Below are 56,734 nucleotides of genomic sequence, written 5' to 3' on the forward strand. Positions count from 1 at the left end.
GGGCGCCATTGCCCAGGAGGCGGCGAAGCTGGGTGCTTGGCTGGTGCACTACAGCACCGACTACGTCTTCGACGGCAGCGGCAGCCGCCCCTGGCTCGAAACTGACACACCCGCTCCCTTGAGTGTGTACGGTCGCACCAAGCTCGAAGGCGAGCAGCTCATTGCAGAGGCTTGTGCAAAGCACCTGATCCTGCGCACCAGCTGGGTCTATGCGGCGCGTGGTGGCAACTTCGCCAAGACCATGCTGCGCCTGGCGCAGGAACGTGAGCGCCTGACTGTGATCGACGACCAGTGGGGAGCGCCCACGGGTGCCGATCTTCTGGCCGACGTGACGGCACATGCCCTGAGTCACTTGCTGCAGCGCCCTCAGGATGCGGGTCTGTACCACTGTGTCGCAGCCGGAGAAACGAACTGGAACGAGTACGCAAAGTTCGTGATCGCGCAGGCGCAGCTTGCGCAACCTGCTATCCAAATCAAAGCAAAAGAAGTCGCTCCCGTCCCTTCGAGCGCATTTCCCACTCCTGCCGTGCGCCCGCACAACTCGCGCCTTCATACCGGCAAGCTGCAAGCCACCTTCGGCCTGCAGATGCCCCACTGGCAAGCGGGCGTGGCGCGCATGCTGGCTGAAATCCTCTGATCGGCACCCTCACATGACGCAACGCAAAGGCATCATCCTTGCCGGAGGCTCCGGTACTCGGCTGCATCCGGCCACCTTGGCCATCAGCAAGCAACTGCTGCCGGTGTACGACAAGCCCATGATCTACTACCCGCTGAGCACCCTGATGCTCGCGGGCATCCGCGACATCCTGGTCATCAGCACGCCGCAGGACACGCCGCGGTTTGAGCAACTGCTGGGCGACGGCAGCCAATGGGGCCTGAACCTGCAATATGCCGTGCAGCCCAGTCCGGATGGCCTGGCGCAGGCATTCATCATCGGAGAGGCTTTCCTGGCCGGTGCTCCCAGTGCGCTGGTGCTGGGCGACAACATCTTCTACGGCCACGACTTCCACGAGCTGCTGAACAACGCCCGGCAGCGAGAAGTGGGGGCCAGTGTTTTTGCCTACCATGTGCAGGACCCTGAGCGCTATGGCGTGGCTGAGTTCGATTCCCGGGGCAAAGTGCTTTCTCTGGAGGAAAAACCAGCACAACCCAAGAGCAGCTATGCGGTCACAGGCCTTTACTTTTACGACGACCAGGTGGTTGAGATGGCCAAGAAACTTCAGCCCTCGCCGCGTGGAGAGCTGGAGATCACTGACTTGAACCGTCTGTATCTGGAGCAAGGGCAGTTGAGCGTAGAGATCATGGGGCGGGGTTATGCGTGGCTCGATACAGGTACGCATGAAAGTCTCCTGGAGGCGGGCCAGTTCATCGCCACGCTGGAACACCGCCAGGGGCTGAAGATTGCGTGCCCCGAAGAAATCGCCTGGCGTTCACAATGGATTGATAGTGCGCAGTTGGAGCGTCTATCTCAGCCGTTGGTCAAAAGTGGGTATGGTCAGTACTTGATGCGCCTGCTCAAAGACAAGATTTATTGATAGGCGCTGTTCATGCAAGCTACACGGTTGGCTATTCCTGATGTTGTACTGATCGAGCCCCAGGTATTTGGAGACGCGAGGGGGTTCTTCTATGAGAGCTTCAATCAACGGGTTTTCAACGAGGCGACAGGCACATCCCACCAGTTCGTCCAAGACAACCACAGCCGCAGCGTCCAAGGGGTGCTGCGGGGGTTGCACTACCAGATCCAGCAGCCTCAAGGGAAGTTGGTCCGTGTAGTCAGCGGTTCGGTCTTTGATGTGGCTGTTGATATCCGCCGCAGTTCACCCACCTTCGGTCAATGGGTGGGAGCTGAACTCAGTGCGGACAATCATCATCAGCTGTGGGTCCCTCCAGGATTTGCACACGGTTTTGTCGTGCTCAGCGAAACGGCCGAATTTCTGTACAAGACCACGGACTACTATGCGCCCGCACATGAGAGGTGCATAGCCTGGAACGATCCAGTTCTGGCCATCGATTGGCGGTTGACCGCAGAGCCGCGCCTGTCCGTCAAAGACGCTCAAGGGGTCAAGCTGTCTCATGCCGAGGTATTCCCCTGACGCTGGGTACCAAATCTCTATTGGCGCGGTGGATTGGTAGTACCTTGGCTCAGTGCCTGCCGCATTGACTCGTAGAGTGCGTCAGATCCGAACTGGGGGTTGTCTGGGTCGAACGAAAAGATGTTGTGGCCTCGTGCCACAAGCTTGCCCTCCCAGCGGGGCTCCATGAAAAAAGACAAGAATTCAGCCCCCCTGGCAGCATGCTGGTCCAGTGTGCGCTGAAGCGTCGGCGTATTCATGGCCTTGAGTGGGTGAAATTCCGTGACTCCGTAACCCCGGTGTCCCGTGGCCTTGTACCACTGTCCAAACGCCTGCCCGTAACTCGCATCTCCGTACAGGCTTACCCCGAGGCGTATTCCTTGTTGCTCGCGCAGCGACGCATCAATGGCGAACTTGTGAGCATCCCAACTAGGATTCGCGAAAGGAACGATCTGGTGTGTGTAGTGAGGTACGTTACTAAGACATGACTCATGAACTACATCGTTAAAGAACCGAAGGTAGTCCACCACCTGCTGTCCTCTGAACTGGTGCCACAACGGTACCAAGGGGTTGTAGTAGTAAGAGGATTCATCAACAGGCATGTCGATGCTCGCAGGGGGTGACGGTATGGCGGTCGTACTGGGTGGAAGTGGTTGTTGAGGTAGCTGCTTGGGAGGTGTTTGCGCCCTGTCCATGATGGCAATGCGCCGCGTGCCGAGAGGTGTGAGGCGTCCCGGGGTCTGCTCCAGGAATACGTCGATGCGATGTATGCCGGCAGGCAGGCGTCGGAAATCCATGTCCAGTCGCCAGCCGGTGTCGGCGTTGCCAAACTCTGGCTTTGCTTTCAGTACATCCTGTCGCCCCTTGTCCACCGGCGTTTTGCCCACGAACACGCCGTTGCGAAACACATGCACCCAAGCCGGTCCCGATCCTTCGGTGCGCGAGACATAGGCCCATCCGGAAATGGGCAGGGTTCCTTGCGCAAAAGAATCGATGTGCTCGGTGTATCGCTGCAGTGGTTCAACGCGAATGTCTTTGGAAGGAGGTATTACTTCGTCAAAAGAGGCGTAATCGGCCCCCACCGCTCGGTTGAGCTTTCCAACGCTTTGAAACTCGTCGCGCAGGAATGTACGAAATGCAGCAATGGATTGCGGGCTGTAATCGGTAACGCGGTAGGGGAGGGTGAATCCCATGCCACTTTCAAAATCAGGAAACAGGTGATGCAGTTCGCCTAGAAGAGTGACTCCACGAATTTTGGCGATGTCGTGTGCGGGTAATCGACACACCGCATCCAACATTGCGCGTGCAGCTTGAACGCGGCGCTTGGTCAGCTCCGTGTGAGGGGTTGCAAAAGTCCAGTTATGGATAGGCGCACCGTAGTAACTGCTTTGTACGAGGGGGCCGTCACGTGTTTGCGCAAGGTTGCCAGCATCCTGGGCCAGCGCCTTTTCCAGTGAGGCGTTTGTAGAGAAGTGTGTCGAAAACAGGTACAGGATCAAAGGCCGGTCGGTATCACGGATCGTTCGCACCAAGCGATCAACCATGGGGCTATCAATTTCCCAACCGCCATGGATGTCCTTGCGAAACAGTTGTAGCAAAGGTACTGGCAGTGTGTAACCCAGTGGATACGCGTTCTGTGCGCTGGACGAGGGGCGCAGCGTGGAAAGCGTTGATTCCACCAATGCCGCTGCTGAGCCTCGTGGGCCCATGCAACTGCGTGCTAGATCCCCCGTGTGGGGCTCCTGGGTGGTGTCTGTAGGCGCAGCAATGCACGTATCGATGGCGCCAATCATGGGTGCGAGCAGCATTGGCGCTTTGCTGTGCAAGTTGTTTTTCGTGTGGTTGTACAGCAGGTGTACTCCTGCAGCGCCTGCAACGAGCACGCAGCACGCAGCGAGGATGGTGGAAAGCGCCGTCGTGCGACTGGCTGGATTAAAAGGACTCATATTTGCATGCCTGGATCGGATTACCAAGTGCCGACGAATGTAAAGCACTGGCACTTGTGCACTGCTTAACTGATTGCGCAACGGTCGGGCGAAAGTGGGCTTTGCGTCAGTGTTTCATGGTGCAAAGCTATCTAATTTGTAGCGCTTGCGCCGGATCTGTGCTTCCACTGCCCATCCTGGCTCGGGAACGCATTCTGCAGGGGTGGGTGCTGGACTTGGCCGCAGCTACACTCCTGCCAACGCCTCTGTCGGATGGGGGCTCTTGCACGCCCATCGTTTTGGCCTCATGTCGGGGGGCTATATCAACATTTTTCATGACGACAAATACACTTTTGGTCGAGCCGGCCGGCGAGGTCATCGACTCGCGCCCCCGGATTGGCGAACTTCTCGTTCAGGCCGGGAAACTCTCGTCGCGTGACCTGGAGCGCGCGCTATCTGCCCAGCAGGAAATGGGCGGCATGCTCGGACGTGTGCTGGTTAGGCTGGGACTGGTTTCCGATGGTGATGTGGCCGGCGTCTTGTCCGTGCAGCTGGGTGTTCCATTGGTGCAGGCGGAAGGTTTTCCTGACCTCGTGCCGGAGGTTGAAGGGTTGCTGCCTGAGTTTCTTCAGGCCCATGCCATTTATCCGCTGCGCCTGGAGGATGGTGTCTTGCACGTCGCCATGTCTGTGCCGCAAGACGCGTTTTTGGTCAAGGCGCTCCACCTTGCTACAGGCCTTGCGATTCGGCCTCACCTCGCTCTCGAAAGCGATATTGAAAGAGCGCTTGTCGAACCGGTTGAAGAACCCGAGGATGCTGACGACGGCTTTGGCGACGGACTGGATGGTGGTGACTTTGTCGAGCATCTCAAGGATCTCGCCAGCGAGGCCCCTGTCATCCGCTTGGTCAATACCATTATCGGTCGCGTGATTGACTTGCGTGCCTCTGATATTCACTTGGAGCCATTCGATGATGGTTTGCATGTTCGCTATCGCGTTGACGGTGTGATCCACCCCGGTGAACTGGTACCCCCACGCCTGTCTGCAGCTGTCAATTCGCGCGTTAAACTCCTGGCGCACCTCGACATTGCCGAGCGCCGTTTGCCGCAGGATGGCCGTATCAAGACACGTGTGAAGGGCCGTGAACTGGATTTGCGCGTGTCTACCGTCCCGACGGTTCACGGCGAAAGTGTGGTTATGCGGGTCCTTGACCGGGCCAGTGTGCGGCTGGAACTCGAAAAGATGGGTTTCGAGAAAGACACGTTGGTGCGCTTCAACCATTTGCTGGCTCGCCCACACGGCATTTTGCTGGTCACTGGCCCTACCGGCTCAGGCAAGACCACCACCCTGTATGCAGCCTTGGCCAAAATTGACGCCAGTGAGCAGAAAATCATTACCGTCGAAGATCCGGTGGAGTACCAGCTCGAAGGCATCAACCAGATCCAGGTCCACTCGCAGATCAATTTGACATTTGCAAATGCGCTGCGCTCCATACTCCGTCAGGATCCGGACATCATCATGATCGGTGAAATGCGTGACGGGGAAACAGCGCAAATTGCCGTGCAGTCCGCCCTGACGGGCCATTTGGTGCTGTCCACGCTGCACACCAACACCGCCGCTGGTGCGGTGATTCGTATGCAAGATATGGGTGTAGAGCCCTATTTAATCACCTCCGCTGTCAACGGTGTTTTGGCCCAGCGCCTGGTCCGCACACTTTGCGAGCATTGCAAAGAGGCGTACGAGCCGGGCGCTGAGGTGCGCGAGAGTACCGGGTTGTCGCGCTTTTGCGCCCCTGGAAAACTTGTGTACAGGGCGGTTGGCTGTGAGCAGTGTCGTCAATCGGGCTACCGGGGGCGCACGGGCATTCATGAGCTGCTCCTGATCGATGAACCCATGCGTCGAGCCATCATCGAAGGGCGTGATGCCAATGTACTTAACTCGATTGCAGCCCAAAGTGGCATGCTCAGCCTGTATGAGGATGGCCTGCGAAAGGTTGCTGCAGGCTACACCACACTCGATGAGTTGGCTCGGGTGACGCAGGACCAGTCTGATGCCTGAGTTCGCATGGCGAGCCGCCAACAGTGCGGGCAAAGTCGAAGAAGGGCGCCTGACCGCGTCCACTCCTGCCCAGGTGCTCAAGCAATTGCGCGATCAAGGCATGACGCCACTGCATATCGGTGATGCCAGTGCAGCGGCGTCTCTGTCTGATGCCTCCGGTCAGGCCCATTCCTATGGAGGCTTTGCGCGCCCCAAGGGACGCCAGGCCAGGGGGCCTGTTACTTCGCCAGATGTTTTGGCTCTTACATCTGAATTGGCCATCATGCTGCGCGCGGGATTGGCGCTCGACAACGCTTTGCGAGTGCTCATCGACATGAGCCACAAGCCGAGTGTCGCCACTCTGGTGCAGGGCATTCTTGACGCAGTCAAAGGCGGTACGCCGCTCAGTCGTGCATTGGCGGCCCACAGAGACCTGTTTGGCGATTTTTATATCAACATGATCCGGTCTGGCGAAGCCAGTGGCCAGATGTCTGCAGTGCTCGATCGCCTGGTTGAGCATATGGAACGTCAGCGCGCATTGAGGGAGAGTGTTATTTCGGCGACTATTTATCCAGCCATCCTGCTGGGAGTGGCTGTACTGTCGCTGATCGCCATGCTTGGTTTCGTGGTACCGCAGTTTGAGAAGTTGTTCACTGATATGGGCGATGCGCTGCCGGTGCCTACGCGTCTCGTGATGGGGTTGGGGCATGCGTTTACCCAGTATGGTCTGGTGATGGGACTCGTGTTTGCGGGTGTGGGGGGAGTGGCACTACGCTGGCTCAAGTCACCTGCAGGTCGCCGTTGGTGGCAAACGTTGGTTTTGCGCTTGCCACTCATGGGGCCCCTTGCACTCAAATACCAACTGACTCTGTTCTCTCGTTCCCTTGGGACGCTGCTCGGTAACGGCGTACCAATGCTAACGGCGCTTCACATCGCCACAGAAACCGTGGGCAACACTGTGCTTCAGCAAGCGCTTGGGCGAGTGGCGCCTATCGTCAAAGAGGGGGGGAAAGTCGTGCAGGCCATCACGGCCACTGGCATTTTTGCGCCGTTGGCCATCAACCTCATTCGTGTAGGTGAGGAGACGGGGCGCATTGGACCCATGATGCTGGAACTGTCGAATATATTGAACCGGGAGGTCGAAACTGGCATCAAACGCCTGTTGACGCTCGTCGAGCCAGTGCTCATTCTGGTGCTTGGCGTGCTGATCGCGGCCATTATTGTTTCCATCTTGCTCGGAATTCTGTCCATCAATGACCTCGCCATATAATTTTTGTTTGTCCAAGGATTCCTCTCTCATGGTGAGTACAAGTGTTGGCCGCGCTCGCGGCACCGTGTTTGCGGCCCGGCGTTCGCGAGGCTTCACGCTGATTGAGTTGCTGGTGGTGCTGGCAATCCTGACGCTGCTGGCAGGCCTGGTGGGGCCCCGTGTTCTAGGGCAACTGGGTGGGGCCAAGTCCAAGACAGCGGGCGTGCAGATCGCCGATCTGGACAAATCGCTGGAGCTTTTCAAGCTCGATGTGGGGCGCTATCCAACCACGGAAGAAGGCTTGGATGCTCTGGTCAAGCGTCCTGGATCTGTCAATGGTTGGTCCGGCCMTTACCTCAAGGGGGGGGTTCCCTCCGATCCTTGGGGGCGTCCTTACAAATACGCAAACCCTGGCCCGAATGGCGGCATAGAAATTCTCTCGTTGGGGGCCGATGGGGCATCCGGCGGTGAGGGTGAGAACGCCGACATTCGCAACACGCCCTGAGTGCATCTCCTCGGTTGGATTCACCGTGCGGCGTGAACGCGGCTTTACGCTGGTTGAGTTGCTTGTAGTGTTTGGCATCATGGCACTCGTCATCGGGTTGGTGCCTGTGGCCTATGAGCGCATGCGAGAGGCATCGCAGTACCGTGATGCCGTACGCTCTATGTTCAATCAGTTGCGCTCGGCCCGCGCCACGGCTGTCAGTGAGGGCCGTGAGGTCCGCTTCACGGCAGACTTGGCTCGACGCCGCTATGGCGTCGAAGGTATGGAAGTCAAGGCTTTGCCTGAGCCGCTGCAGTTGCGTGCAGTCGTGGCCGACCGCGAGATTGGCCCTCAGGGGCTGGTGTCTATCCGGTTTCTTCCGTCCGGTGGTGCCACTGGCGGCAGCATAGAAATCCTGCGCTTTCCTGGCTCTGGAACGCGCTTGCGTGTGGACTGGTTATCCGGAAGAGCCACGCAGGAAGCATTGCTGCCATGAGGGCATCCAAGAGGCAACGTGGTCTCACGTTGCTCGAATTGTTGGTCGCGTTTGCCATCATGGCCATGTCGCTGGGCTTGCTCTACCGAGTTATGGGTGGCAGTGTTCGCAGTGCTGGGGACATAGAACGCTACCAGCGTGCAGTCGTCCTTGCCCAATCACTGTTGTCGTTGCGCGATACCGTGCCCGAGGGCGGGTGGCAACAATCGGGCGAATCGGCCGGTTACCTTTGGCAGATCCAGTCCGTACCTTATGCCACTGGGCTGTCGGGCCCCAACATTCCGGCGCTGCATGAGGTGAGTATTTCAATTACCTGGTCAGAGGACCGGCGTCCGCGCAGTTTTGATCTCACCACTTTGCGTCCTGAGCGCAAGCCCCCAGTACAGGTCCGCCCGTGATACAGAGTTTTATAACTCGTCGATCCGAAGAGCGAGGCTTTACTTTGGTGGAGCTCTTGGTCGTCATGACGTTGCTTTCGCTCGTGATGGTGGCTATGGCGTCTGCCTTGCGCACGGCATCACAAACGGAGGAGCGGGTGGATGTTCGCCTGCAGCGCGTGGATGATTTGCGCACCGTCAGTGGTTTTCTGCGTTCGATATTAGGACGAGTTTCTGCACAAAAGATCGGCACCCCTGTGGCTAATGGTGCAAGTCCTTATTTTTTCAGTGGCTCGGTGTCGTCCATGAGTTGGGTTGGCGTCATGCCCGCCCGCTATGGAGCTGGTGGCCGGTACCACTTCCGACTCGAGTTAACAGATGCTGGGATCCTATTGTTGCAGTACATGCCTTGGGAGGGTGCAGCTGTGCTGCCTGATTGGGCCTCGGGAGAGAGTACGCCGCTTCTTGCCGGGGTGACGGGGCTGACGTTTCAGTACGAGGATGCCGCCGTCGAGCCTCCTGATTGGTCTGCCCCATGGACGATAACCGACCGATTGCCTGATCGGGTCGCGATTTCAGTGCGGACGAATTCTGGTCCCTGGCCAGAAATTGTCGTGCCGTTGAGGGTTTTGCCGGGTAGCGATCCTAGGACGAGCGGGCCTGTGTTTGGAGGTACCTGAACATGGCTCGAGATAGCGTGAATCTGCCTGTGCGTAGCCAGCGTGGCATGGCATTGTTGGCGGTGCTGTGGATCGTTGCGGCCTTGAGCATTATTGCGACGGGGACCATGCGTACCGTCCGAACAGAAAGCCGAGCCATCGTGCAAGCTCGGCAGCAAGTGGAGGCGCAAGCACTGGGTGACGGTGCCATTCAGATGGCCTTGCAGGCGCTCGTTGCAAACAATCAGCCCCTGACGAAGGCTACCTTGACCGAGATTGCATACCGTAACGTCACCATGCAGGTACAGTCGATGCCTCTGAACGGGCTCATCGATATCAATATGGCGGGGTTGCCGCTGCTGGAGCGACTCCTGTCTGTAGCTGGCGGGCTCCCTGCTGAAGCAGCGCAGGCAACAGCCCAGGCCATAGTCCAGACGCGCATGCGCCGAGACCCCAGAGGCGGCCCCCAGCGCTTTGAGGCAGAAGAGGACCTACTGCGAGTACCCGGTGTTGACTACGACCTCTATGCTAAACTGGAAGGCGTTTTGACCGCAGACTTGCAGGGTTCGGGGCGTGTGAACCCACTGGCGGCACCCGTCGAGGTGCTTGCGGTTCTGGCTGGCGGCAACACAGCAGCTGCTGCGCAGATTGCAATGGCCCGAGATGCGGGCCAAACCGGCGTCGACACCACGGCATTAGATGGTAGTCTGCTGGATGCATCTGTATCCCGCCGCGTTCGAGTCCAGGCTCGCGTGCCCTTGGCCGATGGGGGGTACGTGCGCGTCTCGCGCAGCGTTGACCTCAATGCCCGCACACCTAATGGCGCGCCTTGGCACACCTTCCGGACTGCTGTGCGCCTTGAGCCCCGTAAATCGTAAGCCCCCCGATTCATCTACTAAATGCCAACCATTCAAACCGACGCCCGTTTTCTGGGGCTTGACCTGAGCGCCTTGGGGCGTAGCGTCCGACAGGCGTGGTCGGACATGCAGGGCTCACCGCCGTTTTCGTGGCTCACTCCGGATGCTTCTGTGGTTCTGCTCCAGCAAGATGGAGGTGAGTCGCTGTGGAGGGGGGGCTCGCGTCGCGGMGTGAGCGGCAAGGGCATCCAGGCTCCATTCGTAGCAGTGGAGTTGCCCGATGAATTGCTGTTGCGCCGCACCTTGACAATCCCTGCCATGGGAGAGGTTGACACCGCAAGTGCAGCCGCACTTCAGGTGCGTACGGTCAGTCCCTTCATTGAGCAGGACCTTGTGTGGGGCTATCGTACCCGGCCTGGTGCAGCGGGTGGGGCGAACTTTCTGGATCTCGCATTGGCRTCCCGTAAGCAGATTGCGCAGTATCTTGAGGCGCAAACTAAGCGCTTGGGGGGCAAGACTCCGGAGGTCTGGGTAGACCTGGCTGCAGGGGCTCCCATCGTCTTCAATGGTTACGGCGAARGAGCTCGGCTTGCTTCGGGCGCGCGAGGGCGATGGGCTCGTTACGGTCTTTTGGCCTCTGCGCTGATCTTGATGGCGGCCATTTTTGTAACTCCTACTTTGCAGTTGCGGGCGCGTGCTATCGAGGCTGTGGGTGCTTATGACGACGTCGTGCACCGCACGCCTGCTTTGGTGAAGGAGCGCGAAGTGCTCATGCAGTCGGTAGAAAAGCTCAACGTATTGTCGGAGCTGCTTGCAGGCCGTGTGGAGCCGATGAGAGTGCTTGATCGGCTTACTAAAGTGCTGCCCGACGACACGGCTCTCCAGGGGTTCACGCTCAAGGGGCCGAAGGTCACGATCACGGGCTTGACTGCCAATGCCTCTGCACTCATGCAGATCCTTGGCGAGCAACCAGGTATTCGCGATGTTCGTGCACCTACCCCCACTACGCGTGTTGCGGGCGCGAACTCCAAGGAAAACTTCGTCATCGAGTTTTCGCTTGACCCGCAAGAGTTTGGGGTTGCCTTGGTACCTCAACCTGCGGCCATGACGGCATCGATGCCTGCTTCAACCGTTACATCCGCAGCTCCTGCAGGAGTTGTGAACGCTCCGTCTACCCCGGTGGCTAAGCCTGCCTCCGCACCAAGCGCCGCTGCAAGTGCGTCGACGGCTACCGCTCCGCCCGCCGCCCCGGGCGCTCTTGTGCCCGTGTTTGGCGGAAGTCCGCCCCAAGTGCCTGCAAAGTCTTCCTCGGCAAAACCCGAGCGCAAAGGAGCTCCATGAACACGCTCGCAGTACGCCGAACGGCACTTGTCGTGCTGCTGCTGGCCGTTGTACTGCTCCCTGTCATTGGCGGAGCGGTGTATGTGCGGACCAAACACGCCTGGGGTAAGGAGCGTCTTGCGCAGATTGAACCCCGGTATGCGCGGCTGCTGGGGCTTGAATCGCAACGGGGCGAACTCGAAGCCGCACGCCAAAGAGCAACCGAGTTGCGCGCGCAGTACGTGTACCCTGCAGCTTTGGACGGAACCCAAACAGGCAACCAGGCTCAGCAAAAGGTGCGTGACCTGTTCTCATCCGCAGGGCTGCAGGTCATTACCAGCCAGGTACTCCCTCCGAAGGAGGAGAAAGGTTTTGACCGTATTCCACTCGTCCTGCGTGCAGAGGGTGAATTGCTGGGTTTGCAAAGCGCATTGGCAGTGCTTGGTGCTCAGCAGCCGGTCATTGTGATCAATGAATTGGATGTACAGGTATTGGGAGGGCTGGCAAACATCAACCCCAAATTGCCTCCGCGCCTGTCGGCGCAATTCACTCTGAGCGTGCTGAGAGAGCGGCCATGAAGAAATACTCGCTGCATGTTCTGTTGTTCGTCAATGCCGCATTGGCATTGGTGTTGGCGAGGCTTTGGATTGATTCATCGGGGCACCTGCGCAACATTCGCTGGCAAGCGCCGGCCCCGCAGACAGCGGACTATCCATCAATGGTGCCGGCGCTGCCGCGTGCGGTGCCGACCGATACCTCCCAGTTCATTGCCATGCTGGATCGGCCTGTTTTCTCGCCCACGCGGCGTCCTCCGCCTCCGCCCCCGCCGCCGGAGGAAAAAGCGCCAACTGACAATCTCAGCACTGCGCAGCTCTCAGGGCTCTTTATGGGGGATGGCGATGGAGGTGCCATCATCCAGATTGCGGGCAAGCACAGGCGCGTCAGGTTGCGCGAGGTGGTCGAAGGCTGGGCGCTTTCGGCCATTCAAGACCGCAGTGTTACCTTTACGCAGGGCGGGCAGAGTCGAGTGCTCCAGCTGCCGCGTGCAGCATTGACCACGTACACCGGTTTGCCCCCCAGTGCGGGCACGGCTGCCCCGCCGGTCGCTCCTCGGCCGGCTGCGGCGCAGAATTTGCCGCCATCACCCGCTAACAACGGTACGCCTGTTCCGCAACCGACGGCGCGTCCAACCGGGCGTCCGCTGGTGCCCGTCTTTGGCGGTAGCGCACCGCAATAACACAAACTGCTCGCCCCGCGCCGTGTCCAACTTCACCCCACAAGGGCTTGTGTAACTCTATGACTTCCACCCGATTTGTACTGACCGCCATTGCCCTTGCGGCTGCTCAGGCGGCACTAGCTCAGGATGTGCAGCCCGCTTCTGTAGAGGCTGCCCAGCCGCCTGCTGCGCGCACCCTGGCCCCTACCGCTCCGCGAGGTGCGGTCGCTGCGCCAGACGCGCCCGGTGCGGAGGTTGCTCCTTCCTCTGCCAGTCCGTCGCCCAACACTGCGCAACCCCGCTACATTCAGGGCAACGATCAGGTGTTGGCGCCCGCGCGGCCGGTTTCACCTATTGAAGGGGCTCCGCTCTCGTTCAATTTTGAGGAAGCGCCCGTTGCCGAGGTGGCTCGAACGATTTTGGGGGACATCCTCAAAATTCCTTACGTGCTGCACCCGCCGCTTGCCGGAACTGTCACCCTGTCCACGCGCACCCCCATCCAGCCAGACCAGGCTGTATTTTTGCTGGAAAGCGCATTGCAGGCCAATGGGCTTGCCATGGTGCGGGACGTACGGGGCACGTACCACGTCGGCAAAGCCGATGCACTCAAGAGCATCGGTAGCGCCGTACGCCAGTTCGCGGGCGGTAGCGGCGCACCCCTGCCTCCAGGGTATGGAGCCATCGTAGTTCCGCTGCGCTTCATTGGTGCGGGGGAGATGGCTACTATTCTCCGGCCGCTGGCACCCGCCGACGCCATCGTTCGTGTGGACAATGTGCGCAATCTGCTGGTGCTTGCCGGCACCCGCAGTCAGGCGGAGGGTTGGCTGGATCTCGTCAATACGTTTGATGTGGACCTGCTCAAAGGCATGTCCGTGGGGCTCTTTCCGCTGAAGTACGCCACCATCAAGGAGGTCGAGGCGGCCTTGCGGCTGGTCAGTGGTTCGGCCCAGGCGCCGGCGGGCGCTCCCAGCGGTTCCTCCCTGGCAACCACGGCAGGCGCAGCATCTGCGGCTTCGGGCGCGTCCGCAGCGGCTGCCATGCTGGGCGAGGGCAACCCGCTGTTTGGAGCCCTGCGAGTCATGCCGGTGGAGCGGCTCAATAGCATCTTGGTGGTGACACCTCGCGCTGCTTACCTGGAAGAGGCGCGCAGATGGATCGAAAAGCTCGACCAACCCAGCGACAACGGTGCCGAAGCGCAATTGTTCATCTACCGTGTCCAGAATGGCAATGCCAAGCATCTGGCCAGTGTGCTGTCCGGCATCTTTGGTTCCAGCCAGACCAACACGGCCACAGCCAACAGCGGCGTAGCTCCGGGTCTGGGTGGGGCGGCGGGTACGTCACAAGTGCAATCGCCCTTTGGCGGCACAGGCTCTGCATTCGGCAATAGCGCCTGGGGCAACTCCGGCAATACCGGCTACGCCACGACGAACCGCACCGGCTCGACCATGAGTGGCTCTAGCGCCTTTGGTAATACCAACTCCTTCCAGAACCGCAATAGCCAAACAGCAAACACCACATCCCAGGGCATGGTGGCAGCCAATGTGGGCGGGGTTCGCGTCATGGCGGACGAGCTCAACAACTCCATCCTGGTGTGGAGCACGCGCGCCGAGTTCCAGAAGATCGAATCCACCCTGAAGCGGCTGGACCAGCCGCCCACCCAGGTGCTCATCGACGCGTCGATCATCGAAGTCACGTTGAATGACACGCTGCAATATGGTCTGCAATGGGCCTTCAGCGGCGGAACCGGGGGGGGCAACACCGGGGTGGGGCAGCTGTCCACCAATGACAAAAACCCAAACAACAGCGGTAGCCTCAATGTCATCGCCGGTGCGGGATTCACTTACTCGTTGATCAATTCGGCCAGCAAGGTCCGGGTGATCCTGAATGCGCTGGCCAGCCAAGATCTGCTCAAAGTGGTGTCCAACCCATCGTTGATGGTACTGGACAATCACACCGCGATGATGGCGGTGGGCGACCAGGTACCTGTGCTGACAAGCACCACTGATTTCCTCAACAACAGCAACGTCTCGACGAGCACCGTCCAGTACCGCGATACCGGCGTCAATCTGGCTGTCACTCCATCGGTGAATGCGGGCAACTTGGTGACCATGCAGATCGACCAGAGCATGACCGATCAATCTACTTTGACGGGCGCCAACAATCAGCCGATCTTCCTGCAGCGGCAAATCAGCAGCAAGGTGGCCGTGCGCAGTGGCGACACCATTGTTTTGGGGGGGTTGATCAAAGACAATCGCTCCGCGGGGAAAAGTGGCGTTCCTTTGCTCAAGGATGTGCCGCTTCTGGGCAACTTGTTCAGTAACACGACCAACACCGGTAAGCGAACCGAGCTGTTGGTGGTTTTGAGCCCCCGGGTGGTCCGCACCGACCCCGAAATACGCGAAGTGAGTGAAGACTTACGTGATCGCCTGCGAGGGCTGAACATCATTGAAATGCGCGATGGAGCCAAGGCGCGCCCTGCTCCGGCAGTGCAGTCCGTCAGTCCGCAGTAACTCGCGTGGTAGTTAGTGTTAGTAATCAATCAAACGTAGATTGTTAATAGAAGGAAACCATCAAGATGAAGACTCTTTCGTGGATTCGCCAGCGCCAACCTCTCTGGATGCCCGCGCTGGCCACAGTGGCTGCCATGGCGTTGGCTGGTTGCGCTACTTTGGCGGCTCCGCCAGAGAAGGTGGTGGAGAAGCGCGCCACCGAATACTGGAAGGCGCGCATTGCCGGTGATTACGCCAAGGCCTATTCGCTGTCCACACCCGCTTACCGCAAGCTGCATACTGCCGAGCAGTTTCGTGCGCAGTTCGGTGAAGGCGCATCCTTGCAAGGTGCAGAGCCTATCAATGTCACTTGTGAGCCAGAAAAATGCACGGTGCGCATCAAAATCAGTGCCGCACCTGCTCTGGTGGGCATGAATTTGGGTACCATTGCAACCCACCTGAGTGAGACTTGGCTGTTGGAAGACGGCCAGTGGTGGCGCTACCAAGATCTGTAAGGGTTGAGGCAGCTCCCTTGCAGGCCAGGGGATGAGGTTTTGGTTATTCGAGACTGTTGTATTTGGTCAACAAACACCAGCAGGCCCGCGTAATCAAGTGTAGTTCCCAAGAGCGCTGTGCTACGATTCTCTAGCGTAATCAATCGTGGTAGTTGCGCTTACCAACTTTTTAACTGGAGTTCTTGTATGAAAAAAAATGTGATGGCCCTGAGCATTGCTGCCATGATTGGTGGCCTGGGCTTCGCGGGTGTCGCGTCGGCTGACGTGGTTGTTGGCACCGATGCTGGTCCTCAAACTGCGACTACCTATGCTGGCAAGATTATTGCCAAGCCAACGGCGACTGCTCTGGCAGTGACGGCTGGTGGTGTGGGCCACGCTCTGGTGGTGCCTTACTTCAATGCGCAAAACGGCAACATGACCGTTCTGCACATCACCAACACCGACCAAACCAACGGTAAGGTCGCCAAGGTGCGTTTCCGCTCCGCTTCCAACTCTGACGACCTGCTGGACTTCCAGGTTTTCCTGTCGCCTGGCGACGTGTGGACGGCTGCTGTGACGGCTGATGCCAATGGCCTGGCCCAAATCACCACCGCAGACAACACCTGCACGGTGCCCGCGCTGACCACCCAGTCCTTCAACAACTCCACCAGCCGCCTGCCTGGCTACCTGACGGAAGCTCAGCGCACTGCACTGACTCGCGAAGGTTACGTGGAAGTGTTCAACGTGGCTGACATCACGGCTCTGAAGGCTTTCGACACCAACGGTGCCCTGAATGCTGCTGGTCCTAATCGCTCCCCTCTGTACACTGCTACCAAGCACGTGTCTGGCGTGGCTCCTTGCTCCGTTGCTGGCTCTACCGCTCGTTCGACTCTGAACGCAGCTGCTATCGCTGACTACACCACTGAAGCACAAATCACTGCAGCTGGTCTGGACAGCCCCACCGGCGGCCTGATGGGTGACTGGTACATCATCAATGTGCCACAAACCACCGTGTTCTCGGGTGCTGCAACTGCTATCGCTGCTACCGTTGGTGCTGGTGGTGTGAATGGCGTGGCCAACTTCCGTCACTTCGCGCAGCTGGGCAATGCCCTGGTTACGCTGAACGCCAACGGCGCAGACGGCGTGACGGCTGACCCGCTGTTCCGTGCTCTGAACGTGTTTGATGCAACGGGTACTGCTGTCGCTACCGCTACGCTGCCCATGCTGAACTACGACGCACCTGACCTGTCTACGCCTTTCTTCGGCGCGGCTGGCACTGCTACCACCCTGGCACAAGCCACGAACCTGCTGACGGCCCTGGCTGTGAAGTCGGTGACCAACCAGTACGCTCTGGACGCATCGATCACCGCGAAGACCGACTGGGTGTTCTCCATGCCCGCACGTCGTTACAACGTGGCTGCCAACTACGCAGCTGTGACCGGCACGAGCGGCGCTACCGGCCCAACGTCTTCCAACGCTAAGTACCGTCTGTTCACTGACCTGAACAACTCCGGTACGCAAGCTGGTGAGTGGTTCTACCCTGCAGTGAGCGGCGCTTACCTGACCGGTGGCGGTACTTACAAGACCGGTGGTAACACCACTGTGGACACCAACGGCAACATCTGCGTGTACGCTGATGGCCAGAAGTTCTTCGACCGTGAAGAAACCTCTGCTACTGCAGGTCCAGTGTTCTCGCCTGGTACCGCCAGCTCCGTTGCATTCTGCGGCGAAGTCAGCGTGCTGGCCTTCTCTGACACGGGCAACTCCGTGTTGGGCGCTTCGGTTGCTCGTAGCACCATCACTTCCGGCATCTACACGAACGGCTGGGGCGTGATCGACACGACCAACGCTGCTCAAGGTCTGCCACTGCTGGGTAACTCCTTCATCAAGCTGACCAACCCACAAGCTGGTGTTGGCGTGTCGGGTACCTACGGTATCTCTTGGCCACACCGCTACACGAAGTAATTCGTGGGCACTTAATCGCGGCAACGCGATCCAAAAAAGGCGGGGGATTCCCCGCCTTTTTTTCATTTCATATCTCCTTTTTATCCATGAAGCTTCTGACTACAACTTGCATCTCGCCGCTGCGCGGTATTACCTTGGCTGCTGCTTTGCTCGCCTGTGGTTCGATGGCCCAGGCAGCGGGCCCTTTGCCCTTGACTCAGGGCGGGAAATTTGCCATCACCAGCGTTGATCTGGAGGCAGATGCACTGATGCGCATGCCCGCGGAAATGCGCCCTATGGTGCTGGGCAACAAGCAGAGCGTGAGCCAAGTGGCCATGAATATGTATGTGCGCCGTGCCCTGGGCCAGCAGGCCTTGAAGGAAGGACTGGACAAGGACCCGCAGGTGGTTGCCATGCTGCAACTGGCGCGCGACAAGGTTCTGTCTGACATGATGCTGGCGCGCATTGATCAGCAGGCGGCACCCAGCGATGCTGCCGCCCTTGAAATGGCTCGCAGCATTTACCGTGCGAAGCCTGAACGCTTCCAGGTGGGCGAGCAGGTACAAGCGCGGCACATTCTCATTGGAGGGGTCACCCCGGAATCGCGTGCCAAAGCCGAAAAATTGCTTGCGGACATCAAGAAGGGTGGGGATTTCGCCAAGCTTGCAGAAGAGCACTCCACCGACAAGGGCAGTGCAGCTCGTGGCGGCGATCTGGGTTTGTTCCCAAAGGGCCGGATGGTGCCCGCCTTTGATGAAGCTGTCTTTGATCTCAAGAAAAAAGGCGACCTCAGTGGTGTGGTGGAAACCCAGTTTGGATACCACATCATCCAGTTGGAAGACCGCAAGCCGCCAAGCAATCGCTCCTTCGACGAGGTGAAAGATGAGTTGCTCAAGGAAGTGCGCGCCAGCGTCACGCAAGATGCTCGCGTGAAGGCAGCACAAAAGCTGCAAGACGGTGTGGAGCCCAATGCCAAGGCCATTGAAGACTTTGCGGCAGGCTACGCCAAAGGAGCTAGCATCCCGGTGCCAGCCAAGTAATATGGGTAGCGGGCGGCCAGTTGCCCAAGGCCTAATCGCCTGAAGCCAAGGCCAGACGAGCCACGGTGGGCGGCTGTCCGCCTGCAACCTTCTTCTGATGAATATTCTCTGGAGCGAAGCGCGCGCGCTGTGGCGTGCGCGCACATTGGTGTGGGTGCTCACGCGCCGGGAGGTGGCTTCACGCCACTCCGGTACGGCACTGGGCATTGTCTGGCCCTATCTGCAGCCACTGCTCACTGTGGCTGCGTACTACCTAGTGTTTGATGTGGTGTTTGGCATGCGCCTGGGCGAGCAGGCCCCTACAAGGGCCGTTGGCGCGTATCTGGTAGTTGGCGCCTTGCCGTGGATGGCGTTTTGCGATGCCGTACAGCGCGGCATGACCAGCTTGATCGACGCTGGCAGCCTGTTGCACAAGAACCCTCTGCCACCTGTGCTGTTTACGTCACGCTCAGTGTTGGCCAGCTTCTCTATTTATGGCCCGTTGCTGCTGCTGGTAGCGGTGGCCTACATTCCTGCGCATGGGCTGAAGCCAGCCATCCTGGCTCTGCTGCCTTTGCTGCTGCTGCAAATGCTGTTGTGCATGGTGCTGGGTTACGCACTGGCCATACTGGCTGCGGCGCTGCGAGACGTTGCGCAGCTGGTGGGCTTTCTGCTCTCCGTGGGCATCTATCTGTCACCCATTCTGTTTCCCATTCAGCTCTTTCCCCAAGCCTGGCGCTGGGTGCTATGGCTCAACCCGATGACGGGTCTGGTCATGGGATATCAGCAAGTGCTGCTGCAAGGTCTGTGGCCCCAGTGGAGCGTATGGTGCGCAACGCTTGTGTGGGTGTGTGCACTGTCAGTGGTGCTGAACGCCTTGGTGGCCCGCAGCCGTGACCAATTGGTGGACTGGTTGTGAGCACCAAAAACTCCCCCAATACGCCGAGCGTGGTGCCTGACACCGTGCTGTCAGTGGCTGGCGTAGCTAAAGAATACAAGCTTTATCCCACCCCCCGGGCCAGGCTGCGTGCGCTGTTGACGGGCAAAGCCACCCACCGCAGCCACTGGGCACTGAGCGATGTGTCGTTTGAATTGCGGCGTGGCGAATGTATTGGTGTGATCGGTGACAACGGTGCAGGCAAAAGCACTTTGCTCAAACTGTTGGCGGGTACTTTGCAGCCCAGCCATGGGCGTATTGATCGCGTAGGCCGGGTGACTGCCATTCTGGAGCTGGGCGCTGGCTTTCACCCCGACTTCAGCGGCCGCGACAATCTTTACTTCGCGGGCAGCCTGATCGGTATCAATCATGATGAGATGGCGCGCCTGGAGCCTGAAATCATCGATTTCTGCGAACTGGGTGAGGCGCTGGACCGGCCGGTAAAAACCTATTCGTCGGGCATGACCGTGCGCTTGGCTTTTGCCCTGGTGACTGCTGTGCAGCCCGACGTTCTGATCATCGACGAAGCGCTGGCCGTAGGGGATCAGAATTTTCAGAAAAAGTGTGTCGAGCGCATCACGGCGTTTCGTAACAGCGGCTGCACCATCCTGTTCTGTTCACACAGYCCCTACCACATTCGCCATCTGTGCGACCGGGCACTCTGGCTCAAGGGGGGCCGGGTGGAGCAGTTCGGCAATACAGAGGCGGTGCTTGCCGCGTACGACGTACACACGCGAGCGCGTGAAGCCGCGGCCGAGGGCGACGCTCCTGGTGGGCCCGTGCCAGCTGTGACCGAAGGTGCTGGTGCAGGGCATCCTCCAGATGGTTCAATGGCTGACCAGTCGCGGCATTTCACCGCCCCAAAGGCGGCAAGTGATGGCGGCAGTGCCTGCATTCTGTCGGTGGATGTGGCGCACCTCAATGATGCGGTGGGCGACCAGCCGCCGGTGCTCCAAGGCCATGATCTGGTGGTGACCATCCGTGCCCGAGGGCGGGGGATGGAGCGCCCGAATATCGGGTTCATGATCGAGCAGTCAAAGGGCGTGGGCATCACTTCACTTGCTACGCACGAAGATGGAGCAGTGCCTGTCCAACTTGACGACGGCACCTGGCAATCCGTCCTGACCTTCCCGGATCTCCCTCTACACAGCGGCGACTATGTGATCAGTGCTTTTTTGTTCGACGAAACGGGGCTGGCAGTGTATGACCAGTGGTTTCAGTTTTTGCACTTCCGCTTCATTTTCCCCAAGCCGCTACCTGGTTTGGTGCGGCTGCCCCACCGCTGGAGTTGACGCCCGCAGACTCTCCCGCAGATCCTCGGCTGACTCATTTGCGTACAGCGGGGCTGTCAAAGCACCAAGGCGCAGGATGTCGCGCTTGCAGCGTGCACCTGTCCTGCGCTCCCGAGTCGGCATCTTCCAGCTGCTCCCCGATAATCTGTGGTTTCTCGCGCATTCCAACACCATGACAGTTCTTCCAACATCGACATCCACCCTTGGCCAACAACTGCTACGAGAGGGGCGTGAGCTGCTGGCACGGGGCGACAGGGAGGCTGCAGCGCAAGTGCTGGTGCGTGCGCGCGATGAACGCGATGTGGTGCTGGCCGCCCACGCACTCATAGAGGCGAATGACCTGATCGGGTCCTTCAACAACGTCATGGGGCTGAACTGCACCATCTCTGAGCAAGACGACATTTTCGGCTTCTTTCGAAGTCACCACTCAAGCCGTAACCCACTGCGCGACTACCTCGCGGACGGCTGGAGAACTTTGTCGGAGCTGATGCTGCTGCTGGAGGCGGTGGACCAGCCACTATTGAGGACACCCCGCGTGTTGGAATTCGCCAGCGGCCATGGCCGGTTCACCCGGCACTTGGTCAAGGCGCTGGGTCCTTCGCGGGTCGTGGTGTCGGATGTAGTGCCGAATGCGGTGGAGTTTTCTCGTAGCACGTTCGGTGTTGATGGCTTCTTGTCGACCAGCGTGCCTGAGAGTGTGCAATGGCCTGCCCGCTATGACCTGGTATTTGTGTTGTCTCTCTTCAGCCATTTGCCAAGCGCGACGTGGTCGCGTTGGCTCAAGGTGTTGTACGAAGCGGTTGCCCCTGGCGGGCTGCTGGTGTTCAGCACCCACGGTATCAAAGCGGCCGACTTTGATCATGTGACGCTGGACGAGGATGGCTATTTTTTTGCGGCTTCCAGCGAGTCCACTGCCATCGACGAGCAGGAATACGGCACCACTTTTACCTCAGAGGCGTTTGTCCTTGCGCGCATTGCCGAAACAGTGGGGGCCGACAGGCTGGTGCACAAGGCACCAGTTCATTTCTGGAACCACCAGGACGCTTACGTGCTGCGCAAACCGTGAAAGGAGCACTTGGGTGGAGCGTTGGTAGTGTGGCCAAGCAGCCCAGACTGCTTGCAACATGGTGCTGCCGCGGGAACGTAGGAAGCGATGGATCACAGTGCTATCCCTGGAGAAGCAATGAACAATAGTTGGTGGTTAAAGTTGCAGGAGCGGCTGTGGGGTATGGCTCCATGGGATGCAGAGCGCATCAGTGACGAGTGGTTTCGGGCGCATTTCGATTACGCCGCCAACGTGGTCCACCAGTGGATGGGCAGCGCGCTTGATATGCGCACTGCAAGACTGCTAAATTTTGGCTGCGGCGATGGCATTACCGATTTGTCTCTGGTGCTGCGTCACGGCGCTACTGCCATTCATGGCATCGATATTCGCAGGGAATACACCAAACTGCCGCGCATTGCCAGCGAGCAACTGGGCATGCGCCGTATCCCGGCTGCGCTGACGTTTGAGACCATCGCGCCGGGCGCGCGCCTGTCGGATCGCCATTCGGGTATCGATGGCATTATGAGCTGGTCTACTTTCGAACATGTGCAGCGCGACCAGTTGCTGCCGATCTTGCAGGATCTGCACGCCTGTTTACGCCCGGGGGGGGTGTTTTTCTTGCAGATCGAACCGTTGTTCCATTCACCCTATGGATCGCACCTGCGCCGCTATGACGAAGTGCCGTGGCACCATTTGCTGGTGCCCGAAGAGGTGCTGTGGTCCACCATCGAAGCCCACGAAGGGCCGATCAACGCGGAGGAAGTCGACTTTGGGTTTGCTGACTTTGGCGTAGACGGCTACAAACGCTTCGTATTCAAGGAGTACCAACAGCTCAACCGCTTGACGGCGGATGAACTGGTGGATCTTGTGCGTCAGGCTGGTTTCGTGGTGGAGCAACAGGAGCGACGCAGCGTAGACCTGCTGCCACCGCAGCAATTACTTGTGCAATACAGTGAATCAGTGCTGCGCAACAATGAGATTTTTTTGCTGTTACGCAAGGGTGCTTAGGAAGACAAGTCGTTCACGAGGGCTTGCGTGCCATGACTACAAAGCCATGTGCGGGCTGGCCCTTTTGGGTACGCAGTACGGTGTTTTCGACTTCCACCACAAATCCGGCATCCCGGCACAGGCTCTCGACATGGCTGCGCTTGTGGACGTACCGTTCAGTAGACCGATTCAGGACGAGGTCAGGTCCATCCTCTGGCCCACTTTCGCATGAGAAAAACAGTCTTCCACCTGGCACCAGGGTGCGCCACACTGCGGGAATGACTTTACTCAAGTCGCCCACATACACGCAGACATCCAGTGCAACGACTACATCGTAGGACGTAGCTTCAGCCTCGCTGAGTGCGTCGTGCAGGTCAGCGACGGTCAATGTGTCGTACAGGTTGTAGCGGCGTGCCTGATCAAGCATTTTTGGGGATAAATCCACGCCCGCCAGGCGACCTTGTAGCCTGCCCAGTTGGGCCCCCAGCAGTCCTGTTCCGCAGCCTAAGTCGAGCAGGTTGAGCTTTCTGTCCGGATAAAAAGCGATGATTTTCTTGGCAATCTGCTGTGGCAGCCTGTAGTTCAAGCCCTGGACCAGCTGGGCGTCGAAAAAATGTGCAGCGTTGTCGAAAAGTTGCCGGTTGAGTTCGGTGGGCTGGTGTGCTGGAGTTTGTCCTTGTGCGCGCTCTTCGTAGTAGGCGTAGACGGGATTGGTGGGGTCGAGCGCTCGCAGATGGGCTGTTGCGAGAGCAGCTTCTTCCAGACGCCCTGCAATCAAGAGCATGTGCATGCGCCCTTCGAGCGCTGCGCGATCCTCGGGAGAGTCTGCAATGAGCCCGTCCCAGAGAGCAAGGGCCTCGTCATACTGCTCCATCTGACCCAGGGCGGAGGCGAGCATCATTCGCAACTTGGCATCGGAGGGTTGCCGGGCCAGGCCTTGCCGGATACGGCGCACGGCGAGGGCGAAGTCACCAGTGAGTTGTGCGACGTCAATTGCACCATCCAGCACGACGCGGCTCTCGCTGTCAAGTTGAAGCGCTGTGGCGGCGTTCTCGCTCGCTTCTTCATACTGACCCTGTCTGGCCTGCAACTGCGCCAGCACAATAATTCCGGGAGCCCAGTTGGGGGCGAGCGACAGCCCGGTTTGCATGAGTTGAAACGCTCCGGCCACATTGCCAGCTTTTTCTGACATGACCCCTGCCATCATGTATACGCGTGGGTCGTTGGGGAATTGGGCTCGTGCTTGATTGAGCGCGTCGGCAGCCTGAGCAAGTTGGCCTTGCTCTATCAGCGTGCGGGCGGCTTCGATGAGCGGAAGGTTGGGGTCGGAAATACTGTTCATGGTGGTGATTGAAGTAATTTACTTTTGCAGCCAATTCTTGATTCGACGCTGCCAGTGCGCAGGAATACGGCGGGCTGCAGTGCGCAGCAGAGGGAGCGAACGCAGGTAAGCGAGTGCGTTCAGTGCCTCAGAACGTGCTGACGCGCCCTTGGGTGCCAGGTATTGGGCTAGCAACGCGGCAGCCAATGGTGGCTGCGCGTCTGCTTTGGCCGACATGCCCATCAAATAGTCGTGCTGGTATGTCCAGGGCGCGCTGCTATCAGGTACAGGTTGTGCGAACGTGGTTGCTGGCGGCAAGCCAGGCACGAAATGCTCGGCACGCAAAGCTGTGAAAAAGCGCACCCATTGCTTTCCTTCCTGGTCCCACGGACAAACCCAGCTCCAAGGCCTGCCAACAATGCGTTCTGCAAATGCGCCGATGTCCGGAACGGCCACCGGCAAGCCTGCCTGCAAAGCGGCGCTGAGCGTATAGCTGTAGGTCTCAGGCCAGAGGGCGGGGAACCAGACTATGTCGGGTTGCAGCCAAGCCAGCAGTCCCGGCAAGTCCTCGTCCTGGTAGGCGCCATGTACGGTAAGCCGTGCGCGTGGCTGGGTTTGCAGGTGGCGGTAGCCATAGCCGAGCAGATGGAACTCCACAGGCGCACCTGTTCTGGCGGCTTCCTGGGCCGCTGCTTCAAGCACGTCAGCACCCTTGATGGCACTGAGTGCGCCGAGGACCACCACTTTGAGTGGTGCGTCCGGGGCCAAATTTTTGGCCAGCGGCAGTGGCGTTCCCTTGCTGCCAGGCGTGGCCATGTCCGTGTGGGGAATGGCCCGCACACGCGCGCTGGGGGCAAATGCAGCGATGCGCCGTGCAGTGTCTGCGCTGGGGGCGATAACCAGGCGAGCGCTAGTCAAAAAGTGACGGTTGCGGTGTCGCCAGTCCGCCACCGTGCCGTTGCCCATGGGGGCGGGGTCATGCGGGGAGCAACAAGCGCATTGCCCAGGGGCGGGTTCCCCAGCAAATCGGTTGTCGCTGCCCGTCAGGGAGATGTGAGCGCAATAGCTGTAGTAGTCGTGCGCGGTGAAGTCATAGTCCACCCCCAACTGTGCTGGCAGGTCCAGAACCAGCGGATCATGGCCAAGGATATGGTGGTAGTGGATATGCCGCACACCCAAGATACTGAGCACCTGAACGAGGTCTGYGAACTGGTCGGAGAGCCGGAACAAGAGTTCAAAGCCTTCATCCTTGCCAGCCAGTTCCAGGCGTACGCGCTGGTCTGGTGCGGGCGTGAGTGTGAGGAAGGTCGCTTGGTCACTCAAATGTTGCGCGAGTTCGCGCACATGGCGAAGGGTGCCGCCCGCCCTGTCGTGCAGCACAGCCAGCACGACGGGGCGTTGAGCCCGCTGTATGCGTGCCATATCCAGCGCGAGGCGATAGGGTTGCGCCGGATCTGCCTGCACAAATGCCATGACCTCGCGCTCGTAGCGGGGGTGCAGGCGTCGCAGGGTTTCCATGGCGGCCCGCTCGCGCGGGCTTTTGCTGTCGCCAAAGCTCACGCCACCGGTGTGCAGCACAAAGGTGTCTAGCAAATGGAGATTGCGCCAGCCCGCCTTTGCCGCACGTTGGCAGAAGTCGTTTTCTTCGCCGTAACCCTTGCCGAAGTTCTCTGTGTCAAACAGTCCCACCTGCTGCAGGCAGTCGCGGCGGATGTACATACAAAACCCGACACCGGTAGGCACGTCCACCACAGCGCCCGGATTGGTTTGCGCACACAGTGCGTCCAGCCGTGCCGTGTCGTAGTCCGGCGGCAAGGCGTTGTCCTTGCAAAAACGAGGGTAGCTGCAGATCGTGGCGTTGTTGGAAAACGGCGTAACCGAGCCTACCTTCTGGTCTCCGTAGGCTGCGCGGCGAATACGGTCGAGCCAATCATTGGCGACCTCAGTATCGCTGTTGAGTAGCAACACATCGTGGCTGTCGCTCAGCGACATGCCTCGGTTCACCGTTCCTACAAAGCCCAGATTTTCCGGGTTTTCCAGCAGCGTGATGCGGCTGTCTTGCTGTGCACGTTCCCGCAGCCATTCGGTGACTTCTGGTTCCGGGCTGGCGTCGTTGATGACGATCAGGCGCCAAGGCGTTTCGCATTGGCTTGCCAGGGCTGAATCAATACACAGTTGTGTATCGGCCAGTCCTCGGTATACGGGCACGATAACGTCTACAGGATGAGTGCTTGGCGCCAGTGGCACGGGTGCAGGCTCTGCGGGTTGCACGGGTGCCGGGACGCGGCCCAGCAATCGATCAATGTGCATCTTGGCGTGGACCAGGGGGCGGGTGGCTCTGAACACGGTGGAGTTTTCTATGGTCTTGAGGTGGTCGGCCAGTGCTTGGTAGTCCTTGTTCAGGCGAGTAGCTTCCTGCTGCCACATGGCGCGTTGCTGTGCAAGTGCCTTATTGCTTTCTTCTAGAAGGCTGGCTCTGCCACTCACCGCCTGTAGTTGGTTCTGCTGTTGCTCTATCCGGCTCTGTGCATCACGGGCACGGCTCTCCAGTAGGTCGATGCGGTCTCCCAGCGGTTTTACCGTACTGGACAGCGCCAGATAGTCGGCAGACATGGGCCAGCCCAGTTCAACGTCCAGCCGCGCGCCCGAGAGGCTGGCAGACGCAAGAGTCTCGGCGGGGATGGGCAGCTCCAGCCAGGGGTCAGTGCCGGTGAGAAGTAGCAAGCTTGCGCCGGACGCTGGTGGCATAGGGGCTTGCCAGGCAATTTGGCTGTGGGGGGTGGACGCCAGCAAGGTGCGGCTGGAGGTGTCTGCCGACCACTGCCAAAGGGCATCGCCTTGCTCGTTGCGCAGGGTGATGCCGTACAAGTGCAAAAAACCAGCTCGGTCTGCTGGGTCGAGTCTGAGCCGTGTGATGGCCTCGCCAACCGCGGGTATTTGAAAGCTTACGGTTTGATGCTCGGAGCCAATGACGCCAGTGGCGCTGAGCTTGTCACTTTCCGCATAGCCATCATGTCGCCCTATATACAGCTGTGCGGTGAAGAGTGCGTTTGCAGCATCAAGGTCAGTGGGAGCGTGTTCGGCGATCGGCACATATGTCACAGGCCGTGCAACGCCTATGAACTGGTAGGTCAGGGCATCGGGAATGCCGAGCAGGTAGCGGGCGACATTGGGTGGCAGGCGATCAAACGCCACCTGAAATTCCGAGTCGGGCAATTGCCTGGTGATGGTATCGACAGCGTCCAGATCCCAGCGCTGTTCGGACAGAAACCTCACTAGCGAGCGGCGCGTGAAGAATCGCAGGTGGGTGCGATCGAGCAGGCCTTCCTCTCGGTAGCGGAACTCCCCTTCCAGTAATTCAGCCAGAAGCCCGCTGTAAGCGGCATTGGGCACCGATATGAGTAATCGGCCTTCTGGTGTTAGGAGTTCGCGGCACATCTGCAAAACAGACTCTGGCCGCTTGAGGTGTTCCAGAACATCGGCGCAAACGATGTAGTCATATTGCTTGGTACCGAACATGCTGAGCAAGTCGGCTGTCTCCAGGTCGGCCACCTCCACCTGTCGATAGTGGGGTTGGGCATGCGCAGCCTCTGCTTGACTGAGGGTGACGCCATCCGTCGTGCAATCGCGGGTTTCCTTGAGATATTGCCCAAGAGCTCCGCTGCCACACCCCAGATCCAGCACGCAGGCGCCGCGCCTGATCAGGCCGGCCAGGACCGACAGCGAAGTGCGCTCCCCGTCTGCGATGGAGCGCAAATACACGTGCAGATCGTCAATAGAATTCGTCATCCGGCGATTATGACGGGCCAGATACGGCGACTTCGCACGCTGCGCAGGGGACAATACCGGTCGATGTCAGTCATTCAGCCTTTGTTTCAGCCTGGTTTGGTGGTCTCTGTGGTCAGTCACGGACACGGCGACATGGTCCATGCTCTGTTGCTGCAGTTGGCCCGGGTTTCGGCAGCCTCCATATCCCGCGTGGTGCTGACGCAGAACCTGCCAGAGCCGGAGCCCGTTCCTCCGGCAGGAGGCTGGCCATTTGAATTGTTGCGTGTAGTCAATGAGGCACCCCTCGGGTTCGGCGCCAATCACAATCGGGCTTTGGCCACAGTCACTGAGCCGTTTGTGTGCGTTCTCAACCCCGACGTGATGCTGGTAGGCCACGAGGATCCCTTCCAAGTGCTGGTTTCAGCGTGCTGTGCGCCGAACATCGGTTGTGCGTATCCTGTTCAGATCGATCCAGAGGGGCGGGTACAGGGCAGTGAGCGCGAAGTTCCCTCTCCCGTCGCGCTTTTGCGCCGCAGGCTTATGGGCCGCCAGGAGATACGGGTGGATTGGGTAAATGCTGCCTGCATGGTTTTGCCTTCTGCCGTTTGGCGCTCCTTGGGCGGGTTCGATGAGCGCTATTTCATGTACTGCGAAGATGTGGACCTTTGCCTGAGGTTGCGGTTACGTGGGCTGCATTTGGCCAAGGCGCCGGTTCAAGTCATTCACGCCGGGCAGCGTGCCAGTTCGCGTAGCCTGAAGCATCTGGGCTGGCACGTCCAGAGTCTTTGGCGTTTGTGGCATTCGCCAGTCTATGCCCGCGCGCTACAGTTTCTAACCTCGGCGTCAGCTGACAAAGGTACCATCGGCGCTCCATGATTTGGTTGTCTGTGGTCGGTTTTTTGGTAGCGGCGCTGGCTGCGGGGCTCATTGTGAGATGGGGGCGGGAGCATGCGGCGGTTTACAGCGATTCGATGCCCCAGCGCTTTCACCTCGGACATGTTCCTCGATTGGGCGGCGCAGCGTTGGTGATGGGTACGTCCGTAGGGTGGGCGTTGGGCGTACTGCAGTCCGTCTATTGGGGCGACCCAGGCTCTCTCCGGCTCGACTTTTGGGTGGCGGGCTGGCTGGTGGTCGTGCTTCCGGCAGTGATCGGTGGCATTGCGGAAGACCTTACCCAGCGCCTTTCAGTGCGTTACCGCCTCACTTTGACCGGGGCATCTGGCGCATTGGCGGTATGGCTTTTGGGTATCAATCTGCCACGCCTGGGCTGGCCCTGGCTTGATGCTGTCCTGGTTGCTGCCCCCTGGCTTGGCATCGCCATAGTCGTGCTTGCAGTCGCAGGCCTGCCCCATGCCTTCAATATCATCGACGGCTACAACGGGCTGGCGGGAATGGTTGCCTTGATCGTGTGCCTCGCTTTGGCGCACGTGGCGCTGCAGGTGGGTGACCGGGCACTGGCGGCGCTGCTGGTATCCACTGCTGCAGCCACAGGCGGTTTTTTGGTCTGGAACTATCCGCGCGGCATGTTGTTTGCCGGAGATGGGGGGGCCTATGTGTGGGGCGTGGTGATTGCCATGGCCAGCATCTCGCTGGTGCAGCGCAATGCGGACGTATCGCCTTGGTTCCCGATGCTCCTGCTGATCTACCCGGTGTGGGAGACGATTTTCTCCATTTACCGTAAGGCGGTGCGGGGCGTTTCACCGGGCGTGGCCGATGCGCTGCATTTTCACCAGCTCATCTACCGCCGCATTGTTCGTGGGGTGTTTCACGATGATGAGTCCCGCCGGGTGCTGATGCGCAACAACCGTACGTCGCCCTATCTGTGGGGTTTTACGCTTCTGACGGTGGTGCCTGCAGTGCTGTTCTGGAACAACACGCCCCTGCTCATGGCGTTTTGCGGGCTTTTTGTGGTCAGCTATGTCATGGCCTATCTGGCCATCGTGCGGTTCAAAGTGCCGAACTGGCTGCGCCACTGAAGCCTTCTAGTGTTCGCGCGCCTGGCGAATGCGGCACAATTTGCGCCTCACAGTTTTCTCCGGATGGCACGCCTCCATGACCGACCTTCTTTCGATTGCCCCACGCGACAAGGCTGAAATCCTGGCCCAGGCGCTGCCTTACATCCGCAAGTTCCATGGCAAGACCATGGTGATCAAGTACGGCGGCAACGCCATGACGGACCCGGCCCTGCAGGCCGACTTTGCCGAGGACGTGGTGCTGCTCAAGCTGGTGGGCATGAACCCGGTGGTGGTGCACGGTGGCGGCCCGCAAATCGAAACCGCGCTCAACCGACTGGGCAAGAAGGGCGAGTTCATCCAGGGTATGCGTGTGACCGATGCCGAGACCATGGAAGTGGTCGAATGGGTGCTGGCCGGCGAGGTGCAGCAGGACATCGTGGGACTGATCAACCAAGCCGGTGGCAAGGCCGTGGGCTTGACCGGCCGTGACGGCGGCATGATTCGCGCACAAAAGCTCAAGATGGTGGACAGCAAGGATCCCACCATCGAACACGACGTGGGCCAGGTGGGTGACATCGTTTCCATCGACCCCAGCGTGGTGAAGGCGCTGCAAGACGATGCGTTCATCCCCGTCATCAGCCCGATTGGCTTTGGCGAGAACAACGAAAGCTACAACATCAATGCGGATGTGGTGGCCAGCAAACTGGCCACGGTGTTGCAGGCTGAAAAACTGATGCTGCTGACCAACACCCCCGGTGTGCTCGACAAGGCCGGCAACCTGTTGACCGACCTGACAGCCCGCCGCATCGACGAGCTGTTTGCCGACGGCACCATCTCGGGCGGCATGCTGCCCAAGATTGCCGGTGCGCTGGATGCCGCCAAGGCGGGCGTGAATGCCGTGCACATCATTGACGGGCGTGTGCCCCATGCCATGCTGCTGGAGATCCTGACTGACCAGGCCTACGGCACCATGATCCGGTCTCACTGACCCCGCGTGAGGTCTCCATGCGTCTGCTGTTGGTCGAAGACGATGTGATGGTGGCCAGCGGCATCAAGCTGGGGCTCACCGATGCGGGTTATGCGGTGGACTGGGTGGGCAGTGGCGAGCGGGCCGAAGAGGTGCTGCGCGCCGAGTCGTTTGACGCAGCCATCATCGACATCGGGCTGCCCGCCATGGACGGCCTGGAGCTGACACGCCGCCTGCGCCGTCCAGACATGGCAAGCCCCGCCATGCCAGTTTTGATACTGACGGCGCGTGACGCGCTGCATGACCGGGTGCAGGGGCTGGATTTGGGGGCGGATGACTACATGGTCAAGCCGTTCGAGCTGCCCGAGCTGCTGGCGCGCCTGCGTGCGCTGTTGCGCCGTTCCCAGGCTGCGACCACGGCCGTGCTGAGTTTTGGCCCGCTGGAGCTGGACACGGCCGGGCGCCGGGCCAGCATGCGCACACCGGCTGGCGAGCAGGTCATCGAACTGGGCCCGCGCGAGTGGACGGTGCTCGAATACCTGCTCATCAACGCCCCCAAGCCTGCTAGCAAAGACAAGCTGCTGCAAGCGCTGACGGGGTGGGACAAGGAGATCACCCCCAACGCGGTGGAGGTGTATGTCTCGCGCCTGCGGGGCAAGCTGGAACCCCACGGTGTGGCGCTGCGGTCCATACGGGGCTTTGGCTACCGGCTTGAACTGCAGGCAACCTGAGCAGGAATTTTCCGCGCCCAGCTCGCCGCCTCGCCATGCTTTGGAAAAACTCCTCCCGGCGGCCCGGCCTGCGCGCCATGACATCGGACCTGCGCACCCGGCTGCTGCTGATGCTGGTACTGCCCCTGTGTGTGCTGGTGCTGGCGGGGGTCTGGCTGGACTACCGGTCGGCCGATGAGGCAGCTGGCCAGCACGACCAGCGTCTGGTGCGGCTGCTGCCCGCGCTGGCCGATTCGGTGCTGGCGCCGCCCATCCACGACAACGACCCACCGCTGCTGCTGCTGGCGCCGCCCATCGAAGAGTTTTTGCGCCAGAACGCGGGCTTTGCGGCCTATAGCGTGCGCGATACCTCGGGGCGCCTGTTGCTCGGAGAGGGCTGGGTACACGGCGCCGTGCCCACCACACAGGCCCCGGAGTTCCACAGCGTGGAGTTCGGCGGCGTGACGTACCGGGTGGCGGCGCAACGCGGGCGCACGGGGGCGGGCGAACTGGTCGTGGCCCTCGCCGACGGGTCGGACCCTCGCCAGAAATGGGCGCAGCAACTGCTCCTGAGGGTGTTGTTGCCCAACCTCGTATTGCTGATTGCCGCGGGTTTTGCGATCCATTGGGCGGTGCGGCAGGCCTTCAAACCCCTGGTGGGGCTTGCGGAGGCGGTGGAGCGCCGCTCTCCCCGCGATCTCAGTCCCATCGACGAGGCCGCCTCGCCCGACGAGGTGCGGCCCCTGGTGCACTCGCTCAACCGCCTGTTTGCGCTGGTCAACGCACAGGCCGAAGGGCAGCGGCGTTTTGTGGCCGACGCGGCGCACCAGTTGCGCACGCCGCTGGCGGGCTTGCAGGCCCAGGTGGAGGCCTGGGCCATGATGGCCAAGGCGGCAGCGCCCCCACGCACGTCATTCCCGGATTTCGACCGAAAAATGCCGCTAGCGCATGAAGATCGTGCACAAGGTGCTATTGTTTTGGGAGCGGATCAAATCGAGAAGCTGCGCAACGCTACGCGCCGCACCTCTCAGCTGGCGCACCAGCTGCTGGCGTTGTCTCGCGCGGACGCCCGCAGCCTGGACGCGCAGCCGCCGCAGCGGGTGGACCTCAAGGATCTGTGCGAGTCGCTGCTGGAAACATTTTTGGACGCAGCCACCGGCAAGGGCCTGGACCTCGGGCTCGATGTCCAGTTGGTGCATGTGACAGGCCATGGCTGGCTGCTGCGCGAGCTGCTGTCCAACCTGGTGGACAACGCCATCAAATACACACCTGCGGGGGGCGTGGTGACCATCCGCTGCGGACTGCGCCAGGGGCGCGCGGGCCCGCCCCGGCCCTACGTGGAGGTGGAGGACGACGGCCCTGGCGTGCCGGAGTCTGAGCGTACCCGCGTGTTGCAGCGGTTCTACCGCGTGCCCGGCGCGGGAGGCGAGGGCACGGGCCTGGGCCTGGCCATTGCGGACGAGATTGCCCGGGTACACCGTGCCGCACTGACGCTGGGCACGGGCCCCCAGGGGCGCGGGCTGCTGGTGACGGTGGTGTTTCCGCTGTAGTCGTGCGGGGTCCCCGGGCCGTCCGGACCGACAAGGGGCCTGTGCGAGAATCATTTCCATACACGATTGACTTGTGCAAACAGGTGGCGGCCCGGCCCCTCCTGGCTGCGGCAAGATGTGACATCGTGATCCACGCCCTGCCGTGATCCGACCATGCCCAGTGGCATGCGCACCGGGAGCAGGGCCCCACCGGAGTCCCTGTCCTGCATGTCTGAAATCTCGCCCCTCCCCGAGCCTGCCAGTACCRCCGAAGCGGGTGATGTTGCGGCTGCACGCAAGCGGCCCAAGCCCGGGGAACGGCGCGTCCAGATCCTGCAGGCCCTGGCCGCCATGCTGGAGCAGCCTGGGGCCGAGCGCATCACTACTGCCGCAYTGGCCGCGCGCCTGTCGGTCAGCGAGGCGGCGCTGTACCGTCATTTCGCCAGCAAGGCGCAAATGTTCGAGGGCTTGATCGATTTCATCGAGCAGTCGGTGTTCACACTGGTGCAGCAGATCACGGGGCGCGACGTGCCTGACCCCACACAGCCTGCCGACGTGGGCGCTCGCCAGGCGGCGCGCATCGTGGCGCTGGTGCTGCAGTTTGGCGAGCGCAACCCGGGCATGGTGCGGGTCATGGTGGGCGACGCACTGGTGTTCGAGCACGAGCGCTTGCAGCAGCGCATGAACCAGTTCTTTGACCGCATCGAATCCACCCTGCGCCAGTGTCTGCGCGCGAGTGCAGCCGCATCCAGCACGCCCACAGTCGATGCCCAGGTGGCGGCCAGCGTGTTGACGGCCTTTGTGGTCGGGCGCCTGCAGTGCTACGCCCGCTCGGGGTTTCGGCGCCTGCCCACCGAGCACCTGGAAGCCAGCCTTGCGCTGATGTTGTAGCGGTCCGCGCTGTTGAGGCGGCGCATCACGGCGGGGGTGGCGCGGCTACAACGGGTGGTTTGGATGGGTCTCCCTATTTTTTCCGGGGGCTTGGGGGCTGCAGGGAATTTGCTGCAAAATAGAACGAACGTTCGTTTTTATTCGTGCCCATGTCCTCCATCCCCGAATCCCGCCAGGTCACCCGCATCCCGCGCGCTCGCAGTGGTACCGGCCGTGCCTTGCAAAAAGGCCAGCAGACCAAGGCGGCCATCGTCGAGGCCGCGCTGGGCTTGGCCACGCACATCGGGCTGGAAGGCCTGTCCATCGGGGCGCTGGCCGATGTCACGGGCATGAGCAAGTCGGGCGTTTTCGCCCACTTTGGCTCCCGCGAAGAGTTGCAGATCTCCGTCATCCGCGAGTACCACACCCGCTTCGAGCAGGAAGTGTTCTACCCCGCCATGTCCGCCCCCCGTGGCGTGGCGCGTTTGTCGGCGCTGTTCGACAACTGGATGAAGCGCACCTCCATCGAAATCGACTCGGGCTGCATCTACATCAGCGGCGCGGTCGAGTTCGATGACCGTACCGGCCCCGTGCGCGATGCGCTGGCCAGTTCGGTGCTGACCTGGCATGCCGCCATGCGCCGCGCCATCGAGCAGTGCAAGGAACTGGGCGAACTGCGTGCCGACACCAAGGAAGAGCAGATGCTCTTCGAGATCCACGGCCTGATCCTCGCGCTGCACTACGAGGCGCGGTTCCTGCAGACCCCGGGCTCCATCGACCGGGCTGTCGTGGGCTTTCACAACATTCTGGCGCGTTACAGCGCGCCGACAGCGGCAGCCAAGGCACCCACAGTGGCGCGCCGCAAAGTTTCCAACCAAACCACCACATCCAAGGAGTAAACCCATGCCTACCTATACGCCGCCCCTGCGCGACATGCAATTCGTCATGCACGAAGTGCTCAAGGTCAGTGATGAATTCAAGGCGATGCCACCCCACGCCGAAGTGGATGTGGACACCATCAATGCGGTGATCGAAGAGGCCGGCAAGTTTGCTGCCGAAGTCGCCTTCCCGCTCAACATCAGCGGCGACACCGAAGGCTGCGTGCTGAACAAGACCACGCACGAAGTGAAGACCCCCACCGGCTTCAAGGACGCCTATGCCAAGTATGTCGAGGGTGGATGGGCTGCACTGAGCTGCGACCCCACCTACGGCGGYCAGGGCCTGCCCTTCGTGSTGAACCAGTGCCTGTWCGAGATGCTSAACWSSGCCAACCAGGCCTGGACSATGTACCCSGGCCTSTCGCACGGCGCCTACGAAGCSCTGSWSGCCCAYGGCACCGACGCCCAGAAGGCCCTGTACCTGCCCAAGCTSACSAGCGGCGAATGGACCGGCACCATGTGCCTGACCGARCCSCACTGCGGSACCGACCTGGGCCTSWTGCGCACCAAGGCCGAGCCTCTGCCTGACGGCACCTACARSATCACCGGCAACAAGATCTTCATCAGCGCCGGCGAGCACGACATGGCCGCCAACATCGTTCACCTGGTGCTGGCCCGCCTGCCCGATGCGCCCAAGGGCAGCAAGGGCATCAGCCTGTTTGTGGTGCCCAAGTTCAACGTGAATGCCGACGGCTCGCTGGGCGAGCGCAACCCGATCTTCTGCACGGGCCTGGAGCACAAGATGGGCATCCACGGCAACGCCACCGCGCAGATCGCACTGGACGGCGCCATCGGCACCATGGTGGGCCAGCCCAACAAGGGCCTGGCTGCCATGTTCGTGATGATGAACGCCGCCCGCCTGGGTGTGGGCAACCAGTCGCTGGGCCTGACGGAAGTGGCTTACCAGAACGCGCTGGCCTATGCCAAGGACCGCATCCAGTCGCGCAGCCTGTCGGGCCCCAAGGCCAAGGACAAGGACGCCGACCCCATCATCGTGCACCCCGATGTGCGCAAGATGTTGCTCACCGCCAAGGCCTACGCCGAAGGTGGCCGCGCGCTGCAGATCTTCTGCACGCTGTTGCTGGACAAGGTGCACAGCCACCCCGATGAAAAGGTGCGCAAGGATTCCGAAGAACTCGTGGCCCTGCTGACCCCCATCGTCAAGGCCTTCATCACCGACAACGGCCACATCAGCACCAACGCGTGCATGCAGGTSTTCGGCGGCCACGGCTTCATCAAGGAATGGGGCATGGAGCAGTWCGTGCGGGACAACCGCATCAACATGATCTAYGARGGCACCAACACCATCCAGTCGCTGGACCTGCTGGGCCGCAAGGTGCTGGGCAACAACGGTGCCACGCTGAAAAAGCTGGGCAAGCTGATTGGCCAGCTGGTGGAAGAAGAGGGCGTGAACGAGCGCATGGCCGAGTTCATCAACCCCGTGGCCATGCTGGGCGACCAGATGACCAAGTTCACCACCGAGATCGGCTTCAAGGGCATGCAAAACCCCGACGAAGTGGGTGCTGCTGCGGTGGACTACCTGCGCGTGGCCGGCCACCTGGTGTTCGGCTACCTGTTCGCCCGCATGGCCCAGGTCGCCCTGCGCGAGATCGCAGCCGGCAACACCGACCCGTTCTACGGCGCCAAGCTGCAGACCGCACGTTTCTACTTCGCCAAGCTGTTCCCCGAAACCGCCACGCTGATGCGCACCGCCCGCGCTGGCAGCAAGGTGCTGATGGACACCGATCTGGCCCTGGCCTGATCGGTGCCGGATGCGGATTTCAAGCCTTTTTGCCAGGGAGCGCAGATGTTCAAAGCGGTAGCAGCTATTGTTTTGGTAGCGGGTGCGCTGCCGGCATGGGCGCAGATGACGCCCGAAGGCCTGTGGCGCAACGTCGATGACAAGACCGGCGAGGCCAAGGCCGAGATCCGCATCCGCGACATTGGTGGCGGCGTGCTGCACGGAGCGCTGGAAAAGCGCCTGTCCAAGGACGCCAAGCCCGAAGATGTCTGCGAGGAGTGCTCCGACGACCGCAAGGGCAAGCCCTTGGTGGGCTTGGAGATCATCCGTGGCGCCAAGAAGGCCGACGGCAAAGAGGTGTGGGAGGGCGGCAAGATTCTCGACCCTGAGAACGGCCGCAACTACACCCTGCGCATGACTCCCGTCGAGGGCGGCAAGAAGCTCGAAGTGCGCGGCTCGATCGGCCCGTTCGGCCGCACGCAAACCTGGATCCGCGTCCAGTAAACCCCATTCCCGTGGCCGCGCGCACCCCAGCGGTGTCGCGCAGCGCCCCAACCAGGAACCCAACCCATGTCCCGATTCCAAGTGAARAAAGTCGCCGTGCTCGGCGCMGGCGTGATGGGCGCGCAGATTGCSGCCCACCTCGTCAACGTGMASGTGCCYGTSGTGCTGTTCGACCTGCCTGCCAAGGAAGGCCCCAAGAACGGCATCGTCACCAAGGCCGTCGAAGGCCTCAAGAAGCTCAAGCCCTCGCCCCTGGGTGTGGCCGATGACGCAGCGCTGATCCAGCAGGCCAACTACGAAGAGCACATGCACCTGCTCAAGGAATGCGACCTCGTSATCGARGCCATTGCCGAGCGCATGGACTGGAAGCTCGACCTGTACAMCAAGATCGCGCCCCATGTGGCCAAGCACGCCATCCTGGCGTCCAACACCTCGGGCCTGTCGATCACCAAGCTGTCCGAAGTGCTGCCCGAGAGCGTCAAGCCGCGCTTCTGCGGCATCCACTTCTTCAACCCCCCGCGCTACATGACGCTGGTGGAGCTGATCAACACGCCCACCACCCAGCCTGAAGTGCTGGACCAGCTCGAAGCCTTCGTCACCAGCGGCCTGGGCAAGGGCGTGGTGCGCGCGCACGATACCCCCAACTTCGTGGCCAACCGCGTCGGCATCGCCGGCATGCTGGCCACGATGAAAGAGGTCGAGAACTTTTGCCTGACCTATGACGTGGTGGACGACCTCACAGGCAAGAAGCTGGGCCGCGCATCGAGCGGCACCTTCCGCACCGCTGACGTGGTGGGCCTGGACACCATGGCCCACGTGATCAAGACGCTGCAGGACAACCTGAGCATCGAGACCGATCCGTTCTACGAAAGCTTTGGCACGCCCGCCGTGCTGAAGAAGCTGCTGGAGCTGGGCAATCTGGGCCAGAAGACCAAGGCCGGTTTCTTCAAGAAGGTCGGCCGCGACGTGATGCGCTTCGAGCTGGAAAGCGAAGAGTACGTGCCCGCCGGCCAGAAGGCCGACGAGGTGTACGCGCGCATGCTCAAGAAGCCCGCTGCCGAGCGCCTGCGCCTGCTGCGCAACGCCGAAGGCGCGCCCGGCCAGTTCCTCTGGGCCATCCTGCGCAACAGCTTCCACTACGCTGCCGTGCACCTGGGCACCATCGCCGACAACGCCCGCGACGTGGACCAGGCCATGCGCTGGGGCTTCGGCATGAAGCAGGGTCCCTTCGAGCTGTGGCAGGAAGCCGGTTGGCTCGAAGTCGCGAAGATGATCCAGGAAGACATCGACGCTGGCAAAGCGCTGTGCAAGGCACCGCTGCCCGAGTGGGTCTTCAAGGGCCCCGTGGCCGAGGCCGGTGGCGTGCACACCGCGCAAGGTTCGTGGAGTGCATCGCAGAACAAGTTTGTGCCCCGCCGCCAGTTGCCCGTGTACGAGCGCCAGATCTTCCCCGAGGCCCTGTTGGGCGAAACCAGCCTGCCCGACTGGCGCACCGCTGGCACCACGATTGCTGAATCGAAGGCGCTGCGCGCCTGGACGCTGGACGGCAAAGTACTCATCGCCAGCATCAAGAACAAGATGCACGCCATCAGCCCCGAGGTGATGGAAGCGCTGATGGAAGCGCTGGAACTGGCCGAGTCTGAGTACCAAGGCATGGTCATCTGGTCCGGCGACGCTCCTTTCAGCGTGGGTGCGGACCTGGAAGCCACGATGCCCGCCTTCATGGTCGGCGGCGCCGATGCGGTGGAAAGCGTCGAGCAGGAGCTGCAAAACCTGATGATGCGCATCCGCTATGCGCAGGTGCCTGTCGTCGCAGCCATCCATGGCATGGCGCTGGGCGGTGGCTGTGAGCTGGCCGTGTATTCGGCCAAGCGCGTGGCCCACATGGAAAGCTACATCGGCCTGGTCGAAGTGGGCGTGGGCCTGGTGCCCGGCGCCGGCGGCCTGACCTACATCGCCCGCCGCGCGGCCGAGAACATGGCAGCTTCCACATCCAAGGACATCCTGCCTTTCCTGACCGAAGGCTTCACCGCCGCCGCCATGGCCAAGGTGGGCACCAGCGCTCTGGAGTCGCGCAAGCTGGGTTACCTGCTGGACAGCGACGTGATCGTGCCCCACAAGGATGAGCTGTTGTTCGTCGCCATCAACGAAGCCAAGTCCATGGCCGCGAGCGGCTGGCGTGCGCCGCACAAGCGCCTGTTCCCCGTGGCCGGCCGCAGCGGTCTGGCCACCATCAAGGCCCAGCTGGTGAACATGCGCGACGGCGGCTTCATCAGCGCCTACGACTTCAAGATCGGCGCCATGATCGCCGAAGTGGTCTGTGGCGGCGATGTGGATGCTGGCTCGATGGTGAGCGAGGAATACCTGCTCACGCTGGAGCGCAAGGTGTTCTGCCACCTGATCGCCCAGCCCAAGACGCATGAGCGCATCCTGGGCATGTTGTCTACCGGCAAGCCGGTTCGCAACTGATCCGGACGTCGATGGATACCGGTAGACCGACATGAGCGAACACGCCCCCAACAAATTGCAGCGCTCGCTGATGCGCCTGGACGAGGCCCCCGCCTTCATGCGCGGGTTCGTGCAGAACATCATCTTGCGCCGGGCTGTGCCCTTTACCGGCACGGCCGGGGTGAAGTTCGTGTCGCTCACGCCTGAGCGGGTCGAAGTGCATCTTGCCAACGAGCACCGTGTGCAAAACCACATTGGTGGTGTGCACGCCTCGGCCATGAACCTGCTGGCCGAGACGGCCACGGGCATGGTGGTGGGCATGAACGTGCGCGACGACTGCATCCCGCTGGCCAAGGAGCTGTCCATGGCGTTCAAGAAGCGCGCCACCGGCGGCCTTAAAGCCGTGGCCATGCTGACCGCCGAGCAGCGCACCGCCATGTTGGCCAGCGACAAGGGCGAGGTGCAGGTTGCGGTCACCGTGACCGACGAAGCCGGTGTAGAGCCGGTCGAATGTGTATTTACGTGGGCCTGGATTCCTTCCAGCCGCCCCGCCAAGAATTGAAGGAGTTTCAACACCATGGCTCAAAAACAAGTCCAGGACGCTTACATCGTTGCTGCCACGCGCACGCCCATCGGGCGTTCGGGCCGCGGCTATTTCAAGAACACCCGGCCTGACGACCTGCTGGTCGCCGCCATCAAGAGCGCCATGCTGCAGGTGCCCACGCTGGACCCCAAGGCGATTGAAGACGCCATCATCGGCTGCTCCTTCCCCGAAGGTGAGCAGGGCATGAACATGGCCCGCATTGCCGTGGGCCTGGCGTTCGACCACCCCGTGGGCGGCGTGACCGTGAACCGCTTTTGCGCATCGGGCATCACCGCGCTGCAGATGGCGGCTGACCGCATCCGCGTGGGCGAGGCCGACGTGCTGATCGCCGGCGGCGCCGAGTCCATGAGCTTGGTGCCCATGGGCGGCAACAAGCCCTCGTTCAACGCCGAGATTTTTGCCAAGGACGAAAACGTGGGCATCGCCTACGGCATGGGCCTGACCGCCGAAAAGGTAGCCCAGCATTGGAAGGTGAGCCGCGAAGCGCAAGACGCGTTCGCCCTCGAATCCCACCTGCGCGCCATCAAGGCGCAAAAGGCCGGTGAGTTCAGCGACGAAATCACGCCCTTCGAAATCGTGGAACGTTCGCCCAACCTCGCTACCGGCGAAGTGGTGGAAAAGCGCCGCACCGTGAGCCTGGACGAAGGCCCTCGTCCCGATACGTCCCTGGAAGGCCTGGCCAAGCTCAAGCCCGTGTTTGCGGCACGCGGCAGCGTCACGGCGGGCAACAGCTCGCAGACCAGCGACGGTGCCGGTGCCCTCATCGTGGCAAGCGAAAAGGCCGTGAAGCAGTTTGGCCTGACGCCCCTGGCGCGTTTTGTGAGCTACGCAGCGCGCGGCGTGCCGCCCGAGATCATGGGCATCGGCCCCATCGAAGCGATTCCTGCGGCCCTGCGTTATGCGGGTCTCAAGAGCGATGACATTGGCTGGTACGAGCTGAACGAGGCGTTTGCGGCCCAGTCGCTGGCGGTGATCAATACGCTGGGTCTGAACCCTGCGAACGTGAACCCGATGGGCGGCGCCATTGCATTGGGGCACCCGCTGGGCGCTACCGGTGCCATCCGTGCGGCGACGGTGGTGCATGCGCTGCGKCGSSASAASCTGAAGTACGGCATGGTCACGATGTGCGTCGGTACGGGCCAGGGTGCCGCTGGAATTATTGAAGCGCTGTAACTGGCTACTGCGCGGCTTTCAGGCGTCGTTGGGCGGTGCTCGCAATCCTCACGTACCGCAAGTACGTTCCGGTTGCTGCGCTCCGTCCGCCTAGCCTGAAAGCCGCTCGCTACGCCCTTGAGGGCGGGGTGTGAAGGCAGGGGCAATGCACTGCCTGTTTTTCTTTTCCATTCAAGCTGGCGCAGATCGGCATTGAACCAAGGAGACAGACATGAACAAGCAAACCTTGCAGGTCAACGGGGCAGTATCTTTGGCACTGCGTGTCTACGAACCCGAGGGCGCACCACGCGCCAGCRTCGTGATCGGCGGCGCGATGGGSGTGCGGCAGTCGTATTACGAGGCCTTTGCGCTCTGGATGGCGCAGCAGGGGTTTCGGGTCACCACGTTCGACTACCGAGGCCATGGCGATTCGCTGCAGGGCGCGATGCGCGATGTGAAGGCGGATCTGTTTGATTGGGCGCAGGACTACGAGGCGGTGATTTCTGCCGCCAAGGCCGCGCTGCCTGCGCAGCCGCTGTACTTGCTGGGCCACAGTCTGGGCGCGCAGTTGCCCGGTCTCTTGAAGAAGCCCGAGCAGGTTGATGGCCTGCTCAGCGTGGCCGCAGGCAGCGGCTACTGGCGCGAKAACGCGCCKMAGCTCAAGCGCATCRTTCCGTATTTCTGGTGSGTGCTGGTGCCGCTGGCCACGCGGCTGTGCGGSTACTTTCCGGGTCGYASGCTYAAGAAGGTGGGCGAYCTGCCTGCGGGTGTGATCCTGCAGTGGCGGCGCTGGTGCTTGCATCCTGCCTACAGCGTGGGTGCCGAGGGGCCTGCGGTGGCGCAGAGTTATGGCGCGGTGCGGTTCCCGGTGCTGGCGCTGTCGATGGCCGACGATGAACTGATGACCTTGCGGGGCACGCACAACCTGGTGAACCTGTACGCCAACACCGAGCGCCGCGTGGAGAGCATCACGCCGGCCGATCTGCAGGTGCGTCGCATTGGGCACTTCGGTTTCTTTCGCGACCAGTTTCGCCAGAGCCTGTGGCCGCGCGCGGCGACTGCGCTGGCCGCCCTGGGTGGCGGCGTGCACCACGGCGAAGTCTCCGGTACGACGGCCTGAGCGGTCGTTTCGCGGCACACTCGCAGCATGACTTCCTCTTCATCCACTTCTTCGTCTTCGTCCTCCGCAGCCCACCCGCTGGACGAGGCGCTGCAACTGACGGCCTCGTCCGCTCCGACCGGCCAGTACGAAGGGCAGACCCACCCCGGCTACTGGAACATGGTGGGCCCGTTTGGTGGCATCACCGCCGCCACACTGCTACAGGCCATCCTGCAGCACCCTGACCGGCTCGGCGACCCGTTGTCGCTCACCGTCAACTACGCGGGCGCACTGACAGCCGGTGCGTTCACCGTGCAGGCAACGCCCGTGCGCACCAACCGCTCTACCCAGCACTGGACGCTGTCGATCCTGCAGGCCGGTGCCGACGGCGCGCAGGTGGTCACCACCACGGCCACCGCCGTCACGGCCGTGCGCCGCGAGACCTGGAGCGTGGGCGATGTGCCCATGCCGCAGGTGCCACCCCCTGCAGAGCAAAAGGCCATCGTTGCCCCCTTGGGCGCTGTGGAATGGCTCAATCGCTACGAGATGCGCCCCATCGCTGGCTTCATCCCGCGCACCTGGGACGGCAGCGGCGACCACAGCCTGACGCAGCTGTGGATGCGCGACACACCACCGCGGCCGCTCGACTTTGTGGCGCTGTCCGCATTGGCCGATGTGTTCTTCCCCCGCGTGTGGCTGCGCCGTGCGCGCCAGGTGCCTGCGGGCACGGTGTCGATCACCGTGTACTTCCACGCCACGGCAGAGCAGCTGCAGGCCACGGGCACTGGCTTCCTGCTCGGCCAGGCGCGCGGGCAGGAGTTCCGCAACGGTTTCTTTGACCAGACCGTGCAGCTGTGGAACGAGGCTGGCACCATGCTGGCCACCAGCCATCAGATCGTTTACTACAAGGAATAGGAAGTCGGCCCGTTGCTCTGCACGTGCACTCTTTCCTCCATCCATCAGCCTCCGGAACCCTTACCACCATGACCGAAGCCACCCAAGACATCCTTGCTCACACCGAAGCGGGCGTGACCACCATCACCTTCAACCGCGTGGACAAGAAGAACTCCATCACGCGCGACATGTACGCCGCCATGGCTGATGCGCTCGATGCCGCCAAGGCGGATGCCAGCGTGCGTGTGGTGGTGTTCCAGGGCGACGTGGCGATCTTCAGCGCGGGCAATGACATCGGCGACTTTTTGCAGCAGCCGCCCGCTACGCAGGATTCGCCCGTGTTCCGTTTTCTGCGCGGCATCGCCACCTTCCCCAAGCCCGTGATCGCCTCGGTGTGTGGCCCTGCCGTGGGCATTGGCACGACGATGCTGTTTCATTGCGACCTGGTCTATGCGGGCGACAACGCGGCGTTCTCCATGCCCTTCGTCAATCTGGGCCTGTGCCCTGAGGCCGCATCGAGCCTGTTGGTGCCGCAGATGTTGGGGTATCACCGCGCTGCGGAAGCCTTGCTGCTGGGCGAACCTTTCATGGYCGAGGCCGCGTTGGAAGTGGGGCTGGTGAACCGCGTGGTGCCGCCGACCGAATGCAATGGGGTGGCGCAGGCGCAGGCCAAGAAGCTGGCGGCCAAGCCGTTGTCGTCGCTCATCGAAACCAAGCGGTTGATGAAGGGTGGGCAGACGGCGAAGGTGCTGGAGGTGATGGCGGAAGAGGGCGAGAGCTTTGGGCGCATGTTGCGTGAGCCGGCAGCGCGGGAAGCGTTCTCGGCTTTTATGGAGAAGAGAAAGCCTGATTTCAGCGCGGTTTGATTCGCTAGTTCTGAGGTATTTTTGGCTGCTGGCGCTTGTACATAAAGCGCTGGCAGCTATTGTTTTTATAGTTCGTTCTCGCCCCGTCCGTTCGGGTTGAGCTTAGCGAAGCTTGTTTTGGCGGTGGCTACTGCATGCCCGTGTGAAGTGCGGGAGCCGGGAGTCGCCCGGCGTGCGAGTGACTTTCTTTTGCTTCGCCAAAAGAAAGTCACCAAAGAAAAGGCGACCCCCAGTCTGCGACCCCTGCGCTTCGCTACGGGGCAAACCTGCGTCGTGCCGGTTGCGGGGTGCGCCGTGGAACTCACTGCGCTGCGTTGCAGCTTCGTTCAGACATCCACGGCGAGTCAGAGCACGATGCACGCGCGCTCCGACGCGCGTGCCACCCCGCAACCGCCCCGCCGCAGGCGCAGCCAGCAGGGGTGGGACAGCCGAACATCCMAAYAGCCMCACGGGCCATYGCTTCGCTCGGCCCAGGCTGCGCAGCGCGTGGCGCTTGCGCCCGCGATTCGGGGCCGAGCGCAGCGATGGCCCGTGTGGATGTTCTGCTCCCCGTGCCCCTGTGGATGCGCCGAGGAGCGCAGGGTTTGGCGGATCAGGGCTCGCGTGTGTCTGAGTGACGCGCAGCGGCGCGAGTTGAGCGAGACCCCGCCAAACCCGAGCACCGCAGGTTGCCCCGTAGCGTCAGCGCAGGGGACGCAGACAGTGGGGTCGCCCTTTCTTTGGTTCCTTTCTTTCGGCGACGAGAAAGAAAGGGACTCGCACGCCGGGCGACTCCCGGCTCCCGCACTYCACACGGGCATGCCATCCGCTTCCAAATAGATAGCAAATCAAGCGATATATAACAGCGCTTCAAATCAAATAACACCCGATGGTAATCATGATGAGGCAAGCCATCTATTTTTACAAAGCACTTGCTTGCTAAAAATAAACAGTTTTGCTATCGTGCCTGCATGGACTCACCCGTGCCGCGCACCCGCGCCATCGCCCCCACTCTCAAGAAGCCCCCGGCCCGCCCCCGCAGCAAGGCCGTAGCGCCCCTCAGCGCCAACTCGGCAACCACAACACAATCCCCCACCGAAGAAACCACCCGCCGCCCCCGCGGCCGCCCCCGCAAGACCGCCGAGGAACTCGACGACGGCAACCGCCGTCGCAAGCTCATGGACGGTGCTGCCAAGCTCTTTCGCACCCAGGGCTTTGCCGCCACCAGCACGCGCGACATCGCGGCGGCGGCAGGCATGCACAGCGGCTCGCCCTTCTACCATTTCGAAAGCAAAAGCGCGCTGCTCTACGCCGTGATGAGCGAGGGCATGACCATGGCCACGCAAAGCCAGCAGCAGGCACTCGATGCACTGCCAGCCCAGGCCACACCGCGCGAGCAATTGCACACGCTCATTCGCCACCATTTCGAGATCCTGCTCGGGCCCCGCAGCAGCTTTATCCCGGTGATGCTGTACGAGTGGCGCTCGCTCACGCCTGCGCAGCGCAAGGGCATTGCCCGCATCAAGGACAGCTACGAGGCCACCTGGATGCCCGTGCTGGAAGCGCTGGCAAAGCAGGGTGCGCTGCAGGCCGAGCCCGGTGTGGCGCGGCTGTTCATCTTTGGGGCGCTCAACTGGGCGGTGCAATGGTTCTCGCCCAAGAAGGGCAAGTCGCTCGACGCGCTCACCGACGAGGCGTTGGCCTTGTTCATCCGTTCATAACAAACAACCCCATCAAGGCAGAGTCACCATGGCCCCCACCGCGCGCAACGCCTACCAGTCTGTGTTTGCTCCGGGCCTGTTCCAGGGCCAGGTGGTGGTGGTCACCGGCGGCGGCTCCGGCATTGGCCGGTGCACGGCACACGAGCTGGCGCAACTGGGCGCGCATGTGGTGCTGGTGGGGCGCAAGCCAGAAAAGCTGCTGGCCGTGGCCGAAGAGATCACTGCCGATGGCGGCCGTGTGTCCTGCGAGGTGTGCGACATCCGATCCGAAGAAGGCGTGGTGGCGCTGATGCAGCAGATCCTTGCTGCGCAGGGCCACATCGATGCGCTGGTCAACAACGCGGGCGGGCAGTTCATGTCGCCGCTTGAATCCATCAGCGCCAAGGGCTGGGAGGCGGTGMTSMACACCAACCTCACSGGCGGCTTTTTGATGGCGCGAGAGTGCTATCGGCAGTGGATGGCGCAGCACGGCGGCTCCATCGTCAACATCGTGGCCGACATGTGGGGCTCCATGCCGGGCATGGGGCACAGCGGGGCTGCGCGCGCGGGCATGGTCAGCTTCACCGAAACCGCTGCGCTGGAATGGGCACACAGCGGTGTGCGCGTGAACGCCGTGGCGCCGGGCTACATCGCCTCCAGCGGCATGGACAACTACCCGCCCGAGGCGGGCGACATGCTGCGCGCCATGCCGCGCACGGTGCCGCTCGGCCGCTTTGGCAACGAGGCCGAGGTGTCGGCGGCCATCACCTTTTTGCTCAGCCCGGCAGCCAGCTTTATCAGCGRCACCACGTTGCGGGTGGACGGCGCACGGCCCCAGGTGCGAATGGGCTGGCCGCAGCGCCCGCCTRGTGCCACTGCCGCAGCACACCCGGCCGTGCGGCCGTTTGACGGCTTTCACCGCGCGCAGGTGCCGCAGGTGTTTGCACCTTCCCACACCCCCAAGACCGAGGCCGCATGACCGCCGTCTTCACTTCCCGATTCAACCCAGGCAGTGCCGAGGCCACGCAGCGCCGCGCGGCGCTGCAATCCCGCCTTCATGCCCTGCGCGCGCTGGAAGAGCGTGCAGCCGCCGCCTCGGCCCGGTCCCTGCCCCAGTTTGAAAAACGCGGCCAGCTGCTGCCGCGCCAGCGCGTGGCGCTGCTGCTGGATGCGGGTGCGCCCTGGCTGCCGCTGTGCACGCTGGCGGGCTACCTGCAGGATGTGAAAGACCCCGAGAAGTCCGTGCCCGGTGGCGGCATGGTTGCCGGCATTGGCTTTGTGAGCGGCGTGCGCTGCATGGTGGTGGCCAGCGATTCGGGCATCGAAGCCGGCGCCATCCAGCCCATGGGCCTGGAAAAGATTCTGCGCGTGCAGGAGATCGCTCTGCGCGAGCGCCTTCCTTTTGTGCACTTGGTGGAGAGCGCGGGCGCCAACCTCATGCGCTACCGCGTCGAGGGCTTCGTGCACGGCGGCACGCTGTTCCGCAACCTCGCGCGGCTGTCGGCGGCGGGCATTCCCGTCATCACCGTGCAGCACGGCTCGGGCACTGCAGGCGGTGCTTACATGCCAGGGCTGTCGGATGTGGTCATCATGGTGCAGGGTCGCTCGCGCGCCTTTCTGGCCGGGCCGCCGCTGCTCAAAGCGGCTACCGGCGAGATTGCGACGGAAGAAGAACTGGGCGGCGCCGAGATGCACACCGCCGTTTCGGGCCTGGGCGAATACCTGGCCCAGGACGACCGCGAGGCGATTGGCCTGGCGCGCGATGTGGTCGCGCAGCTGGGGTGGAACATGCCCCGGCGACCCAGCGCACCTGGGCCCACCTTGCCCGCAGACGATCTCCTGTCCCTGATGTCTGCCGACCTGCGCCAGCCCGTGGACATGGGCGAGGTGATCGCGCGGTTGGTGGACGGCTCGGAGCTGCTCGAATTCAAGGCCCTCTACGGCACGGCCACTTTGTGCGCGCAGGGCCGCATCCAGGGCCATGCGGTAGGCTTCATCAGCAACAACGGCCCCATCGACGTGGCAGGCGCCAACAAGGCCACGCACTTCATCCAGTGGATGTGCCAGCTGGGCCACCCCATCGTCTACCTGCAGAACACCACGGGCTACATGGTGGGCAAGGACAGCGAGCAGGGCGGCATGATCAAGCACGGCAGCAAGATGATCCAGGCCGTGACCAACGCCACCGTGCCGCAGATCACCATCCAGTGCGGCGCCAGCTTTGGTGCGGGCAACTACGGCATGTGCGGGCGGGGCTATGCGCCGCGCTTCCTGTTCAGCTGGCCCGGTGCCAAGACGGCAGTGATGGGCGGCGAGCAGGCCGCACGCACCATGCAGATCGTGACCGAGGCTGCGCTCGCGCGCAAAGGCATCACGCCCGACCCGGCCGAATCGCAGGCCCAGTTCGACAAGATCGTCGCCATGTTCGAGGCCCAGGCCGATGCGTTCTACACCAGCGGTCTGCTGCTGGACGACGGCGTGATTGACCCGCGCGACACACGGGCCGTGCTGGCGTTTTGCCTGGACACCTGCGCCGAGGCACAGGCCCGCACGTTGCGGCCCCTGAGCTTTGGCGTGGCACGGATGTAAGCGCTTCGCACGCAATCTCCCCGATGGCCGAGCCTCTCAAATACCTGCTGAACGACACCGTACCGCCGCGCATCGCGGCCATGGTGCGCCGTGCGTGGCGCAAGTTCGACACCACCGCGTTTCTGCAGCAAGTACAGCCCGGCTACGAATCGCTGGAGCTGATGGCGCGCGGCCAGCGCATTGCGCACGCCCTGCTGGCCCACCTGCCGCAAGACGTGCCGCGTGCGCTGGGCGTGCTGGTCGATTCGATGGACCCGTCGATGGGCATCGATGCCGCCGGTGAGCCCGATGCGGGTGACCGCCCCTACAGCGCCTTCCTGTACCTGCCCCACAGCATCTACATCGGCACACACGGCCTGCCGCATTTCGAGGCGGCCATGGCCGCGCAGCACGCACTCACCCAGCGCTTCACGGCCGAGTTCAGCATCCGCCCCTACCTGCTGCACCACCAGGGCGCCACGCTCGCGCGGCTGCGTGACTGGGCGCAGGACGACAACGCCCATGTGCGCCGTCTGGTGAGCGAAGGCACGCGGCCCCGCCTGCCCTGGGCGCCGCGTTTGCCTGCATTCCAGAACAACCCGCAGCTGGCCCTGCCGTTGCTCGATGCGCTCAAGGACGACCCATCGTCTTACGTGCGCCGCTCCGTGGCCAACCACCTGGGCGACATCGCCAAGGACCACCCCGACCTCGCCGTGGGCACCGCGCGCACCTGGCTGTTGGGCGCGCCCGCCCCGCGCGAGGCTCTGGTGCGCCACGGCCTGCGTTTTCTCATCAAACGCAGCGACGCTGGCGCGCTCGATGCCCTGGGCGTGGGCCATGTCGTGGCGCTGGATGTGCGGGCCGCGCGCGTGCTGCCCGCCCGCGCCCGCATCGGCGACAAGGTGCGCATCGAGGCCGAACTGCACAACCCCACGCCCCAGCCCCAGCGCGTGCTGGCGGACCTGAAGGTGCACTACGTCAAGGCCCACGGCGGCGCGGCGCCCAAGGTGTTCAAGCTGCAGACGCTGGACATACCGCCCGGCGCCACCGTAGCGGTGGGCAAGACGCTGTCGCTGCAGCAGATGACCACACGCACCCACTACCCCGGCGCGCACCAGGTGGAGCTGGTGCTTAACGGGCGGCCGCAGCCGCTGGGGCAATTTCAGCTTTCGTGATCGAGGTTCGCAGCCATACCAATACAACCGCAGGAGACAAGCACCATGCAGTTCACCCACGAGCACCGCGAGATCCAGAAAACCCTCAAGCGTTTCATCGACGAAGAGATCAACCCCCACGTGGACGAGTGGGAGGCCGCCGAGATCTTYCCCGCGCACGAGGTCTTCARGAAGMTGGGCAASCTGGGCMTGYTGGGCCTGTGCAAGCCCGAGGAATACGGCGGCCAGGGGCTGGACTATTCGTACAGCCTGGCCATGGCCGAGGCGCTGGGCCACATCCACTGCGGCGGCGTGCCCATGGCCATTGGCGTGCAGACCGACATGTGCACCCCGGCCCTGGCGCGCTACGGCAGCGACGAACTCAAGCGCAACTTTCTGGCCCCTGCGATTGCGGGCGACATGGTGGGCTGCATCGGCGTGAGCGAGCCTGCGGCGGGCAGCGACGTGTCCGGCATCAAGAGCGTGGCGCGCAAAGACGGCGACGACTACGTGATCACCGGCCAGAAGATGTGGATCACCAACAGCCTGCAGGCCGACTGGATGTGCATGTTGGTCAACACGGAAGAAGGCCCCGTGCACAAGAACAAGAGCCTGGTCATGGTGCCCATGCGCGATGGCCGCGGCGGCAAGCTCACCAAGGGCATCGAGGTGGCGCAAAAGATCCGCAAGATCGGCATGCACAGCAGCGACACGGGCCTGATCTATTTTGACGAGGTACGCGTGCCGCAGCGCTACCGCATCGGTGCCGAAGGGCAGGGCTTTATTTACCAGATGCAGCAGTTCCAGGAAGAGCGCCTGTGGTGCGCCGCCAGCACGCTCGAATCGCTGAACCACTGCATCCAGTGGACCATCGACTACGCGCAGGAGCGCAAGTTGTTTGGCAGCACGCTGGCCGACCAGCAGTGGGTGCAGTTCAAGCTGGCCGAACTCAAGACCGAGGTCGAAGCGCTGCGCGCACTCACCTACCGCGCCTGCGACCTGTACGTGAATGGGCAGGACGTGCTGGAGCTGGCCAGCATGGCCAAGCTCAAGGCCGGCCGCCTGAACCGCGAGGTGCCCGACACCTGCCTGCAGTTCTGGGGCGGCATGGGCTTCACGCTGGAGAACMRSGTCTCGCGCMTGTACCGCGACGGGCGGCTSGSSTCCATCGGCGGCGGYGCSGACGARGTGATGCTCGGCATCCTGTCCAAGCTCATGGGCATCGCCAAGAGATGAGCAACACCCCCCTGAGCGACTTCGTCGCTTCCCCCCGCTCTCGCATTGCTGCGCAATGCGGGCAGGGGGACGCAGCCCTCGCTGCGGGGCGGCCCTTGCTCGGCTGCCCTGGCACTGGGCCGCGCCAGTTTCGTATGTCGTGCGTAGCGCGCAGCACGGTGGAGACCTGACATGCCTTTACAGATAACCCGCGCGCCGCTGGCCAGCGGCTGTGTGGAAACCTGGACGCTCAATGACCCGGCCAGCCGCAATGCGCTGTCAGAAGCCATGGTGGACGCCCTGCTAGCCGCGTGTGAGCGGGCTGCGGCCGATGCCGACCTGCGCGGCGTGGTGCTGCGGGGTGCCGGTGGCCACTTTTGCGCGGGGGGCAGCCTGGGCGGATTTGCCAAGACCATTGGCCAGCCCCTGGCCGCCGGCGAAGCCGACCCGCTGGTGCCAATGAATCGCCGCTTTGGCGCGTTGCTGCAGGCCCTGTGTGCGTTGCCGCAGTTGCTCGTCGTGGCGGTGGAAGGGGCGGCCATGGGCGGCGGCTTTGGTCTGGTGTGCTGCGCAGACCAGGTGTTGGCCCATAACAGCGCGCAGTTCGCCACGCCCGAGGTCACGCTGGGCATCGTGCCTGCGCAGATCGCGCCCTTTGTGGTGCGGCGCCTTGGGTCTGCCGCTGCGCGTCGTTGTCTGCTGACGGGCGAGCGCTGGGATGCTGCTAAAGCTCAAATCGCGGGGCTGGTCGATGAGGTGGTGAGTGGCGACATGGAGGCTGCTGTGCAAGCCGCCATTGCACGCCACGCTGCCGCAGCGCCGCAGGCCGTGGCCGCTACCAAACGTTTGTTGCTGGCCCAAGCCGAAACACCGTTGCCCGCGCTGCTGGACGAAGCGGCAATTGCTTTTTCGCAAGCGCTACGTGGCCCCGAGGCGCCGCAAGGGCTGGCGGCGTTTGCTGCGCGCAAGGCGCCGCCCTGGAGTGCGAAGCCATGAAAAAGATACTTGTAGCGAATCGGGCTGTTCATGCCGAAGGCATGGCGAAGCAGATTGCGCGTGCACGTGCAGCGTGCTGGCGGGCGATGGAGCCGCGAGGGCACAGCCTATGAAAAAAATACTCATCGCCAATCGCGGCGAAATCGCCCGCCGAGTGATTCACACCGCCCACCGCATGGGCATCGAAACGGTGGCGGTCTATTCCGACCCCGATGCCAACGCCCTGCATGTGCGCGAGGCCACCCAGGCGGTGGCGTTGGGCGGAGAGGCCAGCGCCGATACCTACCTGCGCACCGACAAGCTGCTGGCCGCCGCCCGAGCCACTGGCGCCGATGCCGTGCACCCCGGCTATGGCTTCCTCAGCGAGAACGCCGACTTCGCCCAGGCCGTTATCGATGCAGGCCTGAGCTGGATCGGTCCGCCGCCCGGCGCCATCCGCGCGCTGGGCAGCAAGGCCGGGGCCAAGGCGTTGGCCCAGTCGCAGGACGTGCCCTGCCTGCCCGGCTATGCGGGCGACGACCAGAGCGACGAACGCTTTGCCGCCGAGGCTGCGCGCATCGGCACGCCCCTCATGGTCAAGGCCGTGGCGGGTGGGGGAGGGCGCGGCATGCGCCTGGTCACCGACCTGGCGCAGTTGCCCGCCGCACTGGCCAGCGCACGGTCGGAGGCGCTGGCGGGTTTTGGCTGTAGCGACCTGCTCATCGAACGCGCACTGCTGCAGCCGCGCCATGTGGAGGTGCAGATCTTTGCCGACGCTCACGGCGGATGCATCCACCTGGGCGAGCGCGATTGCTCGGTACAGCGCCGCCACCAGAAGATCATCGAAGAGTCCCCCAGCCCCGCCGTGGACGCAGCGCTGCGCGAGCGCATGGGCGCCTGCGCCGTGGCGCTGGCGCAGGCCGCTGGCTATGTGGGTGCGGGCACGGTGGAATTCCTTCTGGACGGGGCTGAATTCTTCTTGATGGAGATGAACACCCGCCTGCAGGTGGAGCATCCGGTGACCGAAGCGCTCACGGGGCTGGACCTGGTGGAGTGGCAGATCCGAGTGGCTCGGGGCGAGCCGCTGCCGCTCACACAAGATCAGGTGCATCTGCAGGGCCACGCCATCGAGGTGCGCCTGTGTGCCGAAGACGCGCACTTCCGCCCTCACACCGGCCGCGTGCTGCAGTTCAGCGCGCCGCCCGCCACCGCGTTTGAACGGGCCGCGCCGGGCGCGCTGCGTTTTGACCATGCGCTGGAGGAGGGGGCAGAGGTCACGCCTCACTACGACGCCATGCTGGGCAAGCTCATCGTGCACGCCCCCACGCGGCCCGAGGCCATTGCCGCGCTGGTGCGTGCGCTGCAGGGCACCCGCGTGCTGGGCTTGCCCACCAACCGCGCGTTTCTGGCGGCCTGCCTGCAGCACCCCGTGTTTGCCAGCGGCCAGGCGCTGGTGCCGTTCCTGGCGGAGCATGCCCAGGAGCTGCAGCGGTTGCTATCAAATAATGAGCTATCAGTGCATATTCCTTCGGCGCTATCGGCCATTTTTGCTTCAAATACGCCGTCGGACCTGCCTTGTGCCATGGCCAGGCCCCTGCGGCTGCGCCACCAGGGCGAGGTGCACGCCATCGCCGTGCGCGAGCTGGGCGGTGGGCGGCTGCTGGTGGAGCAGGCCGGGGCAGAACCTGTGACTTTGCAACTGCCCCAGCGCGGTGTGCACTGCGTGGCGGTGGGCCCCCGGCGCTGGCACTGGCAAACCGGCGGCGTGGACGGCTGGGCGGAAGACGCCTCGTGGGAACCCGCTGCGCGCGCGGGTGCGGCGGGCGGTGCGGCAGAGCTGCGCGCCCCCTTCAACGGCAAAGTGGTCGCACTGCCTGTGGCCGCAGGCCAGGCGCTGGCGGCGGGCGATACGGTGGTGGTCATCGAATCCATGAAGCTCGAACACAGCCTGGCCAGCCCCGCAGCCGCCACGGTGGCCGAGCTGCTGGTAGCGCCCGGCCAGCAGGTGTCGCCCGGCCAGGTGCTGGCCCGCTTTGCACCCGCCATGCAAGGAGCGCCAGCATGACCGCCACGTCCGACGCGACCCCTGTGAGCAACGAAGACCGCACTGCCCTCACCGACACCGTCACCCGCTTCGCCCGCACCGAGATTGCCCCGCATGTGGATGCGTGGGACGCCGCCGGTGAATTCCCCCGCAGCCTGTACCGCCGCGCGGCCGACCTGGGCCTGCTGGGGCTGGGCTACCCAGAGCAGTACGGCGGCACGCCTGCCAGCTACGCCTTGCGCATGCCGCTGTGGCGCGCGCTCAGTCGCCACAGTGCCAGCGGCGGTGTGCTGGCCAGCCTGCTGTCGCACAACATCGGTCTGCCGCCCGTGCTGGCGCATGGCAGCGACGCTGTGCGCGCTGAGGTCATTCCGCCCGTGTTGGCGGGCGAGCAAATCGCTGCGCTGGCGATTACCGAACCCGGGGGCGGGTCCGACGTGGCCCAGCTCAAGACCACGGCGCGGCGCGAGGGCGACGAGTACATCGTCAACGGCGAAAAGGTGTTCATCACTTCCGGCATGCGCGCGGACTGGATCACCGTGGCGGTCAGAACAGGAGAAGCGGGCAGCAAGGGCAGCGCAGGCATCTCCATGCTGCTCATCCCCGGCCACAGCACAGGCCTGTCGCGCAGCAAGCTCGACAAGATGGGCTGGCTGTGCTCCGACACCGCCCACCTGCGGTTTGACAACGTGCGCGTGCCCGCCCGCTACCTGCTGGGGGAGGAGGGCGCGGGCTTTCGCATCATCATGGCCAACTTCAACGGTGAGCGTTTTGGTCTGGCCGCATCGGCCCTGGGCTTTGCCGAGGCCTGCTACGACGAAGCCCTGGCCTGGGCCCGCCAGCGCAAGACCTTTGGCGCCGCACTGGTAGAGCACCAGGTCATCCGCCACAAGCTGGTGGACATGCAGATGCGCATCCAGTCCACCGCCGCGTGGTGCGAGTCCGTGGCCGCGCAGGCCGACGCAGGCCGCACCGGCCCCGAGTGGGTAGCGCAGGTGTGCCTGCTCAAGAACCACGCCACCCAAACCATGCAGTTCTGCGCCGACCAGGCCGTGCAGATCCTGGGCGGCATGGGCTTCATGCGCGGCACCGTCAGCGAGCGCATCTACCGCGAGGTCAAGGTCATGATGATCGGCGGCGGTGCGGAAGAAATCATGAAAGACCTGGCTGCACGCCAGCTGGGCATTTGAATGAAGGAGACAGGCACCATGCATAGCACCGACCACAGCAACAAAGCCATCATCACCTGCGCCATCACCGGCGTGCTGACGGACCCTGGCCAGCACCACGTGCCCGTCACGCCCGAGCAACTGGCGAAAGAAGCCCGCCGCGCCTACGACGCAGGTGCCGCCGTGGTCCATGTGCACTTTCGCAACCAGGAGCCCGGCAAAGGCCACCTGCCCAGCTGGGACCCGCAGGTGGCGCGCGACTGCGTGCAAGCCATGCGCGAGGCCTGCCCGGGTTTGATCATCAACCAGACCACCGGCGTGGTGGGCCCCAATTACCAAGGCCCGCTCGACTGCCTGCGCGCCACCAGCCCCGAGATGGCCGCGTGCAACGCCGGCTCGCTCAACTACCTGAAGGTGCGCAGCAACGGCACCTGGGCCTGGCCGCCCATGCTGTTCGACAACCAGCCCGCCAAGGTCAAGGACTTCATCGACGTGATGCTGGAAACCGGCACGCTGCCCGAGTTCGAATGCTTTGACGTGGGCATCGTGCGCTGCGTGGAGATGTATGTGCAGACCGGCATGTACACCGAGCGCCTGCCCGAATACAACTTCGTGATGGGCGTCGAGTCCGGCATGCCCGCCGACCCGGACCTGCTGCCGATCTTGCTCAAGCTGAAAATCAAGGACGCCCCCTGGCAGGCCACCGTCATCGGCCGCAGCGAAATCTGGCCCGTGCACCAGCGCGTGGCCGAGCTGGGCGGGCATCTGCGCACGGGGCTGGAAGACACGTTCTATCTGCCGGATGGGACGAAGGCGGATTCGAACGGGCCGTTGATTGAGAAACTGGCGGAGTACGCACGGAATGCGGGGCGGGAGGTGGCTTCGCCGCAGGATGCGCGGGGGATGTTGGGGTTGAAGGCGACGGTTGGGTCCGCCACGATGGTCTGATGTGCTCAGGTGGGAACTTCAGCGTTCCCCTGCGGCGTCGTTATCCTCGCAAATTGATCGCCGAGCGATCAGTTTGCAAGGACGATACAGAACCCATACGGTTTGGAGTCTCGGCGGTGTGGCGCTGGTGGCAGTGCGCCTATCGCCCTCAATGGGTAGGAAAGATTAACGGAGTGGAACAGTCCCGATCAGCGTTGAAAGCATTCGCGTCGTTGGCGTATCGTGATCCGGTCGCGGTACTGAGAGAGCTCCGGCAAATCGAAATGCAAATCGTCGATGCAGACCTGTCTCCACAGGTCCGCAACCTGCGAACCAATGACCTCAAGCACATACGCGAGTTTCGCCAAGCTGCACTTTTTTGCTATGGCATGTCATTGCGTATCGGGCACCAGGTCTTGTTTTCTCCCGTGGAGTCAAGCGACTATGACTTCGTTGCCACGTGGGAGATCGCTGATGTTCGGCACTTTGCGCCGGTTCAGCTCAAAGAGCTGGTGCCTGATCATTTGAACGCAAGCGCCACAGTCCAGGCGTTGGTCAATGGACTGAGCAAATACTCTGGTGACGATTTGGTGGTGGCTGTCTTTCTCAATAGAGACGGACGCTTCTCGCTGGAAGATCTGATGCTGCCAGCTCTGCGCATTGCAGAGCTGTGGTTTGTGTTCTCCACGACACCGAGCCAGCAAATATGGCAGCTGGTCGGGGATGCGCTGGGTGTGCC

At 62.3% G+C, this 56,734-nt stretch carries 49 protein-coding genes; 46 read left to right on the top strand and 3 right to left on the bottom strand.

Annotated features, from left to right (window positions below; translation table 11 throughout):
- The 3 genes from rfbD to rfbC all read left to right on the top strand — a co-directional run.
- Nucleotides 1–637: dTDP-4-dehydrorhamnose reductase (gene rfbD, locus AC04MI_RS04020; RefSeq protein WP_476497140.1), on the top strand; the 637-nt coding region annotated here is incomplete at its 5' end.
- 13 nt (nt 638–650) lie between these two features.
- Nucleotides 651–1,535: a glucose-1-phosphate thymidylyltransferase RfbA gene (gene rfbA / locus AC04MI_RS04025; protein WP_056059467.1), complete on the top strand. Its 885-nt coding sequence runs from the start codon at nt 651–653 to the stop codon at nt 1,533–1,535.
- A 12-nt stretch (nt 1,536–1,547) separates the two neighbouring features.
- On the top strand, nt 1,548–2,093 hold the full coding sequence (rfbC, locus tag AC04MI_RS04030) for a dTDP-4-dehydrorhamnose 3,5-epimerase (protein ID WP_108497318.1): 546 nt from the start codon (nt 1,548–1,550) through the stop codon (nt 2,091–2,093).
- A 17-nt stretch (nt 2,094–2,110) separates the two neighbouring features.
- Here the strand turns inward: rfbC and AC04MI_RS04035 are convergent, their stop codons facing one another.
- Complete coding sequence (locus AC04MI_RS04035) at nt 2,111–4,018, bottom strand: hypothetical protein (RefSeq protein ID WP_436078367.1); 1,908 nt, start codon at nt 4,016–4,018, stop codon at nt 2,111–2,113.
- A gap of 314 nt (nt 4,019–4,332) precedes the next feature.
- Between AC04MI_RS04035 and gspE the strand changes: the two genes are divergently transcribed.
- The 18 genes from gspE to AC04MI_RS04125 all read left to right on the top strand — a co-directional run bounded on the left by gspE (nt 4,333) and on the right by AC04MI_RS04125 (nt 22,919).
- On the top strand, nt 4,333–6,054 hold the full coding sequence (gene gspE, locus AC04MI_RS04040) for a type II secretion system ATPase GspE (RefSeq protein WP_436078368.1): 1,722 nt from the start codon (nt 4,333–4,335) through the stop codon (nt 6,052–6,054).
- The gene (locus AC04MI_RS04045) at nt 6,047–7,303 is read left to right on the top strand and encodes a type II secretion system F family protein (RefSeq protein ID WP_436078369.1); all 1,257 of its coding nucleotides are present in this window, start codon (nt 6,047–6,049) and stop codon (nt 7,301–7,303) included. Before gspE ends, AC04MI_RS04045 begins: the two co-directional genes overlap by 8 nt.
- A gap of 28 nt (nt 7,304–7,331) precedes the next feature.
- Nucleotides 7,332–7,787 (top strand): type II secretion system major pseudopilin GspG, encoded by a 456-nt coding sequence (gspG, locus tag AC04MI_RS04050; RefSeq protein WP_476497164.1) that lies wholly within the window; start codon nt 7,332–7,334, stop codon nt 7,785–7,787.
- A gap of 25 nt (nt 7,788–7,812) precedes the next feature.
- Nucleotides 7,813–8,262 (top strand): GspH/FimT family pseudopilin, encoded by a 450-nt coding sequence (locus AC04MI_RS04055; protein WP_395458053.1) that lies wholly within the window; start codon nt 7,813–7,815, stop codon nt 8,260–8,262.
- On the top strand, nt 8,259–8,660 hold the full coding sequence (locus AC04MI_RS04060) for a type IV pilus modification PilV family protein (RefSeq protein ID WP_288851665.1): 402 nt from the start codon (nt 8,259–8,261) through the stop codon (nt 8,658–8,660). Before AC04MI_RS04055 ends, AC04MI_RS04060 begins: the two co-directional genes overlap by 4 nt.
- Nucleotides 8,657–9,319, top strand: coding sequence for a prepilin-type N-terminal cleavage/methylation domain-containing protein (locus AC04MI_RS04065; protein WP_436078370.1), 663 nt, complete (start codon nt 8,657–8,659; stop codon nt 9,317–9,319). The genes AC04MI_RS04060 and AC04MI_RS04065 overlap by 4 nt, the downstream gene beginning before the upstream one ends.
- Nucleotides 9,320–9,366: 47 nt before the next feature.
- Nucleotides 9,367–10,176: a general secretion pathway protein GspK gene (locus AC04MI_RS04070; RefSeq protein ID WP_056060006.1), complete on the top strand. Its 810-nt coding sequence runs from the start codon at nt 9,367–9,369 to the stop codon at nt 10,174–10,176.
- A gap of 21 nt (nt 10,177–10,197) precedes the next feature.
- Nucleotides 10,198–11,496 (top strand): PilN domain-containing protein, encoded by a 1,299-nt coding sequence (locus AC04MI_RS04075; protein ID WP_476497142.1) that lies wholly within the window; start codon nt 10,198–10,200, stop codon nt 11,494–11,496.
- Complete coding sequence (gene gspM / locus AC04MI_RS04080) at nt 11,493–12,053, top strand: type II secretion system protein GspM (RefSeq protein WP_056059445.1); 561 nt, start codon at nt 11,493–11,495, stop codon at nt 12,051–12,053. Before AC04MI_RS04075 ends, gspM begins: the two co-directional genes overlap by 4 nt.
- Nucleotides 12,050–12,712 (top strand): hypothetical protein, encoded by a 663-nt coding sequence (locus tag AC04MI_RS04085; RefSeq protein ID WP_436078371.1) that lies wholly within the window; start codon nt 12,050–12,052, stop codon nt 12,710–12,712. Before gspM ends, AC04MI_RS04085 begins: the two co-directional genes overlap by 4 nt.
- Nucleotides 12,713–12,771: 59 nt before the next feature.
- Nucleotides 12,772–15,201, top strand: coding sequence for a type II secretion system secretin GspD (gene gspD / locus AC04MI_RS04090; RefSeq protein ID WP_436078372.1), 2,430 nt, complete (start codon nt 12,772–12,774; stop codon nt 15,199–15,201).
- Nucleotides 15,202–15,308: 107 nt separating this feature from the next.
- A complete protein-coding gene (locus tag AC04MI_RS04095; RefSeq protein WP_056060003.1) occupies nt 15,309–15,695 on the top strand; it encodes a hypothetical protein in 387 nt (128 codons plus the stop codon).
- Between the two features lie 186 nt (nt 15,696–15,881).
- The gene (locus AC04MI_RS04100; RefSeq protein WP_436074444.1) at nt 15,882–17,639 is read left to right on the top strand and encodes a cell surface protein; all 1,758 of its coding nucleotides are present in this window, start codon (nt 15,882–15,884) and stop codon (nt 17,637–17,639) included.
- Between the two features lie 86 nt (nt 17,640–17,725).
- The gene (locus tag AC04MI_RS04105) at nt 17,726–18,658 is read left to right on the top strand and encodes a peptidylprolyl isomerase (protein ID WP_436074445.1); all 933 of its coding nucleotides are present in this window, start codon (nt 17,726–17,728) and stop codon (nt 18,656–18,658) included.
- Nucleotides 18,659–18,755: 97 nt separating this feature from the next.
- Nucleotides 18,756–19,556 (top strand): ABC transporter permease, encoded by an 801-nt coding sequence (locus tag AC04MI_RS04110; protein ID WP_056059437.1) that lies wholly within the window; start codon nt 18,756–18,758, stop codon nt 19,554–19,556.
- On the top strand, nt 19,553–20,866 hold the full coding sequence (locus AC04MI_RS04115) for an ABC transporter ATP-binding protein (RefSeq protein ID WP_369816948.1): 1,314 nt from the start codon (nt 19,553–19,555) through the stop codon (nt 20,864–20,866). The genes AC04MI_RS04110 and AC04MI_RS04115 overlap by 4 nt, the downstream gene beginning before the upstream one ends.
- An 85-nt stretch (nt 20,867–20,951) precedes the next feature.
- Nucleotides 20,952–21,932, top strand: coding sequence for a class I SAM-dependent methyltransferase (locus AC04MI_RS04120; RefSeq protein ID WP_476497145.1), 981 nt, complete (start codon nt 20,952–20,954; stop codon nt 21,930–21,932).
- A 117-nt stretch (nt 21,933–22,049) separates the two neighbouring features.
- Nucleotides 22,050–22,919: a class I SAM-dependent methyltransferase gene (locus AC04MI_RS04125; protein WP_288851653.1), complete on the top strand. Its 870-nt coding sequence runs from the start codon at nt 22,050–22,052 to the stop codon at nt 22,917–22,919.
- A gap of 13 nt (nt 22,920–22,932) precedes the next feature.
- Here the strand turns inward: AC04MI_RS04125 and AC04MI_RS04130 are convergent, their stop codons facing one another.
- Together AC04MI_RS04130 and AC04MI_RS04135 are read right to left on the bottom strand one after the other, a co-directional pair.
- Entirely contained in the window at nt 22,933–24,240 is a 1,308-nt protein-coding gene (locus AC04MI_RS04130; protein ID WP_056059431.1) for a methyltransferase, read from the bottom strand.
- Nucleotides 24,241–24,258: 18 nt separating this feature from the next.
- Nucleotides 24,259–28,008 carry a methyltransferase domain-containing protein gene (locus tag AC04MI_RS04135; protein WP_476497147.1) on the bottom strand — a complete coding sequence of 1,250 codons (3,750 nt, stop codon included), beginning with the start codon at nt 28,006–28,008 and terminating at the stop codon, nt 24,259–24,261.
- Here AC04MI_RS04135 and AC04MI_RS04140 point away from each other — a divergent pair.
- From AC04MI_RS04140 to AC04MI_RS04260, 25 genes are all read left to right on the top strand, one after another.
- Entirely contained in the window at nt 27,982–28,863 is an 882-nt protein-coding gene (locus tag AC04MI_RS04140; protein WP_436078375.1) for a glycosyltransferase family protein, read from the top strand. The genes AC04MI_RS04135 and AC04MI_RS04140 overlap by 27 nt on opposite strands.
- On the top strand, nt 28,860–29,963 hold the full coding sequence (locus tag AC04MI_RS04145; protein WP_056059425.1) for a glycosyltransferase family 4 protein: 1,104 nt from the start codon (nt 28,860–28,862) through the stop codon (nt 29,961–29,963). The genes AC04MI_RS04140 and AC04MI_RS04145 overlap by 4 nt, the downstream gene beginning before the upstream one ends.
- A gap of 76 nt (nt 29,964–30,039) precedes the next feature.
- Nucleotides 30,040–30,930 (top strand): acetylglutamate kinase, encoded by an 891-nt coding sequence (gene argB / locus AC04MI_RS04150; protein WP_056059422.1) that lies wholly within the window; start codon nt 30,040–30,042, stop codon nt 30,928–30,930.
- Nucleotides 30,931–30,947: 17 nt separating this feature from the next.
- The gene (locus AC04MI_RS04155) at nt 30,948–31,640 is read left to right on the top strand and encodes a response regulator transcription factor (protein ID WP_056059420.1); all 693 of its coding nucleotides are present in this window, start codon (nt 30,948–30,950) and stop codon (nt 31,638–31,640) included.
- A gap of 77 nt (nt 31,641–31,717) precedes the next feature.
- The gene (locus AC04MI_RS04160) at nt 31,718–33,169 is read left to right on the top strand and encodes a sensor histidine kinase (RefSeq protein ID WP_056745383.1); all 1,452 of its coding nucleotides are present in this window, start codon (nt 31,718–31,720) and stop codon (nt 33,167–33,169) included.
- A gap of 207 nt (nt 33,170–33,376) precedes the next feature.
- Nucleotides 33,377–34,039 (top strand): nucleoid occlusion factor SlmA, encoded by a 663-nt coding sequence (gene slmA / locus AC04MI_RS04165; RefSeq protein WP_476497149.1) that lies wholly within the window; start codon nt 33,377–33,379, stop codon nt 34,037–34,039.
- Nucleotides 34,040–34,188: 149 nt separating this feature from the next.
- Entirely contained in the window at nt 34,189–34,917 is a 729-nt protein-coding gene (locus AC04MI_RS04170; protein WP_099731283.1) for a TetR/AcrR family transcriptional regulator, read from the top strand.
- Nucleotides 34,918–34,921: 4 nt separating this feature from the next.
- Nucleotides 34,922–36,718 carry an acyl-CoA dehydrogenase C-terminal domain-containing protein gene (locus AC04MI_RS04175; RefSeq protein WP_476497151.1) on the top strand — a complete coding sequence of 599 codons (1,797 nt, stop codon included), beginning with the start codon at nt 34,922–34,924 and terminating at the stop codon, nt 36,716–36,718.
- 45 nt (nt 36,719–36,763) lie between these two features.
- Nucleotides 36,764–37,201, top strand: a complete 438-nt coding sequence (locus AC04MI_RS04180) for a DUF2147 domain-containing protein (RefSeq protein ID WP_436078376.1) — start codon at nt 36,764–36,766, stop codon at nt 37,199–37,201.
- A gap of 66 nt (nt 37,202–37,267) precedes the next feature.
- Nucleotides 37,268–39,670, top strand: a complete 2,403-nt coding sequence (locus AC04MI_RS04185) for a 3-hydroxyacyl-CoA dehydrogenase/enoyl-CoA hydratase family protein (RefSeq protein WP_476497153.1) — start codon at nt 37,268–37,270, stop codon at nt 39,668–39,670.
- Nucleotides 39,671–39,701: 31 nt separating this feature from the next.
- Nucleotides 39,702–40,211 carry a DUF4442 domain-containing protein gene (locus AC04MI_RS04190; protein WP_436078378.1) on the top strand — a complete coding sequence of 170 codons (510 nt, stop codon included), beginning with the start codon at nt 39,702–39,704 and terminating at the stop codon, nt 40,209–40,211.
- A 15-nt stretch (nt 40,212–40,226) separates the two neighbouring features.
- Nucleotides 40,227–41,426, top strand: a complete 1,200-nt coding sequence (locus tag AC04MI_RS04195) for an acetyl-CoA C-acyltransferase (RefSeq protein ID WP_476497154.1) — start codon at nt 40,227–40,229, stop codon at nt 41,424–41,426.
- A 211-nt stretch (nt 41,427–41,637) separates the two neighbouring features.
- The gene (locus AC04MI_RS04200; RefSeq protein WP_476497155.1) at nt 41,638–42,525 is read left to right on the top strand and encodes an alpha/beta hydrolase family protein; all 888 of its coding nucleotides are present in this window, start codon (nt 41,638–41,640) and stop codon (nt 42,523–42,525) included.
- Nucleotides 42,526–42,552: 27 nt separating this feature from the next.
- Nucleotides 42,553–43,419, top strand: coding sequence for an acyl-CoA thioesterase (locus AC04MI_RS04205; protein WP_436078381.1), 867 nt, complete (start codon nt 42,553–42,555; stop codon nt 43,417–43,419).
- Nucleotides 43,420–43,487: 68 nt separating this feature from the next.
- Nucleotides 43,488–44,264 carry an enoyl-CoA hydratase gene (locus AC04MI_RS04210; protein WP_476497157.1) on the top strand — a complete coding sequence of 259 codons (777 nt, stop codon included), beginning with the start codon at nt 43,488–43,490 and terminating at the stop codon, nt 44,262–44,264.
- 950 nt (nt 44,265–45,214) lie between these two features.
- Nucleotides 45,215–45,964 (top strand): TetR/AcrR family transcriptional regulator, encoded by a 750-nt coding sequence (locus AC04MI_RS04215; RefSeq protein WP_436078382.1) that lies wholly within the window; start codon nt 45,215–45,217, stop codon nt 45,962–45,964.
- 28 nt (nt 45,965–45,992) lie between these two features.
- Complete coding sequence (locus AC04MI_RS04220; protein ID WP_476497158.1) at nt 45,993–46,922, top strand: SDR family oxidoreductase; 930 nt, start codon at nt 45,993–45,995, stop codon at nt 46,920–46,922.
- Nucleotides 46,919–48,532, top strand: a complete 1,614-nt coding sequence (locus tag AC04MI_RS04225; RefSeq protein ID WP_436078384.1) for an acyl-CoA carboxylase subunit beta — start codon at nt 46,919–46,921, stop codon at nt 48,530–48,532. The genes AC04MI_RS04220 and AC04MI_RS04225 overlap by 4 nt, the downstream gene beginning before the upstream one ends.
- A gap of 23 nt (nt 48,533–48,555) precedes the next feature.
- Nucleotides 48,556–49,686 (top strand): DNA alkylation repair protein, encoded by a 1,131-nt coding sequence (locus AC04MI_RS04230; protein WP_476497160.1) that lies wholly within the window; start codon nt 48,556–48,558, stop codon nt 49,684–49,686.
- 45 nt (nt 49,687–49,731) lie between these two features.
- Nucleotides 49,732–50,901, top strand: coding sequence for an acyl-CoA dehydrogenase family protein (locus tag AC04MI_RS04235; RefSeq protein ID WP_476497161.1), 1,170 nt, complete (start codon nt 49,732–49,734; stop codon nt 50,899–50,901).
- Nucleotides 50,902–51,072: 171 nt separating this feature from the next.
- Complete coding sequence (locus AC04MI_RS04240; RefSeq protein WP_436078387.1) at nt 51,073–51,876, top strand: enoyl-CoA hydratase/isomerase family protein; 804 nt, start codon at nt 51,073–51,075, stop codon at nt 51,874–51,876.
- 109 nt (nt 51,877–51,985) lie between these two features.
- Entirely contained in the window at nt 51,986–53,920 is a 1,935-nt protein-coding gene (locus AC04MI_RS04245) for an acetyl/propionyl/methylcrotonyl-CoA carboxylase subunit alpha (RefSeq protein ID WP_436078388.1), read from the top strand.
- Nucleotides 53,917–55,089: an acyl-CoA dehydrogenase family protein gene (locus AC04MI_RS04250; protein ID WP_436078389.1), complete on the top strand. Its 1,173-nt coding sequence runs from the start codon at nt 53,917–53,919 to the stop codon at nt 55,087–55,089. The genes AC04MI_RS04245 and AC04MI_RS04250 overlap by 4 nt, the downstream gene beginning before the upstream one ends.
- An 18-nt stretch (nt 55,090–55,107) precedes the next feature.
- Entirely contained in the window at nt 55,108–56,016 is a 909-nt protein-coding gene (locus tag AC04MI_RS04255) for a beta-keto acid cleavage family enzyme (RefSeq protein WP_436078390.1), read from the top strand.
- Nucleotides 56,017–56,189: 173 nt separating this feature from the next.
- A partial coding sequence (locus AC04MI_RS04260; RefSeq protein ID WP_476497163.1) for a hypothetical protein occupies nt 56,190–56,734 on the top strand: 545 nt, incomplete at its 3' end.

It is taken from the genome of Acidovorax sp. LjRoot204 (assembly GCF_056175785.1).

Coding starts and splice junctions, on each gene's coding strand:
- AC04MI_RS04190 (WP_436078378.1), top strand. CDS start 39,702: ATGAGCGAACACGCCCCCAACAAATTGCAGCGCTCGCTGATGCGCCTG.
- AC04MI_RS04245 (WP_436078388.1), top strand. CDS start 51,986: ATGAAAAAAATACTCATCGCCAATCGCGGCGAAATCGCCCGCCGAGTG.
- AC04MI_RS04100 (WP_436074444.1), top strand. CDS start 15,882: ATGAAAAAAAATGTGATGGCCCTGAGCATTGCTGCCATGATTGGTGGC.
- AC04MI_RS04215 (WP_436078382.1), top strand. CDS start 45,215: ATGGACTCACCCGTGCCGCGCACCCGCGCCATCGCCCCCACTCTCAAG.
- AC04MI_RS04170 (WP_099731283.1), top strand. CDS start 34,189: ATGTCCTCCATCCCCGAATCCCGCCAGGTCACCCGCATCCCGCGCGCT.
- AC04MI_RS04180 (WP_436078376.1), top strand. CDS start 36,764: ATGTTCAAAGCGGTAGCAGCTATTGTTTTGGTAGCGGGTGCGCTGCCG.
- AC04MI_RS04125 (WP_288851653.1), top strand. CDS start 22,050: ATGAACAATAGTTGGTGGTTAAAGTTGCAGGAGCGGCTGTGGGGTATG.
- gspE (WP_436078368.1), top strand. CDS start 4,333: ATGACGACAAATACACTTTTGGTCGAGCCGGCCGGCGAGGTCATCGAC.
- AC04MI_RS04240 (WP_436078387.1), top strand. CDS start 51,073: ATGCCTTTACAGATAACCCGCGCGCCGCTGGCCAGCGGCTGTGTGGAA.
- AC04MI_RS04255 (WP_436078390.1), top strand. CDS start 55,108: ATGCATAGCACCGACCACAGCAACAAAGCCATCATCACCTGCGCCATC.
- AC04MI_RS04160 (WP_056745383.1), top strand. CDS start 31,718: ATGACATCGGACCTGCGCACCCGGCTGCTGCTGATGCTGGTACTGCCC.
- AC04MI_RS04155 (WP_056059420.1), top strand. CDS start 30,948: ATGCGTCTGCTGTTGGTCGAAGACGATGTGATGGTGGCCAGCGGCATC.
- AC04MI_RS04085 (WP_436078371.1), top strand. CDS start 12,050: ATGAAGAAATACTCGCTGCATGTTCTGTTGTTCGTCAATGCCGCATTG.
- gspM (WP_056059445.1), top strand. CDS start 11,493: ATGAACACGCTCGCAGTACGCCGAACGGCACTTGTCGTGCTGCTGCTG.
- AC04MI_RS04250 (WP_436078389.1), top strand. CDS start 53,917: ATGACCGCCACGTCCGACGCGACCCCTGTGAGCAACGAAGACCGCACT.
- AC04MI_RS04095 (WP_056060003.1), top strand. CDS start 15,309: ATGCCCGCGCTGGCCACAGTGGCTGCCATGGCGTTGGCTGGTTGCGCT.
- AC04MI_RS04230 (WP_476497160.1), top strand. CDS start 48,556: ATGGCCGAGCCTCTCAAATACCTGCTGAACGACACCGTACCGCCGCGC.
- AC04MI_RS04035 (WP_436078367.1), bottom strand. CDS start 4,018: ATGAGTCCTTTTAATCCAGCCAGTCGCACGACGGCGCTTTCCACCATC.
- AC04MI_RS04105 (WP_436074445.1), top strand. CDS start 17,726: ATGAAGCTTCTGACTACAACTTGCATCTCGCCGCTGCGCGGTATTACC.
- AC04MI_RS04110 (WP_056059437.1), top strand. CDS start 18,756: ATGAATATTCTCTGGAGCGAAGCGCGCGCGCTGTGGCGTGCGCGCACA.
- AC04MI_RS04070 (WP_056060006.1), top strand. CDS start 9,367: ATGGCATTGTTGGCGGTGCTGTGGATCGTTGCGGCCTTGAGCATTATT.
- rfbC (WP_108497318.1), top strand. CDS start 1,548: ATGCAAGCTACACGGTTGGCTATTCCTGATGTTGTACTGATCGAGCCC.
- AC04MI_RS04145 (WP_056059425.1), top strand. CDS start 28,860: ATGATTTGGTTGTCTGTGGTCGGTTTTTTGGTAGCGGCGCTGGCTGCG.
- AC04MI_RS04130 (WP_056059431.1), bottom strand. CDS start 24,240: ATGAACAGTATTTCCGACCCCAACCTTCCGCTCATCGAAGCCGCCCGC.
- AC04MI_RS04225 (WP_436078384.1), top strand. CDS start 46,919: ATGACCGCCGTCTTCACTTCCCGATTCAACCCAGGCAGTGCCGAGGCC.
- rfbA (WP_056059467.1), top strand. CDS start 651: ATGACGCAACGCAAAGGCATCATCCTTGCCGGAGGCTCCGGTACTCGG.
- AC04MI_RS04045 (WP_436078369.1), top strand. CDS start 6,047: ATGCCTGAGTTCGCATGGCGAGCCGCCAACAGTGCGGGCAAAGTCGAA.
- gspD (WP_436078372.1), top strand. CDS start 12,772: ATGACTTCCACCCGATTTGTACTGACCGCCATTGCCCTTGCGGCTGCT.
- argB (WP_056059422.1), top strand. CDS start 30,040: ATGACCGACCTTCTTTCGATTGCCCCACGCGACAAGGCTGAAATCCTG.
- AC04MI_RS04060 (WP_288851665.1), top strand. CDS start 8,259: ATGAGGGCATCCAAGAGGCAACGTGGTCTCACGTTGCTCGAATTGTTG.
- AC04MI_RS04205 (WP_436078381.1), top strand. CDS start 42,553: ATGACTTCCTCTTCATCCACTTCTTCGTCTTCGTCCTCCGCAGCCCAC.